Below are 54,328 nucleotides of genomic sequence, written 5' to 3' on the forward strand. Positions count from 1 at the left end.
TAGGGAGTAGGGAGTAGGGAGTAGGGAGTAGGGAGTAGGGAGTAGGGAGTAGGGAGTAGGGAGTAGGGAGTAGGGAGTAGGGAGTAGGGAGTAGGGAGTAGGGGATGTCGTTCCCCGCTACCGCCCAATCCCTACTGCCTAAGCCCTGGCCGCTACGCGGCCAGATCGCGCAGCACGTATTGCAAAATGCCGCCATTCTTGAAGTAGTCGAGTTCGTCCAGCGTATCGATGCGGCAGATGATCGGCACGTTCTTCACGGTGCCGTCGCCATAGGTCACCTTGGCGATCATCGTCTGGCGTGGCTTGATGGTGCTTATGCCGTCGATCTCGACCAGCTCGTCACCCTTGAGGTTGAGCGAGGCCCATGAGGTGCCTTCCTCGAAGACGAAGGGGATGACGCCCATGCCGACTAGGTTGGAGCGATGGATGCGCTCGAAGGACTGGGCGATGACGGCACGGACACCGAGGAGATTCGTTCCTTTAGCTGCCCAGTCGCGGGAGGAGCCGTTGCCGTATTCGACGCCGGCGAAGATGACCAGCGGCACGCCTTCCTTTTTGTACCTCATCGCCGCGTCGTAGATCGATTCCTCTTCCTTCGACGGGTAGTGGATGGTGTAGCCGCCCTCGCGGCCGTTCTCGCCCAGCATATGGTTGCGGATGCGGATGTTGGCGAAGGTGCCGCGCATCATCACCTCATGGTTGCCGCGCCTTGTGCCGTACTGGTTGAAGTCGGCAACGCCGACGCCATGGTCGGTGAGGTATTTGCCGGCCGGGGAAGCGGCCTTGATCGAACCCGCCGGTGAGATGTGATCGGTGGTGATCTTGTCGCCGAACAGGCCGAGCACGCGCGCGCCCTTGATGTCGCCGATCTTGCCGAAACCGGAGGTCATGCCGGCGAAATAGGGCGGGTTCTGCACATAGGTCGAGTTGTCGTCCCAAGCATAGGTCTGGCCTTCCGGCGCCTTGACGTTCTGCCAGTATTCGTCGCCCTTGAAGACGTCGGCATATTTGCGGGCGAACAGCTCACGTGTGACGTTCTTCTCGATGAACTCCTGGATCTCGGCCGAACTCGGCCAGATATCCCTGAGATAGACCGGCTTGCCGTCGCGGCCTTCGCCGAGTGGCTCGGTGGTCAGGTCCTTGGTGACGGTGCCGGCCAAAGCATGGGCTACCACCAGCGGCGGCGACGCCAGATAGTTCGCCTGCACGTCAGGTGAAACACGGCCTTCGAAGTTGCGGTTGCCGGAGAGCACTGCGGCGGCGATCAGGCCCTTATCGTTGATGGTCTTGGAGATCGGCGCCGGCAGCGGGCCGGAATTGCCGATGCAGGTGGTGCAGCCGAAACCAACCAGGTTGAAGCCGATCTGGTCGAGCTCCTTCTGCAGGCCGGACTTTTCCAGATATTCGGCGACCACCTGGCTGCCCGGCGCCAGCGAGGTCTTCACCCACGGCTTCTGCTTGAGGCCGAGCCGGTTGGCGTTGCGCGCCAAAAGGCCGGCGCCGATCAGCACGCTCGGGTTGGAGGTGTTGGTGCAGGACGTGATGGCGGCAATCACGACATCGCCATGGCCGAGATCATGGTCGGTGCCTTCGACGGCATAGCGCTTGTGGATTTCGGCAGCCTTCTTGTACTCGGTCTCCATCGCCTTGGCGAAGCCGGCCGGAATGCCTTCGAGCGGAACGCGGCCTTCGGGACGCTTGGGACCTGCCATCGACGGCACGACGCTGTCGAGCTCGAGTTCGAGCAGGTCGGTGAAGACAGGGTCGGCCGAGCCGGCGTCACGCCACATGCCTTGCGCCTTGGAATAGGCTTCGACCAGGGCGATGCGGCTTTCCTCGCGGCCCGACATTGTGAGGTAGCGGATGGTCTCGCCATCGACCGGGAAGAAGCCGCAGGTGGCGCCATATTCGGGCGCCATGTTGCCGATGGTGGCGCGGTCGGCCAGCGTCATGTTGGACAGGCCCGGGCCGAAGAACTCGACGAACTTGCCGACGACGCCCTTCTTGCGCAGCATCTGGGTGACGGTCAGCACCAGGTCAGTGGCGGTGATGCCTTCCCTGAGTTTGCCGGTGAGGCGGAAGCCGATGACTTCGGGCAACAGCATGGAAACCGGCTGGCCGAGCATCGCCGCCTCGGCCTCGATGCCGCCGACGCCCCAGCCGAGCACGCCAAGGCCGTTGATCATGGTGGTGTGCGAATCGGTGCCGACGCAGGTGTCGGGATAAGCGGTGGTTTCGCCGTCTTCCGTGTTGGTCCAGACGACCTGACCGAGATATTCGAGGTTGACCTGATGGCAGATGCCGGTGCCGGGCGGCACGACGCGAAAATTGCGGAACGCCTGCTGGCCCCATTTCAGGAATTTATAGCGCTCTTCGTTGCGCTCATATTCGAGCTCGACATTCCTGGCAAAGGCCAGTGGCGTGCCGAATTCGTCGACTATGACGGAGTGGTCGATGACGAGGTCGACCGGCACCAGCGGATTGATCTTCTGCGGATCCCCGCCGAGCGCCTTGAGGCCGTCGCGCATGGCGGCAAGGTCGACCACCGCCGGGACGCCGGTGAAATCCTGCATCAGGACACGCGCCGGGCGATAGGCGATCTCGACGCCAGCGGTGCCCTTGTCGGTCAGCCAGCCGGCCACAGCCTGGATAGAGTCCTTGGTGACGGAGCGGCCGTCTTCATTGCGCAAAAGGTTTTCCAGCAGCACCTTCATCGAATAAGGCAGCTGGGCAATGCCGGTGAGGCCGTTCTTCTCGGCCTCGACCAGATTGTAATAGACATAGTCCGCGCCACCCACGGTGAGGGTGCGGCGGCAATTGAAACTGTCGAGGGATTTTGACACGTGCGGTCCGTCCTTGTCTGTTCAGCCTGAAAGGGAACGGACGCCGATGGGCATGCAATCACGCGCAAAGGTGCGGGTACGGCCATTTCCGCTGTCCGTTCCCAGCCAACCCGAGCCGTTCAAGGCGGCGCGTGCGCTGGTTCGGCGCAAATTCTGTTCCCGTGCCGACCGCTGGCACGGATGTCCCGCATATAGAGAATTTTCTGGAATAGTTCTAGACAGTTGCGGAGCAAATTTGTGCGATGCGGCAGCTATCGCGCGGTAAAGTTTTCGGGACGGGCAGGCATGCGGCTGATTGCCGAAAATCTGGGCGGCGAACGCGGCGGCGAGACGGTCTTTTCCGGCATCGGTTTTGCGCTCGACAAGGGCCAGGTGCTGGTCGTCACCGGGCCGAACGGCTCGGGCAAATCGACGCTGCTCAGGGTCATCGCCGGGCTGCTACCGAAGGCGCAAGGCGATGTGCGCATCGAGGGCGGCGAAAGGTTTCCGACGATCGCTTCGGCGGTCCACTATCTCGGCCACCTCAATGCACTGAAGACGGCGCTCAGCGTGGCGGAGAATCTGCGCTTCTGGCGCGATTTCAACGGCGATGGGCAGTTGGGTGTCGGAGAGGCGCTGGAGACGGTTGGTCTCGGCGGCATCGGCCATCTGCCTTTCGGATATTTGTCGACCGGGCAAAGGCGGCGGGCGGCGATTGCGAAATTGCTGGTCAGTCATAAGCCGCTGTGGCTGCTGGATGAGCCGACGGCTGGGCTGGATAAGGCCTCGGAGGCGCGGTTTGCGGGGCTGATGACGAGGCATTGCGCAGAAGGCGGAATCATTGTCGCGGCGACGCATTTGCCACTGGGATTGGATGGAGCACAGGCATTGAGGATGGGAGCAACAGGGTGATGTCGGCATTCCCGCCCACCCCCCTCTGCCCTGCCGGGCATCTCCCCCGCAGGGGGGGAGATCAGATGTCATGCCGGCTTTCGCCAATCACCGGCATTGAAAAAGAGGCGTCAGCAACGGAACTGCCAATCTCCCCCCTTGCGGGGGAGATGTCCGGGAGGACAGAGGGGGGTGTGAAGGAACGCCACCTTCGGCAAGATGGCGATCAAACCGCAGGCGCGGCTTGGCAATGCTAGCCCTCTTCCTGCGCGACGTCCGTCTCTCAATCCGTGCCGGGGGCGGGGCGCTCACCGGCGTCATCTTCTTCCTCGCCGTCATCGCCACCATCCCCTTCGGTGTCGGACCGGACCTGAAGCTGCTCGCCCGCATCGGTCCGGCGATCCTTTGGATCGGCGCTCTGCTCGCCTGCCTGCTCGGCCTCGACCGGCTGTTTCAGGCCGATCGCGAAGACGGTTCGCTCGATCTTCTGGTGCTGGGCAATGACCGCCACATGCTGGCGCTGACGGTGCTGGTGAAGTGCCTGGCGCATTGGGCGGGCAGCGTTCTGCCGCTGGTGGTTGCGGCACCTCTGCTGAGCCTGTTCATGAACATGGAGCCGCTCAGCATCGGCGCCACCGCGCTGACGCTGCTGGTCGGCACGCCGGCGATCACTTTCATCGGCGCGGTCGGGGCGGCGGTGGCGGTGGCGCTGCCACGTGGCGGGCTGCTGATCTCGGTGCTGGTGCTGCCGCTGACCATCCCGGTGCTGATCTTCGGGGTGTCGGCGAGCTACGGCGCGGTGGCCGATCCTGATCCGTTCCTGCAGCCCTTCCTCATTCTTGCCGCGCTGACGCTGTTTCTTGCCGTGCTGGGTCCGGTGGCGGCAGCACTGGCGCTGCGGCATGGAACGGATTGATATGACCGCTGCGGCGCGACGATCAATTGCGAAGCCCCAGCCGCAAAGCTAAGAAAGCCGCAAAGCTATGGGAAGGCCATGATCGAGCACGACGAAGTGACGGTGGAAGGGGAGCGAAGCGCATGAGTGCACACGCACTCTATGTCGCGGCCGCCTATGGCATCACGGTGATCGTGCTGGCCGGGCTGATCGGCTGGATCCTGCTCGACCAGCGGACCCGCAAGCGCGAACTGGCAGACCTCGAAGCGGCCGGCGTGCGGCGTCGCTCGGACAAAGCCGGTACTGGGGCCAGCACTGGGGCCAGCAAGCCATGAGCACGGAAAGCGAAACGCCGGCGTCGCCGCGCCGCCGCCTGGTCGTGCTGTTGCCGCTGCTGGTTTTTCTCGGCCTCGCCGGATTGTTCCTGTCGCAGCTTTTGTCGGGACGCGATGAGGCGGCAGTGCCGTCGGCGCTGATCGGCCTGCCGGCGCCGCAGACCAACCTGCCGGCGCTGGAAGGGTCAAACCTGCCCGGGCTGGATTCGAAAGCCTTCGCCGGCAAGGTAACGCTGGTCAACGTCTTTGCATCGTGGTGCGCGCCGTGCCGGGAAGAGCATCCGGTGCTCTTGCAGCTGTCGCAGGACAAGCGCTTCGTCATGGCCGCGCTAAACTACAAGGACCAAGCGCAAAACGCGCGCCGGTTCCTTGGTGATCTCGGCAATCCGTTCCAGGCGATAGGTGTCGACGAGGCCGGCCGCACGGCCATCGACTGGGGCGTCTACGGCGTGCCGGAAACCTTCGTCATCGGCAAGGACGGCAAGATTGCCTACAAGCATGTCGGGCCGCTGACAGGGGAGTCGGCGAGGGATGTTCTGTTGCCGCAGATTGAAAAGGCGCTCGCGGCACCGGGCTGACGTTGGCGCCATGCCCCCTCATCGAGCCGCTACGCGGCCACCTTCTCCCCGTGGGGAGAAGAGGGAAGCATCGGCACAGGCTAGCTCCTCTCCCGGGGGGAGAGGTCGAATTGCCCGAATTGCTCATGCAATTCGGTTTGGCAATCCGGGTGAGGGGGCGGTGCCCCGCTGACGTCTGAAAGCTCAGCCGTAGATCTGCTTGTGGACCTGGTAGAGCATTTCCGAGCGGTCGGCGCGCAGGTCGGCCAGATCGCGGCTCGTCAGGTTTTCGATTTCCGCGACGAGGCGGTTGTAGTGGCGGCGCTTGGCCATCGAGGTGCGCGCGCGGGAGAAGAGGTTGTCAAAAGCCATAGCAAGGGTCCTTTCGTACCGCATATCAGCGGTGAATTGTTCCTCCCTTGGTCGTTCGCACCATGACATAGGAATGGTGCGATGCAAAAAGAAGATGTTGCAATGCACCATTGCACAGGGCGCATAGCGGGTTAATACAGCGCTAACAGCACCATAAACGGCCGGACAGGCTGGCGGGCCATGCCGGCCGGGCACCTTTTGTCTTACAATTGCGCCTGCGCCACCTTGCCATCGCGCCCGCAGGCTGGCTTGATCCGCGCGTCACGTGATGCCCGGAGGAAATGCATGGCGACCGCAGACTATTACGAAATTCTCGATCCGCGTTTCGCGCGGCTGTTCAACGGCAACGCCCAGGTGGAAAAGCTGTTTACCGGATGTCAGTGGGCGGAAGGGCCGGCCTGGTTCGCCGCCGGCCGCTATGTCGTCTGGTCCGACATCCCCAACAACCGGATGCTGCGCTATGACGAGACCGACGGCAATGTGAGCGTCTTCCGTCAGCCCTCCGGCAATTCCAACGGCAACACCGTCGACCGCCAGGGCCGACTGGTGACGTGCGAGCATTCCGGCCGCCGCGTCAGCCGCACCGAGCATGACGGTTCCGTCACCACCATCGCGGCCGAATGGAAAGGCAAGCGGCTGAATTCGCCCAATGACGCGGTCGTGAAATCCGACGGCTCGATCTGGTTCACCGATCCGAGCTACGGCATCGACACCGACTATGAGGGCGACAAGGCCGAAAGCGAGATCGGCGCTTGCAATGTCTACCGGTTCGATCCGGATACGGGCGAGGTCGAGGCCGTGATCACCGACATGGTCCGGCCGAACGGGCTTGCCTTTTCGCTGGATGAAAGCCAGCTCTATGTCGTCGACACCGGCCGCACGCATGGCGCGCAGAACCCCGCGCATATGCGGGTCTTCAACGTCGGCAAGCACGGCAAGAAGGTGTCGGGCGGCAAGGTGTTCGCCGACTGCACGGCCGGCCTGTTCGACGGCTTCCGGCTCGACGAGGCCGGCCGCATCTGGACCAGTGCCGCCGACGGCATCCATTGCTACGATCCCGACGGCACGCTGATCGGCAAGGTCAAGGTGCCGGAAGTGACCGCCAATTGCGTGTTCGGCGGCAACAAGCTGAACTGCCTCTACATCGCCGGCACCACGTCGCTCTACATGGTGCGGCTGATGGTGAACGGGGCGAAGACGTATTGAGGCTGCTGGAAACGCTTCTCTGGCGGCCCTTGATGGCGTTTCTGCGCATGTCCGCGGCGCCTGTTGCGCGGCGGCCGCCGGAACCGCCGCCAAGCGGTTCGCCGGAGCGGATTTCGAAGCCGCCCAGCGGCGGCGGTATCAGACACAATTCAAGGGGAGGACGTCATGCCATTCGTCAACATCCGCATCGTCAAGGAAGTGATCGCCGCTGATCCCGCTGGCAAGAAGGCCGACATCGCCAAAAAGGTCACGGCGGCCATCATGGACGCCACCGGGCTTAGCAATGACGACGTCTGGGTGGTGTTCGAAGAGGTCAACGCGCGCGACTGGTATGTCGGTGTGACCGATGTCGAGACGTTGCGGAAGGGGTAGCACAGCGGCACGTTGGGGTGCGGCCGCACCCTTTCGTTCGTCATCCTAGGGTCTGCGCCGCGTCGCTTCGCTCCTTGCTCCGCCCTAGGATGACGAGGCAACGTTTGCGCGTATAAAACTCGCGAAAACCTGCACCGCTTCGCGCATGGCCCGCAGGTTCTCGTCCTCTCCCAGGATCGCTTCTAGCTCCGGCGGTTTCTTGCCGAGCAAGGCAATCTCCAGAACCGCATTCTCACAAAGCGCGAACGACATGGTGCGCATGATCTCGGCCAGCGCGGCGCGGGCATAGAGCGAGCGCGCGGAGGCGTGGGCCAGCATGGCGGGCTTGCCGACGGCGGCGTCGCGCGAGACCAGCCAGTCGAGCGCGTTTTTCATGCCGCCGGGCACGCCATGGGCATATTCGGGGCAGGAGACGATGATGCCGTCGGCGCTGGTGACGGCCTCGATCAGCCGCATGGCCTCGGCCGGTGTGCGCTCGCCTTCGTCATCCGGGTTGAAGATCGGCAGCAGGCCGAGCCCGTCATAGACAGTTACGCGGCAATCCGAAGGCGCGTTCGCGGACAGCGCCGCCAGCAGCGCCGAATTGGTCGAGGCGGCGCGCAGGCTGCCGGAGATGGCGAGGAGTTCGATCACGGGGAAACAGGGCTAGGGAAAACCGGCAAAGGACCGCAATGGCGAATCGTACCCGAAATCTACCACAGGGTCTTGCTGTAGGCTTCGTCCAGCGAGCGGTCGAAATCGTCGGCAGTTTCGGCATGCGCCATCTGATCGGACAGGATCTGACCGAGCGTCGGCAACGTCGCGCGGTCGTGCCAGCTGTCCGGCTTCCACAATTCGGAGCGCATGAAGGCCTTGGCGCAGTGCATGTAAGCGGCCTTGACGCTCACCACGACGACGCTTTGCGGTTGCTTGCCGTCGACGGTGAGGCGCTCGCGCAAACCGGCATCGACGGTTATGCGGGCGTCGCCATTGATGCGCAGCGTCTCGTTCATGCCGGGGATGAGAAAAAGCAGCCCGACCGAAGGGTTGAGCAGGATGTTTTCCAGCGTGTCCAGCCGGTTGTTGCCGGGCCGGTCGGGAATGGCGATGGTCCTGTCGTCGAGGACAAGGGCAAAGCCCGGTCTGTCGCCTTTCGGCGTCACGTCGGCATTGCCGGCGCCGTCGGAAGAACCGATCAGCACGAAAGGGCTCTTGCCGATGAAAGAGCGGCAGTGGCCGTCGAGCGCCCTGAGTTCCTTGCGCATCGAGGTGTCGGTCGGCCGCGGGGTCTTGTAGATCGTCCTCAGTTCATCGCGCGTGGTGACGAATTCCATGGCCGTCTCCGTTTATTCTGACGCAATTCCGGACGGCTTCACACTTTTCCTGGAATTGCTCTACTTGCCGGCTTCTTCCACCTTCTCGGCCTTATCCTCGATCGAATGGTGCAGGATCAGCGGCATCTGGCTGAAGGTGAACAACAGGGTGATCGGCATGATGCCCCAGACCTTGAAGGTAACCCAGAAGTCGGTGGAAAAATTCCGCCACACCACTTCATTGGCAAGAGCCAGGAACAGGAAGAACAGGCCCCAGCGGAAAGTCAGCTTGCGCCAGCCTTCGGCATCGAGGCGAAAGGCCGAATCGAAGACATAGCCGAGCAGCGATCGGCCGAAATACAGACCGCCGAGCAGCACGCCGCCGAACAGGGTGTTGACGATGGTCGGCTTCATCTTGATGAACACGTCGTCCTGCAGATAAAGCGTCAGCGCGCCGAAGATGAAGACGACGACGCCCGAGACCATCGGCATGATCGGCAAGGTGCGCAGCAGCAGCCAGGAGGCGATCAGCGCGATCGCCGTCGCCGCCATGAAAAGGCCGGTGGCGACGAAGATCGGCCCGCCGAATTCGGCCAGGACAGGAAATTTCTGCACCAGCCAGGCGCCGCGTGCATTGGCGAAGAAGAACACCATCAGCGGCCCGAGTTCCAGCACCAGCTTGAGCAGCGGATTGACGCTTTCTTTCTTCTTTCGCGGGTCGGACGGGTCGCGTTCGAGGATGGGTGGGTTCATGACTTCCTTCTGACGCATGATCTTGTCCAAAAAGCCGTCAGCTCTTCGGGATCATTGCCTGTTACGCTACGCCGGCGATCGCCCTGGCGAATTCGCCGGCCGAGAATGGTTCGAGGTCGTCGACCTGTTCGCCGACGCCGATGAAGTAGACCGGCAGTTTGTGCTTTGCCGCGATCGCGACCAGAATACCGCCGCGCGCCGTGCCGTCCAGCTTGGTCATCACCAGGCCGTTGACGCCGGCGACATTGCGGAAGATCTCGACCTGATTGAGCGCATTCTGGCCGGTGGTGGCGTCGACCGTCTGCAGCACGGTATGCGGCGCTTCCGGATCGAGCTTGCCCAGCACGCGCACGATCTTTTCCAGCTCCGCCATCAGTTCGGTCTTGTTTTGCAGCCGGCCGGCGGTGTCGATGATCAGTACGTCGGAGCCGGCCTCCTTGGCGCGTTCGAAAGCGTCGTAGGCAAGGCCGGCGGCATCCGCGCCGATCTTCGAGGCGATGACCGGAGACTTCGTCCTCTCGCCCCAGATCTTCAGCTGCTCGATGGCTGCAGCGCGAAAGGTATCGCCGGCGGCCAGCATCACCGACAGGCCACCATCGGTCAGTTTGGCGGCGAGCTTGCCGATGGTCGTGGTCTTGCCGGTGCCGTTGACGCCGACCACCAGAATGACATGCGGCTTGTGCGACAGGTCGAGCTCCAGCGGCATGGCGACATGGGCCAGCACCTTCTCCACCTCGGCCGCCATGATGGTGCGGACATCCGCGTCGGAGACATCCTTGCCGTAGCGGCTGGCAGCGAGGGCATCGGTGACGCGCAAGGCTGTTTCCATGCCCAGATCGGCACGGATCAGCACGTCTTCGAGGTCCTGTAGCGTCTCTTCGTCGAGCTTTCGCTTGGTGAAGACGCCGGCAATGTTGCCGGTGAGTTCTTTCGAGGAGCGGGCAAGCCCGTCGCGCATGCGCTGGAACCAGGAGCGTCGCGGCGCCGGTTCGGGCGCCTTTTGCGGCTCGGCTTTCTGCTCGACCTTTTTGGTGACGGTGACTTTGCCGTGAGCTGGTTTTGACTGTGGCGAAGGTTGCGGGGCCGGCGCGGGCGCTAGCTCGGCAACGATGGTCTTGGCTTCGACCGGCGCGGGTACAGCTTCAACCGACGTGCGCTTTACCTCCCCCTTGATGGGGGAGGTCCCAAGCGAAGCTTGGGGGTGGGGGTGATTTGCGCTGGCGTCGGCGCCATCACCCCACCCCGCCGCTTCGCGTCGACCCTCCCCATCGAGGGGAGGGTGGGGCGCCTCGTCCTTCTGCCCGTGGCTATACGGGGAGAAGGTGCCGGCAGGCGGATGAGGGGCGGCGCTGACCTCTGAGGTAGGCTGTGCGGGAGGCGCGGACGGTTGCGGCACTTCGATCGGGGCGGCCGGTTCTGCTGGAGTCTCGGCAGGCGTCGGCACTTCGACGGGAGCGGGCTCCAGCTGCGGTTCCGGACGCGATGGTTCGATCTCCGGCTCGGCCGGCGCCGGCGGCACTTCTTGGGGCTGCGGCTCGGGAGCCGGCTCCGGAACGGCTGGCGCAGGAACTTCTTCCGGTGCAGGCGGCTCGGGTATCTCCGGCTCAGGCTGCGGTTCTTCTACCGGCGCGGGCTCCGGCAACGGTTCCGGCTCGGATGGGACGACCGGTTCCGGCGCGGGCGGGATGGTCGGCGCGGGTTTGGGCTTCGGTTCTTCTGGCGCCGACTGCGGCGCAGGCTTTACCTCCCCCGGGCGGGGGGTGGTCCCAAGCGAAGCTGGGGGGGGGGGGGGAGTGGCGCCGGCGTCGGCGCTCTCACCCCTCCCCGCCACTTCGTGGCGACCCTCCCCATCGAGGGGAGGGTGGGGCGTCGGCGGCTCGGGCTCCTCGCGCTTCAAGAACTCCGGAACGACCTGCTCGGCCGCAGGCTTCAGCGCCTCAAGCGCATCCCATTTGATCGGCGGCAGGGGAGCGGTTTCGTCGATGCGCTCCTCGACGACTTCCTTCTTGCCGAACGAAAATATGTTCTTGAGAAAACCGGCCATGCTTCAATCGTCTCAGGCGGCGCGGGCAGTGAGCGGGGCTGCTATCAGGCGCGCGCCGTCATGGCCGGTGATGTCTGCCTCGACGATCTCGCCCGGCGCGCCCGTGTCGAGCGCCGCAAGCGTGAACCCTTCGGTGCGGCCGAGGCCGTCGCGCTCGACCAGGATCGACTGGCGCGTTCCCGGGAGTGACGACAAATGGCGGCGATAGGCGGCCTCGCCGACGGCGCGCAGCCGGGCCGCGCGCTGCTTGACCAGTTCGCGGCGGACTTGCGGCATGCGCGCGGCGGGCGTGCCTTCGCGCGGTGAAAACGGGAAGACATGCAGGTGCGTCAGCCCACATTCCTCGACGATCTTTATCGAATTCTGAAACATTTGCTCGGTCTCGGTCGGGAAGCCGGCGATGATGTCGGCGCCGAAGACGATTGCCGGGCGCAATTTGCGCACATCTTCGCAGAAGCGGATCGACTGGTCACGCAAATGCCTGCGCTTCATGCGCTTCAAGATCATGTCGTCGCCCGACTGCAGCGACAGATGCAGATGCGGCATCAGCCTGGGCTCGGTCGCGATGGCGTCCAGCAGATCGTCGTCGGCTTCGATCGAATCGATGGAGGACAGCCGCAGCCGCTTCACATCAGGCACCTGCTTCAGGATGGTCTTCACCAGCTTTCCCAGCTTCGGCGCGCCCGGCAGGTCGGCGCCGAAGCTGGTCATGTCGACGCCGGTCAGCACGATCTCGGCATAGCCGTTGCCGGCCAGACGCTTGACCTGCTCGACCACGGCGCCCATCGGCACCGAGCGTGAGTTGCCGCGGCCATAGGGGATGATGCAGAAGGTGCAGCGATGGTCGCAGCCATTCTGCACCTGGACGAAAGCACGCGCCCGGCCCTCAATGGCGTCGACCATGTGGCCGGCGGTCTCGCGCACCGAGAAAATGTCGTTGACGCGCGCCTTTTCGGTGTTGTTGACGCCGAAATCCGGCAGCGCGCGGTAGGAGTTGGCCTTCAGCTTCTCTTCGTTGCCAAGCACGAGGTCGACCTCGTCCATGGCGGCAAAATTCTGCGGTTCGGTTTGCGCGGCGCAGCCGGTGACGATGATGCGCGCCGCCGGATTTTCGCGGCGGGCCTTTCTGATCGACTGCCTGGCCTGGCGCACCGCTTCGGCGGTGACGGCGCAGGTGTTGAAGATAATGGCGCCGCCTTTGAGCGCGCCGAGACCTGCGCTTTCGGCCTCGCGGCGCATCACTTCGGATTCATAGGTGTTGAGACGGCAGCCAAAGGTGACGACGTCTATGCCTTGGGAGTTGAGGCCCTTGGTATCGGCAAGTGCAGACATCAGGCCGCGCTTTCGGTGTCGCGGGCCCAGGTGCCGGTCGACGGATCGAAACTGCCGGAAAATTCCCATTCAGCGGCACCGGTCAGGATGACGTGGTCGTCGTCGCGCCATTCCACATGCAGCGAGCCGCCGCCGGGCGTCATCAGCGTAACGCTGCGGCCGGTGCGCCGGGTGCGGGCAGCGGCGACGACGGAAGCGCAAGCGGCCGAGCCGCAGGCCTTGGTCAGGCCGGCGCCGCGTTCCCAGGTGCGGATGATCATCGTCTCCGCCGACGTTACCTGGGCGATAGTGATGTTGGCGCGCTCGGGGAAGATCGGATGGTTTTCGAGCAGCGGGCCGAAACGCTCGAGTTCGTAGGACCAGACATCGTTTTCGACCCAGAAGATGGCGTGCGGGTTGCCCATCGAGAGAGCCGAAGGCGAATGCAGCACCGGCGCGTCGATGGGGCCGATCTGCAACTCGATCATGCGGGTGTCGCGGAATTCCTCAGCCAGCGGGATATCCTGCCAGCCGAAGCGCGGCGTGCCCATGTCGACCGAGATGGTGCCGTCGGCATGTTCGACGGCGTTGAGGATGCCGGCGCGGGTCTCGAAGGTGAAAGTCTTCTGGCCGGTTTCGGCGGCCAGCGCCTGGACGACACAGCGCATGCCGTTGCCGCAGGCCTGCGCGCCCGAGCCGTCGGAATTCAAGATGTCGATGTAAAAGGCGGTGCCCGGCGTGCGCGAATCGTGGATCGCCATGATCTGGTCGAACCTGGTCGCCGCATCGGCGTTCAGCGCGACAGCCGACGCCGCCGTGACCCTATCGGCACGGCCACGCATGTCGGCGACGATGATTTCGTTGCCGATGCCGTTCATCTTGGCGAAGGGGGCAGTGCCTGCCATGATCTGAGGTAATTCCTGTACGTTTCGCCGCTATATGGCGGAAACGGGCGGGAATTACCAGTGTGGGCTGCGTCTAGGTTACCGCGAAAACGCCGAGCACGATCAGCAGGAAGATGACGAGAACGATGCCGATCAGCACGCGCGCGCCGGTGGCGGCGGCACCGGCCAGCGCCGGCATGCCGAGCAGGCTGGCGGCGGCAGCAACGATGAGAAGAATGATGATCCATTTGATCATGGACAATGCCTCGCAAATTGACTGGCCTGCAGCCGGCTTAAGAACGCATCTGCGGCGCTCTGGTTCCGTTGCCGCGAAGGCTCTTTCCGACTGGGCGCGCTATTCGGCAATCTCGAAGTCGGTCGTGAAAGGCGCCGTTTTTTGCGAGTTCTCGTCATGCATGAGGAAATCCGCTCGGTATTCGCCGGGGGGAACGCCATCCAGGGAGACGTTTAATTTGAAGAACATCTCTCGGTTATGCGAGCGCGAGGCGAGCTGGACCCGGCCAAGCTTTTCGACGGTTCCCAGCTTCTCGCCCGACTGGGAAAGCACGGTAAGGTCAACGTAAAGCGCGATCTGGTTGTTGCCGAGCCCATCCGAGCCGTAGCCGTAACCGACCGGCTCCATATAAAGCACAATCTCTTCGCCCGGCTTGTAGACATGGTTCGGGCGCTCGGCGTAGGCGCCGAACCCGCTGGCCGACATGATATGCTTCACATTTTGCACGCCAAGCGGCATCGCTTGCCACAGAGCGTCCTCGGCGCTGCGGAATTTGTCCAGCGCGCCGGCGCCATCACCCGCCTTCAGTGCCTTTTCGGCTTCAGCGGCGCGATCGGTGATTTCACCCGCGAAAGCGGCCGGCGTCGAAATTACCAGCGCGATCAAAACTGCCAAGATTGATTTCATCTGTTCCCCCTGTTGCGATAGACCATCGGCTAAAATGGCAGTGCCGTAAACGGCCAAATGCAGACTCCAGCCGCGCTCGATCTCGGGAACGTCCCAAACCTCGCCCGGACGCAAGGCGCGAAACCGCTCACGCGCCAGGCCTTGCGCCTCAAGCGCTTCAGTCAGTTTTGCGCCGGCAGTTGCGCTCGACCGCCGATGCGCCGACCTGCTGCGGGCTCCGGTGCCGCTTTCGCAACCAATGTACCGGTTGGAACCGCGCTAGAGCGAAGACATGCCTTTTGTCCGCCAGCCATTTTGCGACAAATTTACAACAATTCGTGGTGCAAACCCTATTTTAACCATATCGGGTTGAAATTTCGCCACCTTCTCCATCTTGGTGAGGGGTGAGATTGTGCGGACGGCTTCCCCCCCAGCCGGATCCGACGGAGGTTGGAATGATTTTTTCGAGAAGCGGGCTGATGGCCGTATCGCTGGCAGCGCTCGTTGCGAGCGGCTGTTCGACCTCGCGTTTTTCATCGATGGATGACCAGCAGCCCGCCCCGCTGCAGCCCGCGCCCGCCGGCACGGTGAGCGGAAGCCAACTGCCGCCCCCGGCAGCGCCGGGCACCACCGACCCATCGCAATTCCCGACCGCGCCGGCAGGCGCGCAGGTCGCCTCGCTGCCGCCGGACGGATCGGCGCCGGCCGGAGCCTCCGACCTTACCGCTGCGAGCGTTGCCGGCGTCTGGAACGCCAGCGTGTCCGGACAGAGCTGCAAGGTGGCGACGCCGCAGACCAAATTCGGCGCCGGCTTCCGCGCCGGGCCGCTGCATTGCCCGCCGCCCATCGACGGCATCAAATCGTGGAACGTCGCCGGCAAGCAGCTGACGCTCTATGACGAGAATGGCGGCACGCTGGCGCGGCTCTATTCCTCGGGCGGTTCGAAATTCGACGGCCAGACTACCAACGGCTTGCCGATATCGCTTACAAGATAGGCTGCCTATCCCTAGACAGCGACGTGACCGATGCATCTGCGTGACGGCCTCCAGACCCATGCGACCGTCAGGCAGCGCTACGACCATCTGGTCGCAACCGGCGCCATCGAGCGCGATGCGGCGCAGGAGCGCATCGCCGCCGCGCTCGACCGGCTGACCGACGAGATCTCGGTCAAGCGGCTGGCGCACAAGTCGAGCGCGCTCGGCTGGCTGTTTGCCCGCAAGCGCGAGACGCGCGAGGTCGTCAAGGGCCTCTACATTCATGGCGGCGTCGGTCGCGGCAAGACCATGCTGATGGATATGTTCTTCGAGCTGTTGCCGGTCAGGCGCAAGCGCCGCGTTCATTTCAACGACTTCATGGCCGATGTGCAGGACCGCATCCAGAAGCACCGGCAGGCGCGCAAGAACGGCGACGTCAAGGAGGACGACCCGATCCCGCCGGTCGCGCTTCAGCTTGCCGAACAGGCCTGGGTGCTGTGCTTCGATGAGTTTTCGGTCACCGACATTGCCGATGCGATGGTCCTGTCGCGGCTGTTTTCGGCGCTGTTCGCCAATGGCGTGGTTCTGGTCGCCACCTCGAATGTCGCGCCGCAGGATCTTTATCGCGACGGGCTGAACCGCCAACTCTTCCTGCCCTTCATCAGCATTCTCGAGCGCCACGCCCATGTGCTGACGCTCGATGCCGACAAGGACTACCGGCTGGAAAAGCTCGCCCGCACGCCTGTCTATGTCACGCCGGCGGATGCCGAAGCCGATCGTATGCTCGACGAAGCCTGGCAGGCGATGACGCACGGGGCGGCAACGGCCGAGACCGCGCTGACGCTCAAGGGGCGGCAGGTGAGAATACCGGCTGCTTCCGGCAATGCGGCGCGGTTTTCCTTCGCCGATCTCTGCGAAAAGCCGCTCGGCGCGCGCGATTTTCTGGCGATTGCCGGCCGCTTCTCGACCGTCTTCATCGATCACGTGCCGGTGCTGGGCGAAGGCAAGCGCAACGAGGCCAAGCGCTTCATCCTCCTGATAGACACGCTCTACGATCATCACACGCGGCTGGTGGTAAGCGCCGACGCCTCGCCGCCTGAGCTCTATACGGCCAGGCGCGGCGTCGAGGTGTTCGAATTCGAACGCACCGCCTCGCGGCTGATCGAGATGCAAAGCCGCGACTGGCTGGAGGACTGGGCGGAACGGCAGAAGGACAACGCGGAAGCGCAGGTCTGAGGCTTCCAAGAGGTCATTATGTAGTGATCCTTCGCGCCCCCCCCTCCGTCCTGCCGGACATCTCCCCCACACGGGGGGAGATTGGCGGTTTCGGCGCTCCGCTCATTCCTGCGGCCATTGGAGATTGGCGAAAGGTCGCGTGACGTCCGATCTCCCCCCTCGTGGGGGAGATGCCTGGCAAGGCAGAGGGGGGGGCTGTCCCGCCGACGCCTAAAGCTCATACACATACATCACAAACGACTCCGCCGGCCCATGCACCTCCCTGCGCGTTTCATAAAGCGCCCGCGCTGGAACATTGTCCGGCTCGGTGCCGACCCAGACTTCGCCGCACCCCTGCCCGCGGCCGAGCGCGAACATGGCGTCGAGCATCTTTCGCGCGATGCCATGGCGCTGGAAGGCCGGCGAGACGCCGACTTCGTCGATGTAGAGTTCGGTCACCTTGTCGGGATGGCGGTGGATGATGGCAGCGCATTGGCCGACGACGACGCCGTCTGCCAGCGCGACAATCATTAAATGACCCGGCGAGGCGAGGTAAGCGGCAAGCCTGTCGGCCCGCACCGGCTCGTCGAACACGTCTTCGGCGATGCGCTTCACAAGGGCGTCATGGCCTGAATAGAGTCTTCTGATTTCCACGTTCATTGTGTAAAACCTCTCAAGGCGGCTTACAAACTTTGACGTTTACGTAAACCCCAATGTTTCTAACCGATTGAAATTATTCACTCGAAAATAATCGATTGAATATATTTTCCACCAGGGCTACTGGATGCGGCGAAATCTCGCTGAGACCACAGCATTCCGGCCTCTTCCTCGACGCCGTCAACCAGATCACCAGAGATTTGGGCGTCGTCACAGACAAAGGGAAAATTTCCTCACATGGCACGCAACAAGATAGCGCTTATCGGCTCCGGCATGATCGGCGGCACGCTCGCTCACATGATCGGCCTCAAGGACCTCGGCGACGTGGTGCTGTTCGATATTGCCGAGGGCATTCCGCAAGGCAAGGGGCTCGATATCGCGCAGTCTTCGCCGGTCGACGGTTTTGACTCCCGGCTGACCGGCGTCAATGATTATGCCGGGATCGAGGGCGCCGATGTCTGCATCGTCACTGCCGGCGTGCCGCGCAAGCCGGGTATGAGCCGCGACGATCTGCTGGGCATCAACCTCAAGGTCATGGAACAGGTCGGCGCAGGGCTGAAGAAATACGCGCCCAAGGCTTTCGTCATCTGCATCACCAACCCGCTCGACGCCATGGTCTGGGCGCTGCAGAAGTTTTCCGGCCTGCCCAAGACCCATGTCGTCGGCATGGCCGGCGTGCTCGACAGCGCGCGCTTCCGCTATTTCCTAGCCGAGGAATTCAAGGTCTCGGTCGAGGACGTTACCGCCTTCGTGCTCGGCGGCCACGGCGATTCCATGGTGCCGATGATCCGCTACTCCACTGTGTCAGGCATTCCGTTGCCCGATCTCATCAAGATGGGCTGGACCTCGAAGGAAAAGCTCGACCAGATCGTCCAGCGCACCCGCGACGGCGGCGCCGAGATCGTCGGTCTGCTCAAGACCGGCTCGGCCTTCTACGCGCCAGCCGCCTCGGCGATCTCGATGGCCGAATCCTACCTCAAGGACAAGAAGCGCGTGCTGCCTTGCGCGGCGCATCTCTCGGGCCAGTATGGCGTCAAGGGCACCTATGTCGGCGTTCCCGTTGTGATCGGCGCCGGCGGCGTCGAGCGCATCATCGAGATCGACCTCAACAAGGCCGAGCAGAAGATGTTCGACGCCTCGGTGGCGACGGTGCAGGGCCTGACCGAGGCCTGCGTCAAGATCGCCCCGCACCTCGCCTCGAAGTAATCCCCCAAAGCAGCCGATCCGGAGACCGTCCAGATGAACATCCATGAATATCAAGGCAAGGCGCTGCTGAAGTCGTTTGGCGCGCCGGTGGCCGAAGGCGTGCCGGTGTTCAAGGCAAGCGAAGCGGAAGCCGCGGCACAAGCGCTGCCCGGCCCGCTCTATGTGGTGAAGAGCCAAATCCACGCCGGTGGCCGCGGGAAGGGCAAGTTCAAGGAGCTTGGACCGGACGCCAAGGGCGGCGTGCGGCTGGCGAAGTCGGTGGCTGACGTCGTCGCCAACGCCAATGAGATGCTCGGCCACACGCTGGTCACCAAGCAGACCGGCCCGGCCGGCAAGCAGGTCAACCGCCTTTATATCGAGGACGGCGCCGACATCGATCGCGAGCTTTATCTGTCGATCCTGGTCGACCGCTCGGTCGGCCGCATCGCTTTCGTCGTCTCGACCGAGGGCGGCATGGACATTGAAGGCGTCGCCCACGACACGCCGGAAAAGATCATCACCCGCGCCATCGACCCGCTGGCCGGCGTGACGACCATCGACGTCGACATATTGGTGGAAGCGCTGGGCCTCACCGGCGATGCCGCCAAGGATGCCGGCACGCTGTTCCCGATCCTCTACAAGGCCTTTGTCGAGAAGGACATGAGCCTGCTCGAGGTCAACCCGCTGATCGTGATGAAAAACGGCCGCCTGCGCGTGCTGGACGCCAAGGTGTCGTTCGACAACAACGCGCTGTTTCGCCACCCCGAACTGATGGAATTGCGCGACACCACCGAAGAGGACGAGAAGGAGATCGAGGCGTCGAAATACGACCTCGCCTATGTCGCGCTCGACGGCAATATCGGCTGCATGGTCAACGGCGCCGGCCTTGCCATGGCGACGATGGACATCATCAAGCTCTACGGCGCCGAACCCGCCAACTTCCTCGATGTCGGCGGTGGCGCGTCGAAGGAGAAGGTGACGGCGGCGTTCAAGATCATCACCCGGGATCCGGCGGTCAAAGGCATTTTGATCAACATCTTCGGCGGCATCATGAAGTGCGACATCATCGCCGAGGGCGTGATTGCCGCGGTCAAGGAAGTCGGCCTGGAAGTGCCGTTGGTGGTGCGCCTCGAAGGCACAAACGCCGAACTCGGCAAGAAGATCATCAACGACAGCGGCCTCAACGTCGTGTCGGCCGACGATCTCGACGACGCAGCCAAGAAGATCGTGGCGGCGGTGAAGGGCTGAAGGCGAATGCCTCCGCGCAAGATAAACCTGGTCGAGGCGGCGGATCGAACGATCACCAAGGTCTTCGATCCGCATATCGCCGGCGACGTCAATGACAGCCAGGCGAAGGTCGCCAAGTTCGGCGAGACCTTCGACTGGCATGCACATGAGCATGAGGACGAGGCCTTTCTCGTGCTGCGCGGACGCATCGCCATCGATTTTCGCGACGGTCCGGTCGAGCTCGGCGAGGGCGACTTCATCGTCGTGCCAAGGGGTGTCGAGCACCGGCCGCGGTCGCTGACCGCCGAGCCCGTGGTGCTGATGTTCGAGCCGGCAACGACGCTCAACACCGGCAATGCCAAGAGCGACCTCACCGTCACCGACCTGAAGCGGCTCTGACCATGAACGCGGCTTCCTTTTCCTCGCTCTCGGCCGATCACCAGCGCCTGCAGGCGCTGGTCGGCGCGTGGCGCGGCGAGGAAGAGGTGGCGGAAACGCAATGGGCCGATGGCGGCACGGCGACGTCGGAGGTGCTGGCGGAGGCGCAGTTCGGCGGCCTCTTCGTGGTGCAGCGCTATCGCCAGCGCCGCGACGGCACGGTCTCGTTCGGGTCGCACTCAGTGTTCGGCTTCGACCAGCCAAACAGCCTCGTCACCATGCATCAGTTCGATTCCATGGGTTTTATGCCGGCCTCGCCGGCCACAGGTGCATGGAACGGCGCAGAACTGATTCTGGAGCGGTCATCGCCGCGCGGCTCAGCGCGCGTGACGTATATTTTCGACACTCCCGATGCCTACCGGATGCGACTGCATTTCAAACCTGCCGGCAGCGACAGCTGGCAAGACATGGTGAGCGGCGTCTACCGGCGCGTTTCGCCTTCCTCGATCAACGGTTTTTAGAAAAGGGCTCCGATGTCCATTCTCATCGACAAGAACACCAAGGTGCTGGTTCAGGGCCTGACCGGCAAGACCGGCACGTTCCACACCGAGCAGGCCTTGGCCTATCACGGCACCAGGATGGTCGGCGGCATCCATCCCAAGAAGGGTGGCGAGACCTGGACCGGCGCCAAGGGCGAAAACCTGCCGATCTTCGGTTCCGTTGCCGAGGGCAAGGAAAAGACCGGCGCCAATGCCTCGGTGGTCTATGTGCCGCCGGCGGGCGCCGCCGAAGCCATCCTCGAAGCCATCGAAGCCGAGATCCCGCTGATCGTCTGCATCACCGAAGGCATTCCGGTGATGGACATGGTCAGGGTCAAGGCGCGGCTCGACCGCTCGACCTCGCGGCTGATCGGCCCGAACTGCCCTGGTGTGCTCACCCCCGACGAATGCAAGATCGGCATCATGCCCGGCAACATCTTCCGCAAAGGCTCGGTCGGCGTTGTTTCGCGCTCGGGAACGCTTACCTATGAGGCAGTGTTCCAGACCACAAATGTCGGCCTCGGCCAGACGACCGCCGTCGGTATCGGCGGCGACCCCGTCAAAGGCACCGAGTTCATCGACGTGCTCGAGATGTTCCTCGCCGACGACGAGACCAAGTCGATCATCATGATCGGCGAGATCGGCGGTTCGGCCGAGGAAGACGCCGCGCAGTTCCTCAAGGACGAGGCCAAACGCGGCCGCAAAAAGCCGATGGCGGGCTTCATCGCCGGGCGCACCGCGCCGGCCGGTCGCACCATGGGCCATGCGGGCGCGGTCATCTCCGGCGGCAAGGGCGGCGCGGAAGACAAGATCGCGGCGATGGAATCGGCCGGCATCAAGGTATCGCCATCGCCGGCGCGTCTGGGCACGACGCTGGTCGAGGCGATCAAGGCCAAGTGAGTAGCGAGTAGTGAATAGCGAATAGGGAAAAGAGAGTAACGGCGCGACCCGGGAAAAATCCCTACTCGCTATTCGCTACTCACTATTCGCTTTTGAAAAGGAGACGGAGCCAGGCTCCGCGGACAAAAATGGCAAGACAAGATCAGGCCAACGACCAATTTTCGCTCACCTCTTTCCTCTATGGCGGCAATGCCGACTATATCGACGCGCTGTACGCGTCCTATGAGGATGATCCAGAGTCGGTAAACCCCGAATGGCAGGATTTTTTCGCCGGGCTGAAGGACGACGCCGGCGATGTGCGCAAGAACGCCAAGGGCGCTTCCTGGGCAAAGCCCTCCTGGCCGCTGCAGGCCAATGGCGAACTGGTGTCGGCGCTCGACGGCAATTGGGGCATCGTCGAGAAGCATCTGGAAAAGAAGGTCAAGGACAAGGCGGTCACCAATGGCGTCGTGCTGTCGGATGCCGACGTGCATCAGGCGACGCGCGATTCGGTGCGCGCCATCATGATGATCCGCGCCTTCCGCATGCGCGGCCATCTGCATGCCAATCTCGACCCGCTCGGCATCGCCAAGCCGCTTGAGGACTATAACGAGCTGTCCCCGGAGAATTACGGTTTCACCGCAGCCGACTACGACCGGCCGATCTTCCTCGACAATGTGCTCGGCCTCGAATTCGGCACCATCCGGCAGATGCTGGAGATCCTGACCCGCACCTATTGCTCGACGCTCGGTGTCGAGTTCATGCACATTTCCGACCCCGAGGAGAAGGCCTGGATCCAGGCGCGCATCGAAGGTGCCGACAAGGAGATTTCCTTCACCGCTACGGGAAAAAAAGCGATCCTGCAGAAGCTGGTCGAGGCCGAAGGCTTCGAGCAGTTCATCGATGTCAAGTACAAGGGTACCAAGCGCTTCGGCCTCGATGGCAGCGAAGGCCTGATCCCGGCGCTGGAGCAGATCATCAAGCGCGGCGGCCAGCTCGGCATGAAGGAGATCGTGCTCGGCATGGCGCATCGCGGCCGGCTGAACGTGCTGTCCCAGGTGATGGCCAAACCGCATCGCGCCATCTTCCACGAATTCAAGGGCGGCTCGGCCGCTCCTGACGAGGTCGAGGGCTCGGGCGACGTCAAGTACCATCTCGGCGCCTCGTCGGACCGCGAATTCGACGGCAACAAGGTGCATCTGTCGCTGACCGCCAATCCTTCGCATCTGGAAATCGTCGATCCGGTTGTGATGGGCAAGGCGCGCGCCAAGCAGGACTATCTGTTCGGCCGCAGCCGCGAGGAGATCGTGCCGCTGGAAGAGCGCGCCAAGGTGCTGCCGCTGCTTCTGCATGGCGACGCCGCCTTTGCTGGCCAGGGCGTAATCGCCGAAATCCTCGGCCTGTCGGGCCTGCGCGGCCACCGCGTCGCCGGCACGCTGCATTTCATCATCAACAACCAGATCGGCTTCACCACCAATCCGCGCTTCTCGCGCTCGTCGCCCTATCCGTCCGACGTCGCCAAGATGATCGAGGCGCCGATCTTCCACGTCAATGGCGACGACCCGGAAGCGGTGGTGCATGCCACGAAGGTGGCGATCGAATTTCGCATGAAGTTCCACAAGCCGGTGGTGGTGGACATGTTCTGCTATCGCCGCTTCGGCCACAATGAGGGTGACGAGCCGGCTTTCACCCAGCCGATCATGTACGCCAACATCCGCAACCACAAGACGACGGTGCAGATCTATGGCGAGCGGCTGATCGCCGAGGGCCATATCAGCCAGGCCGAACTCGACAAGATGAAGGCCGACTGGCGCGCCCATCTGGAGTCCGAATGGGAAGTCGGCCAGCACTACAAGCCCAACAAGGCCGACTGGCTGGACGGCGCCTGGTCTGGTCTGCGCACCGCCGACAACCAGGACGAACAGCGCCGCGGCAAGACCGCCGTGCCGGTCAAGGTGCTGAAGGACATCGGCAAGAAACTGACCGAGGTGCCGAAAGGTTTCGAGGCGCACAAGACCATCATCCGCTTCCTCGAAAACCGCCGCCAGGCGATCGACTCCGGCGAAGGCATCGACTGGTCGACGGCCGAGGCGCTGGCCTTCGGCGCCATCCTGCTCGACGGCAATCCGATCCGGCTCTCCGGCCAGGATTCAGAACGCGGCACCTTCTCGCAGCGCCATTCCGTGCTCTACGACCAGAAGGACGAGACCCGCTACATCCCGCTCAACAATCTGTCGGCGGCACAGGCCGGCTACGAAGTCATCAACTCGATGCTGTCGGAAGAGGCGGTGCTTGGCTTCGAATATGGCTACAGCCTGGCCGAGCCGAAGGCGCTGACGCTCTGGGAAGCGCAGTTCGGCGATTTCGCCAACGGCGCCCAGGTGGTGTTCGACCAGTTCATCTCGTCGGGCGAGCGCAAGTGGCTCAGAATGTCAGGCCTGGTCTGCCTGCTGCCGCATGGCTATGAAGGCCAGGGTCCAGAGCATTCTTCGGCCCGGCTCGAGCGCTTTCTGCAGCTTTGCGCCGAAGACAATATGCAAGTCGCCAACTGCACCACGCCGGCCAACTACTTCCACATATTGCGCCGGCAGCTGAAGCGCGACTTCCGCAAGCCGCTGATCCTGATGACGCCGAAGTCGCTGCTGCGCCACAAGCGGGCAGTGTCGACGCTGCCGGAGATTTCGGGCGAAAGCTCGTTCCACCGGCTGTTGTGGGACGATGCCCAGCTGTTGCAGAACCAGGCGATCAAGCTCACCAAGGATTCCAAGATCCGCCGCGTCGTGCTTTGCTCGGGCAAGGTCTATTATGACCTCTACGAGGAGCGCGAGAAGCGCGGCATCAACGACATCTACCTGCTGCGCGTCGAACAGCTCTATCCGTTCCCGGCCAAGGCGCTGATCACCGAACTGTCGCGTTTCCGCAATGCGGAGATGGTGTGGTGCCAGGAAGAACCCAAGAACATGGGCGCATGGTCGTTCATCGACCCTTATCTGGAATGGGTGCTGGCGCATATCGACGCCAAGCATCAGCGGGTGCGCTACACCGGCAGGCCGGCGGCGGCGTCGCCGGCGACCGGGCTGATGTCGAAGCATCTGGCACAGCTCGCCGCCCTGCTCGAAGACGCGCTCGGCGAATAGAACAAACCCGGCGAATAGAACAGACAGAGAAGAAACGGAACAGGCACAATGGCTACCGAAATCCGCGTTCCCACTCTCGGCGAATCCGTCACCGAGGCGACCATCGGCAAGTGGTTCAAGAAGGTCGGCGATGCCATTGCCGTCGACGAGCCGCTGGTCGAGCTCGAAACCGACAAGGTGACGGTGGAGGTGCCTGCCGCCGCCGCCGGCACGCTGGGCGAGATCACCGCCAAGGAAGGCGAGACCGTCGGCGTCGGTGCGCTGCTCGGTTCGATCTCGGCTGGAGGCGCTGCCGCCGCCCCGGCGTCCAAGCAGGAGACCAAGCCGCAAGCTGTGTCGCAGGCGTCGAGCCCCGACGCGGCACATACGACCAAGCAGGCCGCGGCCGAGACCGCCAAGATCGCCGGCGATGCCGGGCCGGTCGAGCCGCGCACAATGCCGCCGGCGCCAGCTGCCGCAAAGCTGATCGCCGAGAACAATCTGTCGGTCGACCAGGTTTCTGGCTCGGGCAAGCGCGGCCAGGTGCTGAAGGGCGACGTGCTCGACGCGATTTCCAAGGGCGCGCCGTCGCAGCCGGCCGAAATTCCGAAGGCCGCACCGGCTCCGGTCGCCGTGCGTGCGCCGTCCTCGGGCGACGATGCGTCGCGCGAGGAGCGCGTGCGCATGACCAAGCTGCGCCAGACCATTGCGCGCCGGCTCAAGGAAGCGCAGTCGACCGCCGCCATGCTGACCACCTTCAACGAGGTCGACATGTCGGCGGTGATGGCGCTCAGGACCAAGTACAAGGACATCTTCGAGAAGAAGCATGGCGTGAAGCTCGGCTTCATGGGCTTCTTCACCAAGGCGGTTACGCACGCATTGAAGGAAATCCCCTCGGTCAATGCCGAGATCGACGGCACCGACATCATCTTCAAGAACTATGCCCATATCGGCGTTGCCGTCGGCACCGAAAAGGGTCTCGTCGTGCCGGTGGTGCGCAATGCCGACCAAATGTCGATTGCCGAGATCGAGAAGGATATCGGCCGGCTGGGCATCGCCGCGCGGGACGGCAAGCTGTCGGTCGCCGACATGCAGGGTGGTACGTTCACGATTTCCAACGGTGGCGTCTACGGTTCGCTGATGTCGACGCCGATCCTCAATGCGCCGCAGTCGGGCATTCTTGGCATGCACAAGATCCAGGACCGGCCCGTCGTGGTCGGCGGCCAGATCGTGATTCGGCCGATGATGTACCTGGCGCTCAGCTACGATCACCGTATCGTCGACGGCAAGGAAGCCGTGACCTTCCTGGTCCGCGTCAAGGATAGCCTGGAGGATCCCGAACGGCTGGTGCTTGATTTGTGATCGGAGCTGATCCGTCATGAGCGGCTGGCTGGCGCGGTTTGGGTTCAAGCTGGGTCGAGTAGCGGGTAGCGTATTGAGGCGTTCCCGGCCGGCGGCTTCCGCCGCCATCTCTCCGCCGGCGACATCGACTGAATGGGATTCGGCGCCGGCGAGCAGCAATCTCGGTGTCTTCGCTCTCAGCGAAGCCGAAATGGCGGAGCGGAAGATCATCGTCACGGCGATCGGTGAGCTTGAGCTACCGACCGGCGAAATCATCGCTTGCGATCCACTGATTACCGGGCTGGAACGGCCTGTGTTTAGCCGTAAGGTCAGGCCGGGATGCTATCCAGTCACGTTGCTTGAGGCGCAAGGCCGTGTTGCTGCAGCGGTATTGCGGTTTGGCACTGGCTTGCCGGTGCGGTGGGAGTTGGCTGCCTTCGTCCGCGACGTCGGCACATCGTCCTGGAAGTCTGGATTTATTGTCGATGATAATGTTGCTTCGTTCATGGACAAGTCGGTTCTGACGCTGATGTCCGACCAGGAGGAACTCGACAGCTATCTTGCTGACGTTGCATGCTCGTTCGACAAGTTCCGCATGGATAATCCGGTTGATGGAAATCCGCTTAATATAGCCATGTTCGACACTGGCTTCGGTGATGGGAACTATTATTCCTTCTGGGGACTGGATGCGGCCGGCGAGCCGCTGGTCTTGATGACCGATTTCGAGGTGCTCGAAAACGCCGACGGCCGCGAGAGCAGCCAGAGCAATTCATGACAAACATCGCTTCGCCAATGATCGGATTTATGGCCGGGCTGGCTGTTCTCGCAGCGGGTTACGAGGCGCATGCCGCCTGCCCGCTGGCGCTTGCTGTCTATGGCGATGCCGAAAGCGAGGCCGGCATTGATTTCCGGCCGACGACGGATGCGGTCACCGTCACCAATACCTTCAAGATTGTGCTCGACAAGGGCATCGTGCTCGACGGCATTGTGATGTGGACCTCCGGTGTTTCGCGACCGCATGGCTCGCTGATGTACAAATGCCCGACCGGCGACGTCACCGGTGACGAGCTTGCCGCCTGCACGGTCTGGCATGGCGTCATCTACAGCGCCGACGATAAGGGCAACATCGCGCTCCTGGCGGCGGAAGGCACGGACGCGCCGCAGAGCCTGATCTTCCCCGATCTGGGTCCATCGTTGCAGATGTCGTCCGCCTTTGGCTCCATCGGTTTTTCGAAACTGCCGTGGGATGTGTTTTTGCTGAAAGGTTGCCAGGAATGAGCGCGGCGAAGAAAGTTCTTCTGGTCACCGGCGGCGGCCGCGGCATTGGTGCGGCCACTTGCCGGCTTGCGGCGAAGGCCGGCTACCGCGTCGCGGTCAACTATGCCGCAAACGAGGCCGCGGCCCAGGCGCTGGTTGCCGAAATCGAGGCAGCGGGCGGTGAAGCCTTTGCGGTCAAGGGTGACGTCGGCAACGAAGCCGACATCGTGGCAATGTTCGAAGCGGTCGACCGCCGCTTCGGTCGGCTCGACGCCCTGGTCAACAATGCCGGAATCGTCGACGTCAAGGCGCGCGTCGATGAGATGAGCCTGGCGCGGCTGGAGCGCATGATGCGCATCAACGTCATCGGCTCGTTCCTGTGCGCGCGCGAAGCGGTTAAACGCATGTCGAGCAAGCATGGCGGCCAGGGCGGCGCCATCGTCAACATCTCGTCGGCGGCGTCGCTACACGGCTCGCCCGGCGAATATGTCGACTATGCAGCGTCCAAGGCGGCGATCGACACTTTTACGCTCGGCCTGGCGCGCGAAGTCGCGACCGAAGGCGTGCGCGTCAACGCGATACGGCCGGGCATCATCGACACCGAGATCCACGCTTCGGGCGGCCAGCCGGACCGGGTCGAGCGGTTCCGCGACATGCTGCCGATGAAACGAGCCGGCACGGCGGATGAAGTCGCGCGTGCCGTTCTCTATTTTTTGTCGGATGAAGCGTCCTACACGACGGGCGCAATCCTGAATGTAAGCGGCGGCCGCTGAGCCCCAAGCTAAGGGAAACGAACATGGCTTATGATGTCGTTATCATCGGGTCGGGACCGGGCGGCTATGTCTGTGCCATCAAGGCGGCACAGCTCGGGCTCAAGGTCGCGGTGGTCGAGAAGAACGCCACTTTCGGCGGCACCTGCCTGAACATCGGCTGCATCCCATCCAAGGCGCTGCTTTATGCCTCGGAGATGTTCGCCGAGGCCGGCCATTCCTTCGATGCGCTGGGCGTCGAGATACCGGCGCCGAAACTCAATCTGAAGAAGATGATGGCGCACAAGGACGCGACCGTTTCGGCAAACGTCAATGGCGTCGCCTTCCTGTTCAAGAAAAACAAGATCGATAGTTTCCGTGGCACCGGGAAGGTGGTTGCGGCCGGCAAGGTGTTGGTGACGGCTGAGGACGGCAAGGTCGAGGAGATCGAGACGAAAAACATCGTTATTGCCACGGGCTCCGATGTCGCCGGCATTCCCGGCGTCAAGGTCGACATCGACGAGAAGGTGATCGTATCGTCGACCGGCGCGCTGTCGCTGGAGAAAGTGCCGGGACATCTGGTGGTGGTCGGCGGTGGGGTCATCGGTCTGGAGCTCGGCTCGGTCTGGGCACGGCTCGGCGCCAAGGTCACCGTGGTCGAATTCCTCGACACCATCCTGGGCGGCATGGACGGCGAGGTCTCCAAGCAGTTCCAGCGCCTGCTTTCCAAGCAGGGTTTCGAGTTCAAGCTCGGCGCCAAGGTGACAGGGGTGACCAAGGCCAAAAAGGGCGCCGCCGTTGCGTTCGAACCGGTCAAGGGTGGTGCGGCCGAGACCATCGAGGCCGACGCGGTGCTGATCTCGACCGGACGCCGGGCCTATTCCGACAGCCTCGGGTTGAAAGAAGCCGGCGTCGAGGTCGACGAGCGCGGCCGGGTCAAGACCGACGGGCATCTCAGGACCAACGTGGCCGGCATCTACGCCATTGGCGACGTCATCGCCGGGCCGATGCTGGCGCACAAGGCCGAGGATGAAGGCGTGGCGGTGGCCGAGACCATTGCCGGCCAGGCCGGCCATGTGAATTACGACGTCATTCCGAGCGTCGTCTACACCAGCCCGGAAATCGCTTCGGTCGGCAAGACAGAGGAAGAGCTGAGGAAGGCCGGCATCGACTACAAAAGCGGCAAATTCCCGTTCACCGCCAACGGCCGCGCGCGCGCCATGCTGCACACGGACGGCTTCGTGAAGATCCTCGCCGACAAAGCCAGCGACCGCGTGCTCGGCGTCCACATTGTCGGCTTCGGCGCCGGCGAGATGATTCATGAGGCGGCGGTGCTGATGGAATTCGGCGGCTCATCCGAAGACCTCGCCCGCACCTGCCACGCGCATCCGACAATGTCGGAAGCGGTGAAGGAAGCAGCGCTGGCGACGTTCTTCAAGCCGATCCATATTTAAGGAAACGCTGGAGGGACAGCACCCCCCTGTGGCCTGCCGGCCATCTCCCCCTCAAGGGGGGAGATTGGACTTCACCGCCGCGTCGCGAGCTTTCAAGTTTCTCACGTTTCTAACCTGGCGCTGTTCGTGAACTGCCGATCTCCCCTCTCGAGGGGGAGATGTCCGGCAGGACAGAGGGGGCGGTGAAGAATCGCGACGCTCGCCGATAGGTGCCCCAAACAAAACGGCCCGCTTTTCAGCGGGCCGTTCTTGGCTGGAATCAAGATGCCAGATCAGTTGGCCAGATTACGGGCTCGGCGCCGGAGCGGGCGCGGGTGCCGGGGCTGGCGCAGGAGCCGGTGCGGGAGCAGGGGCTGGTGCGGGAGCCGGTTCGGCGGGCTTCATCGGCTCAGCCGGTGCAGGTGCGGGCGCCGGTGTGCTGGCTGCCGGCGGCTCTGCGGGTGCAGGATGTTCGCCGCTTCTGCCGAAAACATAGTACGCGACAATCGCAAGGATGACGACGACCAGCGCAATCAGCCAGCCGCTGCCACCACCCGACCTGGGCGCTGGATCGTTAGGGTTCGCCATAAAAGTGTCCTCCGTGGATGAAAAGCATCAATCAACACCCCTCAACGCGCAACCGTTGAACGGGTTCATACTAGGCCTTCAAATTGACGAACGCAGGAAAATTCTGATTCGCAACCGCTCGTTGGCCTGTATTTCCCCCGCAAAATCAATCACGAACGAGGTAGAACGAGCTTAGCTGGCCTTTTCCGCCAAAAATAGGGCCAACCGCCTCCGCTTTGCGAATCAGTTGCGCACCGCACAGAGCCGGGCTTACGTGATTCGGTATTCAAGACGGGCGCTGCTCAGTCGACGGCGGTGACGGTATAGCCGGCCTTGCGAAAATCCTCGACCAGGCCTTCGGGGCCGGGAAGATGCATGGCGCCGACGGCCATGAAGGCATTGCCCTTGGCCAGGATCGGTGCGGCATGGTCGGCCATGACCTTGTTGCGGCCGGTGATCATCGTCCGGTCGAATTCGGCGTAACCTGCGTCGTCGTCTTCGTCGGGCGAGATCGAACGCAACAGCGGCCAGAAGGTGCCGGTGTCGCCGCGCTGGTAAAGCACGATCATGGTTTCGTTGATGTCGTTTATCTTGTCGCCGAGCTTCAGGGTCTCGACCAGCCCTTTGATGTGGAACGCAATCGGCAGCGAGGCCATGGCGCGCAGCTGGCTGGCAGCGGTCTCCAACCCTTCCACCGGCTTCCCCAAGGCCTTGGCGTCCTGCGCCAGCTTGACGTCCAGAACCGGTGCGCCGCCTGCCTGACGGGCGACCTCACAGACCGGCAGCGCGACCATGGCCGACAGCAGCCACGGCTTCATCTTGGAGACGCTCGCCGGCGGAATGCCGCGCGCATCGAGCCCTTTGTTCACCACCGCCGCATCCTCCGGCGACAACAGCGACGACAACGTCGTGTTGTCGGTGAACATCATCAGCTCGGGTTCCTTGAGCATGGCCTCCATCATCTTCTGCTTGTCGAGCACGTCGGTGGTCTCGATGATGATGGTGCCGGCGGCGTCATAGGCTTTCCTGGCTGCCGGCGGCAGAGTGGTCACGCGCGGGTCGGTCATGTGCATGGTGCCGAACAGGAAGGATGCCTTTTCGCCTGATTTCTCCAGCTTCCACAACAGGCCCTTGCCGTTCAGCGTCGCTGCTGCTTCCGTCTCGATCCTGGAATAGGTGGCGGGGTCTTCCTTCTGCAGGGCCGACAGCAGATCGGCGCCGGCGCAGGCCGGGGCTTCGGCATGCGCCCTGCCCATGGCAAGCAGCAGCACGACGAGAAAAGACAGGCAAAACACGGCGTTGAGCGCGACGAGCAGCTTCAGCGACACAAGGGCCGCGCGATCGGCAATGGCAAGGGCGCGTTTCATGGTGCGGTTCTAGGACTGAAAAGCGGCGAAACGGTTAACCGGCGTGGGGAAATTGTCCTGGACTTATACAGTGGTCACGCGCGGGGATGCGCGGATTCGTAAATCTCGAGCAGTCTTGCGGTGTCGACGCCGGTATAGACCTGCGTCGTTGACAGGCTGGCGTGGCCGAGCAGTTCCTGGATGGTGCGCAGGTCGCCGCCGCGCCCGAGCAGATGGGTGGCGAAGGAATGGCGCAACGCGTGCGGCGTCGCGGTGTCAGGCAGGTTCAGCGCCGAGCGCAGCCTGGCCATGTCGCGCTGGACGATGGCCGGGTTGAGCGGCCCGCCGCGGGCGCCGCGAAACAGCAGGCCCTTGGGATCGAGATGGTAGGGACACAGTTTTCGGTATTCGGCGATTGCCCTGAGCGCCACCGGCAGCACCGGCACCAGCCGTGTCTTGCCACCCTTGCCGGTGACGCGCAGCACGGTGTCGGCTTCCGATGCCAGGTCGGCGGCGCTGAGGCCCAGCGCTTCGGAAATGCGCAGGCCCGATCCATAAAGCAGCGTCAGCACGGCGGCGTTGCGGGCGGCGATCCAGGGCTCTTCAGCCAGCTGGCCTTCCACCGACACGACATGTTTGGCATCGCTGGCGGTCAGCGGCTTGGGCAGCGATTTCGGCTGGCGCGGCGCGCGCAACGCAGCGGCACCGGCGGCATTGGCGAGACCGCGCAGTTCGAGGAAGCGCAGCAGCGAGCGGATGCCGGCGAGGCCGCGTCCGAGCGTGCGGGCGCCGGCGCCGGCGTTGCGCCGCGCGGCAAGAAAGCCGCGCAGATCGGCCGGGCGGAGAGTGGCGATGTCGGAAAGACCAGGCGAGCCGCCGCAATGCCCTGTGAGGAAATGCAGGAACTGGCGCGTGTCGCGCTCATAGGCTTCGACGGTCGCCGGCGACAGCCGGCGCTCGCGCGCCAGCATCTTCAGCCAGCTTTCGCGCGCTGCCTGGAGGTCGGGTTTTGCCGGGATGAGAAATTCCTGCATGCCGCCATTGTCAGGCAGCCGGGTTAGGAAGCGGTGAAGAACCTGTCATTGAAATGACGCCGGTAGGGCGTTAGAGCAGGGCAAAGGATATCAGCCATGTCGAAGCCCCAGAACCCCGTGCAAATGGCCGTGATCGGCGCCGCCCACGGCATCAAGGGCGAATTGCGGGTGAAGACTTTCACTGGCGAGCCGATGGCGCTGGCCGATTATGGGCCGCTCTATGCCAAGGACGGCCGCGTTTTCCAGATCACCGACATAAGGCCCGCCAACACCGTCGTGGTGGTGCGCTTCAAGGGCATTGCCGACCGCAACGCCGCCGAGGCGCTGGCCGGAACCGAGCTGTTCGTCGACCGCTCGATGCTGCCCGACGATGGCGAGGAGGACGAATTCTACCACGCCGATCTCGTCGGACTTGAAGTCCGCGACGATAAGGGCGCGGTCATCGGCAAGGTGGTGGCGGTGCATAATTTCGGCGGCGGCGACATTCTCGACGTTACCCTCGGCGGGCGCAAAGGCGTGCTGATCCCGTTCACCCAGGCCGCCGTGCCTCAGGTTTCGATCGCCGAAGGTTTTCTCCGCGTCGACCCGGCAGCCGCCGGCCTTGTCGAGGATGAGGATGGCGACGCGCCGCGCGAAGAAGATTTCGACGCGAAGGGCCGACCGCGCGGGCCGCGCGAAGCCGGAGGCAACCGGTGACGTTCAAGGCGTCGGTGCTGACGCTCTATCCCGAGATGTTTCCGGGCGGGCTAGGCCTGTCGCTGGCCGGACGGGCGCTCGCAGTCGGGACATGGTCGCTGGAAGCTATCCAGATCCGCGACTTCGCCAGCGATCGCCATCACACCGTCGACGACACGCCGGCCGGCGGTGGCGCCGGCATGGTGATGCGCGCCGATGTGCTGGCCAAGGCGATCGACCACACGTCGCCGGCGGGCGATCCGCGGCCGCGTTTGCTGATGAGCCCGCGTGGAAAGCCGCTGACGCAGGCGCACGTGCGCGAACTGGCTGGCGGGCCAGGCGCCGTCATCGTTTGCGGCCGGTTCGAGGGCGTCGACCAGCGGCTGATCGAGGCGCGTGGACTGGAAGAGGTCTCCATCGGCGATTTCATCCTGTCGGGCGGCGAGCCGGCGGCGCTCGTGCTGCTCGACGCCGTTGTGCGGCTGTTGCCCGGCGTCATGGGCAATGCGGTGTCGGGCGAGGAAGAAAGTTTCGAGAACGGCCTGCTCGAACACCCGCATTACACGCGGCCACAGGAGTTCGAAGGCCGCCCCATCCCCGACGTGCTGGTCTCCGGTAATCACAAGAAGATCGCCGCGTGGCGGCGCGCCGAGTCCGAGAAGCTGACCAGGGAGCGCCGGCCGGATTTGCTCGCCGCTCAGCCCTTGGCAAAATAGTAGACGGCGAGAAACAGGCCGACGGCGATGACGAAGCCGCGTACTGCGTTTTGCGGCACGCGCTTGGCGATCCAGACGCCGGCATAGCCGCCGAGCGCGCCGCCGGGGATCATGACGATTGCCTGAGGCCAGGCAACAACGCCGCCGGAAACGAAGACCAGTATGGCAACGGCGGCGATGACCACGGCCAGCATGTTCTTCAGCGCGTTCAGCCGGTGATAGTCGCCGGATTGCGTCAGGCCGAGCGTCGCCAGCATCATGACGCCCATGCCGGCGCCGAAGAAGCCGCCATAGATGGCGGTAGCGAACTGCGCCAGCGAACCGGCCAGAGAGCCGACCGTGGCTTCATGCCCAGGCTTCGGCGTTGGTTTCAGCCACGGCCCGGCGGCGAACAAGGCGGTTGCGGCCAGCAGCAGCCACGGCACGAGGGCGCGGAACGACGGATTTGAGAGCGCCAGCAGGATGAGCGCACCAGCCAGCGCGCCCAAAGCCGAGATCAGGCAAAGCAGCAGCGCGCCGCGCCAGAAATGCTTGATGTCGGTCCAGTAAGCCAGCGTCGAGGTGATGTAACCGGGAAACTGCGTTACCGAGGACGTGGCGTTGGCGACGATCGGCGGCAGGCCGGCCAGCGTCATGGCGCCGAAGGTTATGAAGGTGCCGCCGCCGGCAACGGCGTTGACGGCGCCTGACAGAAAACCCGCGAGGAAGAGCAGGACTGCGTCGAAAACAGACATTGTGAGGCCGCCGGACAAGTGTGCTGCTCCCGGATTAGGAAGCTTGAAGGGCCGGCGCAACCCTGCACTGGACGATTGCGTGGTGGCATGCGACCAAAAAAGACAGGGCCAAGGCGTGACAAGTCAGTGAAATAGCTGTATGTGCCCGCCCGTACTGGCGAGAAAAATCTCCCGGACCCGTCAACAATGACGGTGTAGTCGCCCCTGCCCAATGTTTCGAAGACAAGATGTCTCGGGGACAAAGGGCATAGCCGAGCGGTCAATGGAACTGCAAGGCGAGTGTCGGACGCTCTGACTGTCGGAAGAACAAGAAGTGGACTATTGAGATGGATATCATCCGTCAGCTCGAGGCCGAACAGGCCGCCAAGATCGAAGCCAAGCGCAAGCTTCCCGAGTTTCAGCCCGGCGACACCGTGCGCGTCCAGGTCCGCGTGACCGAAGGCACCCGCACCCGCGTCCAGGCCTATGAGGGCGTCGTCATCGCCCGCGCCGGCGCCGGCTTCCAGGAAAATTTCACCGTCCGCAAGATCTCCTACGGCGAAGGCGTCGAGCGCGTTTTCCCGGTCTACTCGCCGATGGTCGAAGGCGTCGAGATCGTGCGCCGCGGCAAGGTGCGCCGCGCCAAGCTCTATTATTTGCGCGACCGTCGCGGCAAGTCGGCCCGTATTTCGGAAAACACCGGCGTGCGCGCCCGCAAGCTGAACGATGAGGAGCGCGACGCGCTGAACGCTGAGAAGGCCCGCATCGAGGCCGAGAAGATCGCCGCCGTGCAGGCGCTGGCAGCCGAGAAGGCCGCGCAGGAAGCCGCCGAGAAGAAGGCCGCCGACGAAGCCGCCAAGGCCGCCGACGAGGCTGCAAAGGCCGCGGAAGCGACCCCGGCCGAATAAGATCTCGACCAAGGATTTTGAAAAGGCGGCTTCGGCCGCCTTTTTTCGTTTCACCAGACTGTGAACGATTGCCGGCCGAGAGTTGCGCCACGGCTGTTGACTCGAATTATCTTGTACACTAAATGATCGTATACAAAGCAAATGGAGAACTGACATGGCACTCTACACCACACAGGCTCGCGTCACCGGCGGCCGCGCCGGCCACGGCGAGACCAGCGACGGCCTGCTGAAGGTCGACCTCGCTTTGCCGAAGGAGCTCGGCGGACAGGGTGGCGCCACCAATCCCGAGCAGCTGTTCGCGGTCGGCTATGCCGCCTGCTTCGAAAGCGCCATCCGCTTCGTCGCGCGCAAGCAGAAGCTGCCGCTGGACGATGCGGCGGTGAGCGCCACCGTCAGCCTGCTTCCCAATGGTGAAGGCTTCAAACTTGGTGTCGCACTGGCCGCGGAGACCAAAGGCCTTGATCAGGCGGCGGCGGAAGCGCTTGTATCGGCAGCGCATCAGATTTGCCCCTATTCCAATGCGATCAAAGGCAATATCGAGGTGGCGCTTTCGACCGTGGCGCTTCCGGCAAAGGCAGCATGACGACGAAGACCGAAACCAGGGCCAGCGAAGTCCCGGCGGACACCGCCGGGAGGATCGCCGTTCCGCGCCTCGACCAGCAGCTCTGCTTCGCGCTCTATTCGGCGAGCGGGCTGATGACCAAGCTCTATCGGCCGCTGCTTGACCCGCTCGGCCTGACCTATCCGCAATATTTGGCGATGCTGGCGCTGTGGCAGCATGCGCCGAGCACGGTCGGCGAACTCGGCGAGGCGCTGGGGCTGGATTCGGCGACATTGACGCCTCTGCTCAAGCGGATGGAAGCGGCTGGTCTCGTCACCCGCCGTCGCGATCCGGCCGACGAGCGCCGCGTGCTGGTCGAACCGACTGCCAAGGGCCAGGCGCTGCGCGCCCGCATCAAGGACGTATCCGCAGGCCTTGCCTGCGCCATGCCGCTGGAAGTCGAGGAGCTGAAGTCGCTGCACCGGACCTTGACCGGATTTGTCGCCAAGCTGCGTGAGGCTACGTCACCATCCTGATCCGTCATCTGACGGGTTCCCGTGTCCAGGAGGGGCCTGGTTTGCCGGCGGCGCAATCACGGAATAAATTCCGACCACGGGGCGTTCTAAAACCGCGTTGGTTGAAGGCATTGGAATCCGCTTTCACCGGACGCTGAGCACCGGACCGGCTTGCAAGCCGTCTGCGGACGGCTAAAGTCGCGCCTGGATTTTCATGCGAGCCCGGCTGCAAGCGGGCTTCTCATCCTGGAGCGTGTCATGACCAAATCGAAGCTGCTGCTGGCCGCCCTCGCGGCCTGTTTCCTCGCGCCCGTCGTTGCATGGGCGGCCGATGCACTGCCCGATCTCGGCGGCAAGAAGGTCGTGGTGGTGACGGAAAACGCCTATCCGCCGCTGCAGTTCATCGACGCCAAGACCGGCAAGCAGATCGGCTGGGAGTATGACGCGATGGACGAAATCGCCAAGCGGCTGAACTTCAAGGTGGAGTACCAGAACACCTCCTGGGACGCGATGATCCAGGCGGTTTCCGACAACCAGTACAACATTGGCATGACCGGCATCACCATCAAGGACGACCGAAAGGAGAAGGTCGATTTCTCCGACCCCTATATGCGTTCGGAGCAGTTCATGCTGGTGCGCGCCGATGAAAGCCGCTTCACCGACGCCAAGACCTTCGCCGCCTTCAAGGACGGGTTGATCGGCGCGCAGGCCGGAACGACGCCGTTCTACACCGCCGTCTACAGCGTGCTCGACGGCAATGAGCAGAACCCGCGCATCAAGCAGTTCGAGACCTTCGGCGCTTCGGTGCAGGCACTGAAATCCGGCGACGTCGATGTCGTCCTGACCGACGGCACCGCCGGCAAAGGCTATGTCGATGCCTCCGGCGGCAAGCTCAAGCTGATCGGCGGCCCGCTCGGCACCGAGGATTTTGGCTTCATCTTCCCGAAGGGCTCGGACCTGGTGAAGCCGGTCAACGCGGCGATCGCGGCGCTGAAGGCCGACGGCACGATCGAGGCGCTGAACAAGAAGTGGTTTCTCGACTACAAGATGGGGCAGTGATGTCCGACTCCTTACCCTCCCCCTTGTGGGGAGGGTCGATCCGCGAAGCGGAGCGGGGTGGGGGTGCCAGCGCCGGCGCTTTGTCACGACCCCCACCCCGGCTCACCAGCTTTGCGATGCAAAGCTTGTTCGCCGACCCTCCCCACAAGGGGGAGGGTGAAGCGCCCTGATGGCCACGCCCCCCGCTTCGACTCTCAAATCCGATTTCCCCTGGTGGCTTGCCGCCGCGATCGCGCTCGCCGTCGTCGCTGCGCTCTCCATTGCCGCCAGCGATCTCTACGCCCAGGTTTTTGCCACCGTCGCCAAAGGCATCGGCATCACCATTCTTGTCACCGTGGTCGCCTTCGCGCTGGCTTCCGCCGTCGGGCTCGGCATTGCGCTGATGGGGCTGTCGGGGTCGCGTTGGCTCAAGCAGATCGCTCGTTTCTATGTCGAGATCATCCGCGGCGTGCCGATCCTGGTGCTGTTGTTCTGGATCGCCTTCGCCGGCGCGCCGGCCTTCGTGGCTGCGTGGAATGCGCTGACCGCGCCGCTGCAAAACGCCGGCTATCTCGGCGAGCTTTTGGTGCGCGACGTGTCGCTGTTGTGGCGTGCGATCATGGCGCTGACCATCGGTTATTCCGCCTTCATCTCCGAGGTCTTCCGCGCCGGCATCCAGTCAGTCGAGAAAGGCCAGATCGAGGCTGCCAAGGCGCTCGGGCTGACGCGCACGCAGCGCTTCCGGCTGATCGTGTTCCCACAGGCGATCCGCACCATCCTGCCGCCGCTCGGCAATGACTTCGTCGCCATGGTCAAGGATTCCTCGCTGGTCTCGGTGCTCGGCGTCGCCGACATCACGCAGATGGGCAAGATCTACGCCGCCGGCTCGTTCCGCTTCTTCGAGACCTATTCGATCGTCGCCTATATCTATCTCATCCTCACTGTCAGCCTGTCGCTGGCACTGCGGGGGCTGGAGCAACGACTGCGGCGGGCGCAGCAGGAATAGAAGTCCGACGCGGGCACGGCTACGATGGCGGAGGACAGGATTCCGGAGGATGCAGGCGATGACGATCGACAAGGCCAATGCGGCGCTGGGCACCGTCTATTCGGCCGACACGCCGGAAGGGCTGGCCAAGGCCTATGCGGACTGGGCCGCGACCTATGACGGCGAAACCGCTTCGCTAGGCTATCTGCTGCCGTTCCTGATCACCGCCTGGGTGGCGCGCCATGTGAAGGTGGGTGAAGGACCGCTGCTCGACGCCGGCTGCGGCACCGGCCTGTCGGGCCCGTCATTGAAGGCGCTGGGTTATCACGACATTGCCGGGCTCGACCTCTCCGACGACATGCTGAAGATCGCCGGCAGCCGCAATGCCTATGGCGATCTGAAGCAGGCAATGCTCGGCGGGCCGCTGCCCTGGCCAGACGGGCATTTCCGCGCCTTCTTCTCGACTGGCGTGTTCACCATCAGCCATGCGCCGGCGTCCGGCCTGCACGAGCTTGTCCGCATCACCAGAAAAGGCGGCCACGCCATCTTCACCGTGCGCGACCAGGTGTTTGACAGCGGCGGCTTCCAGGCCGTGTTCGACGGGCTGGAGCGGGCCGGGAAATGGCGGCCGGCCGAGCAAAGCCCATGGTTCCGCTGCTATGCGATCGCCGAGCCGGACGCGCTGGTGAAGACTTTTGTGTTCGAGGTGCTTTGAGCGCCGCCCTCTTCGCCTTCTCACAAGGGGAGAAGCGAAAACACGCCGCAATTGCCGAAAACCGAAAACATTGGTATGAGCCACGCCATGGAAGAGCTTTTTGGCGATCCGGCCTATAAGGGTTTCGTGCTGCAGGACCGAAAACGCCTGCCGTCGCGTTTCTCTTCGCGCATTTCCGGCGCGCTCACCAGCCGACTTAGCTAAGCCGCTTTCGCCGGGCCGAAGGCTTCGGCGCGTCTGCCCTTCCCCTTTTTGCAAATCGACGGATTTACGCACATGAGCGCACCGCGCACCCTCTACGACAAGATTTTTGACGACCATGTCGTCGACCGCCAGGATGATGGCACCTGTCTGCTCTACATCGACCGCCATCTCGTCCATGAAGTGACCAGTCCGCAGGCCTTCGAAGGTCTGCGCATGACCGGCAGAAAAGTCCGGCATCCGGAAAAGACGCTGGCCGTGGTCGATCATAATGTCTCGACCTCGCCGGAGCGCAAATTCGGCATCAAGAACGAGGAAAGCCGCATCCAGGTCGAGGCGCTGGCCAGGAACGCTAGGGATTTCGGCGTCGAATATTATTCCGAGAACGATATCCGCCAGGGCATCGTCCACATCATCGGGCCGGAGCAGGGCTTCACGCTGCCTGGCATGACGATCGTCTGCGGCGACAGCCACACCTCGACGCATGGCGCCTTCGGCGCATTGGCGCATGGCATCGGCACCTCCGAGGTCGAGCATGTGCTGGCGACGCAGACGCTGATCCAACGCAAGGCCAAGAACATGCTGGTGCGCGTCGATGGCCAGTTGCCGGAAGGCGTCACCGCCAAGGACATTATCCTCGCCATCGTCGGCGAGATCGGCACCGCCGGCGGCACCGGCTATGTCATCGAATATGCCGGCGAGGCGATCCGCGCGCTGTCGATGGAAGGCCGCATGACGATCTGCAACATGTCGATCGAGGGCGGCGCGCGCGCCGGCCTGATCGCGGCCGACGAAACCACCTTCGCCTATGTCAAGGGCAAGCCGCGCGCGCCGAAGGGCGCGTCGTGGGACGCCGCGCTCGAATACTGGAAGACGCTGCAGTCCGACGAGGGCGCGCATTTCGACAAGGTGATCGTGCTCGACGCGGCCAAGCTGCCGCCGATCGTCTCCTGGGGTTCCTCGCCCGAGGACGTCGTTTCGGTGCAGGGCGTCGTTCCCAATCCGGAAGAGATCACGGACGAGAACAAGCGGACGTCAAAGATCCGCGCGCTCGACTATATGGGGCTGACGCCGGGCACGAAGATCACCGACATCACGCTCGACCGCGTCTTCATCGGCTCCTGCACCAATGGCCGCATCGAGGATCTGCGTGCGGTGGCCAAGGTGGTCGAAGGCAAGACGGTGAGTGCGCATGTCGATGCGATGATCGTGCCGGGCTCCGGTCTGGTCAAGGAACAGGCGGAGGCCGAGGGTCTCGACAAGATCTTCATTGCCGCCGGTTTCGACTGGCGCGAGCCGGGCTGCTCGATGTGCCTGGCCATGAACGACGACCGGCTGAAGCCGCATGAGCGCTGCGCCTCGACCTCGAACCGCAATTTCGAAGGCCGGCAGGGCTTCAAGGGCCGCACCCATCTGGTATCGCCGGCCATGGCGGCGGCGGCGGCGATCGCCGGCCATTTCGTCGACATCCGCGACTGGAAATAGCGCAGACTGGTTCAAGCCTGATCTGAGCGTATGCAAAACCCCGAACGGCAACACCGTTCGGGGTTTTGTTTAAAGCGCGCCGCTCTAAGACCCTTGGGGTATTATGCCCTAGCCGGCACGCCGGATGATTTCATGAAATTCCTCCCGGCTGCCGGGTTCGTCGGCCGCGACCACCAGCGCCAGTTCGCGCTCGTCGAAGATCTTGAACCACTCGTCCCATTCGACCAGCTCGTAGCCGCCTGCGTTGACCGGGCGTTCAGGCTGATCCTGGTCCTGATAGGCGTGCTGGCCGAAGACGAGCCTCAGCAACGGCTGCGTTCCGGTTTCGGGCGATACATCGACGATCGCCGGAAATCCGGCGCGCCCTGCGGCCCATGAGCGAATTGCTTCGTGATCGGTCAGCGTGATCGTGTCGGCCATGAACAACTTCTCCTTGATTGCTGTCAGGAAACGCCGGCCTCAGGTCCCGGTTCCGTGCACCAGCTTCATGAGTGGCGACTTGCATATTCGTCCCGGCTTAACCGCTTGTTGGGGCTTGCGCTCTAAGGTCTTCCCGGACGTCAAGCGGGAAGTCACCGTCCTTTGGACACCGGCCTGTTCATAGCGCTGCTCAATCCGACGATCGCGCTGGCGCTCGGCGCGGCGTTCCTCGTGCTATGGTTCTATCAGCGCCACCGGCCCTATCTGGCTGTGCTCGGCACGAGCTATTGCGTGTCCGCGCCCGGCTTCCTGCTGCAGTATTTCACGCTGCCCGGCGGCATGGTGCTGACCAAGCTGGTCTCCAACCTCTGCTTCACGCTCGCCGCCTGCTGCCTCGTCGGTGCGATCATCTCGCGCTACGGCAGGCGCGTGCCCTATATCGCGATCGGCATTCTGGCGGGTGGCGGGATGGTCGCATTCTGCTGGTTCCTGTTCGTCCAGCCGGACTTGACTTGGCGCATCCTGTCGATCAATTTCGGCTTTGGCGGCCTCAGCCTGCTGGTCGCCGCCGAGCTGCGCGCCGTGCGCAAGAACGGCCCGACGGAAAAAATCCTGTTCGTACTGTCGCTGCTGTCCGGGCTGAACTTCATCGGCCGCACGCTGCTCGTCGTCATCTCGCACGGGCCGTTCACCAGCTATGACGGGTTTTATGGCTCGTCCTACTGGACGACGGCGCTTTTGACGCACGCGCTGCTGTCGTTGCTGATCGCGCTCTGCCTGTTCTCGGCAGCTGCGCTCGACGTGATGAAGGCGCTGAAGACCGAGACGCACACCGATCCGCTGTCTGCCCTGCTCAACCGCAGGGGTTTCGAGGAGCGCGCCTTGCTGGTGCTGCAGCATTGCGCTGTTACCAAGGTGCCGGTCGCGCTGGTGCTGGCCGATCTCGATCACTTCAAGGCGCTCAACGACAAATACGGACATGCCGCGGGCGACCAGGTGATCGCCGACTTCGCCGCCAAGCTTCGCGCGGCCGCCGGCACGCGTGCGGTTGCCGGCCGCATCGGCGGCGAGGAGTTCGCTGTGCTTCTGTCGCTGAGCGATCTTGCCACGGCGCGGCTGTTTGCCGAAGCCGTGCGCACGCACTATTCGGCCGGCAGTGTCGACGGGTTGCCGCCGGGCACCAGGGTGACCGCGAGCTTCGGCGTCGCGGCGCGCACCGGCGACGAAGGGCTGGAGCCGCTGATGCGGCGCGCCGACGAAGCGCTCTACAAGGCCAAGAAGAACGGCCGCGACAGCGTGCGATTGTCCTATGAGCGGGCGGAAACGGTGTTCATCCCGGATACAGGCAGCGTCGGTTAGCGTCTCGCTTAAACGGCCTCTCGGCCGTGCCGGATCATCAGCGGCAAGGGCTGAGGTTGGGCATTTCGCCGTCGGAGAGGCCGTACATATAGGAGCGGCCCTTCACGAACACCGGCGGCTGGTAGCAGCCACGCCTAGAGATGTGATCCGCCTCGTCTTCATAAAGGACTTCCGGTTCCGCTTCCGGCTGCCCGGCGCTGGTGTAGTCGGACAATTTCTTGGCCAGCCTGCCTTGGCCGACAATGATGCGCTTGTAGCCGGCGGCGCTGTCGATGACGAGATTGCCTAGGGAATCGGCATAGACGCGGTCATGATGGCGCGACAAGGCCATTGCCGGGGCGGCGAAGCCGAGACTGGCTGTCGCCAGCACAAGCGCCGCAAGGCGCGCTCTTCCTGAGTTCGATAGCATGGTGTCCTCTCTGCTGTGGACCCGATCGAATCGGAAATTAACCTTTTCTTAACCTTTGTTAAGAGGGCAGGCGCATCCGGCGGCGATCTCTCGCCAAACATGGTTAATATCCGACGGGATGGAAAACCCGGGCGTCATCATTCGGCCATGCTTGCCCGCACCATCGGCCGCGACGCACACAACTACGCTGACGTCGGGTGAGCTTGATCTTGGTGGAACATCGCGGCTAGTTAGCCGCGCAGGAGGACAGCATATGGCGTTACGCCGGACGTTTCGGGTGACGCTGTTGTCGATCCCCTTGCTGACTGCCGCAGCCTGCGTGCCGCAGAACGGCGCGCCGACGGCGGTGAATACCGTACCACCCACTGTCGCGCCCGCGCCGGCTCAGCAGTCCGCCCCACCTGTGGCGCCCCCGGCTTCCGCAACGGCTCCGACAGCGCCTGCCGCACCGCCAGCCAAGATTGTCACCGACCTTACGGCCCCGCGGTCTGCTGTCGGCACGGCGACTTACAGATGCGGCAATGGCGGTGTGATCACCATCCAGAACCTCGGCACGGCGCTGCGCGTTGTCAGGCCAGACGGCACGACCGAGGAGTTTGCCGCATCACCCGCCAACCAGTCCAGCCGCTACCAGGAAGCCGCGTCGCATAACGCAATCGTGATCGACGCGCGCGAGGCGCTGGTGATGAAGAGGGGCTCGACACCACAGACCTGCAAACGATAGCCCGGAGTCGATTGCAAACGGAAATGCCGCACTGCAGCGAACGGTGCGCCGGCTTTCGACGGTGGCCAAATCGATTGAAGAGAAACAGCAGCCTTTTGTCAGACTAAATGACGTTTTCAAAACGATTTTCCGGCTTTGACGCGGTGCAAAAAGAGCATTAGAAACCGGCTGTCTGAAGTCATATATCGAGGCGGTAAGTGCCGCTTTCCACCGCGGCTCCGGACATCGAACTGGGGCAGCCATGAGCAAATCACCAGCCACCCGAACCGCCAGACGTGAACGGCCGCTCTCGCCGCACCTGACGATTTACCGCCCACCGATCACCATGACGATGTCGATCATTCATCGCATCACTGGCGGGGCGCTGTATTTCGGCACGCTGCTGGTCGCCGCGTGGCTGATGGCGGCGGCGAGTTCGCAAGGCGCTTTCGATTGGATCAACTGGGCCTTCGGCACATGGCTCGGCCGGCTCATCCTGTTCGGCTACACCTGGGCGCTGATGCACCACATGCTGGGCGGCGTGCGCCATCTCGTCTGGGACACCGGCGCCGGGCTGGAGAAAAACACGGCATCGAAGATCGCCTGGGCGACGCTCGCCGGTTCCATCCTGCTCACGCTGCTGATCTGGGTCGCCGGCTACATGGCGCGGGGAACCTTGTGATGAGCGGCACGAACAACAACGATATGCGCACGCCGCTGGCCAAGGTCCGCGGTCTGGGCTCGGCCCGCGAAGGCACCGGGCATTTCTGGCGACAGCGGCTGACGGCCATTGCCAACATCCCCCTGATACTGTTCTTCGTCGGGTTCCTGATCGCGCTCAATGGCGCCGGCTTCGCCGAGGTGCGGGCGGCGCTCGCCAGTCCGTTCGTGGCGCTGGTGTTGGCGCTGGTGCTCGTTTCCGGTCTCACCCATATGCGTGTCGGCATGCAGGTCATTATCGAGGATTACGTGCATGCCGAAGGCATGAAGCTGGCGCTGATCGCACTCAGCACGTTTTTCACCATAGCGGTCGGCGTCGCCTCGATCTTCGCCCTGCTCAAACTGGCATTCGGAGGCTGATTTGGCCAAGGACGCGAAATCGGCCACCGGCTATACCTTTGTCGACCACAAGTTCGACGTGGTGGTCGTCGGCGCCGGCGGCGCCGGCCTGCGCGCCACGCTCGGCATGGCCGAGCAGGGCCTGCGCACGGCCTGCATCACCAAAGTGTTCCCGACCCGCTCGCACACGGTGGCGGCACAAGGCGGCATTGCCGCGTCGCTGTCCAACATGGGTCCGGACTCCTGGCAGTGGCACATGTACGACACCGTCAAGGGTTCGGACTGGCTGGGCGACGTCGACGCCATGGAATATCTGGTGCGCGAGGCACCGGCGGCGGTCTACGAGCTCGAGCATTACGGCGTGCCGTTCTCGCGCACCGAAGAGGGCAAGATCTACCAGCGGCCGTTCGGCGGACACATGATGAATTATGGCGACGGCCCGCCGGTGCAGCGCACCTGTGCTGCCGCCGACCGCACCGGTCACGCCATCCTGCACACGCTCTACGGCCAGTCGCTGAGGAACAATGCACAGTTCTTCATCGAGTATTTTGCGCTCGACCTGATCATGGAACCGGACGGCACCTGCACCGGCGTCGTCGCCTGGAACCTCGACGACGGCACCATCCATCGCTTCTCCGCCAAGATGGTGGTGCTGGCGACCGGCGGATATGGCCGCGCCTATTTCTCGGCGACGTCGGCGCACACCTGTACAGGCGACGGCGGCGGCATGGCGGCACGGGCCGGCTTCCCGTTGCAGGATATGGAGTTCGTGCAGTTTCATCCGACCGGCATCTACGGCGCCGGCTGCCTGATCACCGAAGGCGCGCGCGGCGAGGGCGGCTATCTCGTCAATTCCGAGGGCGAGCGCTTCATGGAACGCTACGCGCCGTCGGCCAAGGACCTGGCCTCGCGCGACGTCGTCTCGCGTTGCATGACGCTGGAGATCCGCGAAGGCCGCGGGGTCGGCAAGAACAAGGACCATATTTTCCTGCATCTCGACCATCTCGATCCGGCCGTGCTGCATGAGCGGCTGCCGGGCATTTCGGAATCGGCCAGGATTTTCGCCGGCGTCGACCTGACCAAGGAGCCGATCCCCGTGCTGCCGACGGTGCACTACAATATGGGCGGCGTGCCGACCAATTACTGGGGCGAGGTGCTGAACCCGACTGTCGAGAATCCTGACCGGGTGTCACCCGGGCTGATGGCGGTCGGCGAGGCCGGCTGTGCCTCCGTGCACGGCGCCAACCGGCTGGGCTCGAACTCGCTGATCGATCTGGTGGTGTTCGGCCGCGCCGCCGCAATCCGCGCCGGCCAGGTCATCGACCGTAATTCGGCGATCCCTTCGCCCAACGAAGCCTCGGTCGAAAACATCATGGACCGCTTCGACCGGCTGCGCCACGCCAATGGCTCGACGCCAACCGCTGTTCTGCGTGAGAAAATGCAGAAGGCGATGCAGGAAGACGCCGCCGTGTTCCGCACACAGGAGTCGCTCGAAAACGGCTGCAAGCGCATTTCGCAGATATGGACCGAGCTCAAGGACCTGAAAGTCTCCGACCGCTCGATGATCTGGAATTCCGACCTGGTCGAGACGCTGGAGCTGGAAAATCTGATGGCCAACGCCATCACCACGGTCTACGGCGCCGAGGCGCGCAAGGAGAGCCGCGGCGCGCATGCGCGCGAAGATTTCTCGGCCCGCGACGACACTATCTGGCGCAAGCATACGCTGGCCCGGCTAAGCGAGGACGGCCAGGTGAGCCTCAGCTATCGTCCCGTGCACACCGAGCCGCTGGTGGCGGAAAAGGACGGCGGCATCAGTCTTGCCAAGATCGCGCCGAAGGCCAGGGTATACTAACCATGGTGCCGAAGCCCGTCATCCGAAAGGATCTGAGGTAATGGTCGAACTCACGCTTCCCAAGAACTCCAAGGTGCAGCCGGGCAAGACCTGGCCGAAGCCGGAGGGCGCCACCAACCTGCGGGAATACCGCATCTACCGCTGGTCGCCCGACGATGACGAGAACCCGCGCATCGACACCTATTTCGTCGACATGGACGATTGCGGGCCGATGGTGCTCGACGCGCTGCTCTGGATCAAGAACAAGATCGATCCGACGCTTGCCTTGCGCCGCTCATGCCGCGAAGGCATTTGCGGCTCCTGCGCCATGAACATCGATGGCTCCAACACGCTGGCCTGCACCAAGGGCTGCGACGACATTTCCGGCGCCGTCAAGGTCTACCCGCTGCCGCATATGCAGGTGGTCAAGGATCTGGTGCCCGACCTCACCAATTTCTACGCCCAGCACGCCTCGATCCAGCCATGGCTGAAGACAGTGTCGCCAGAGCCGGCCAAGGAATGGCTGCAGAGCCATGAGGATCGCGAAAAGCTCGACGGGCTCTACGAGTGCATCCTGTGCGCCTGCTGCTCGACCTCGTGCCCGAGCTATTGGTGGAACGGCGACCGCTATCTCGGCCCGGCGACGTTGCTGCAGGCCTATCGCTGGCTGATCGACAGCCGCGACGAAGCCACGGGCGAACGGCTCGACGATCTCGAAGACCCGTTCCGGCTCTACCGCTGCCACACCATCATGAACTGCGCCCAGACCTGCCCGAAGGGGCTCAACCCGGCCAAGGCGATTGCCGAGATCAAGAAGATGATGGTGGAGCGGCGGGTTTAGTTGAGGCGAGTTCGCTCGCGGCAATCTCGAACGCGGCGATCCTTCGCGCGCCCCTCTGTCCTGCCGGACATCTCCCCCACGGGTGGGGAGATATCCGGTAGGACAGAGAGGTGGGCGCTGTCTCGCCGGCGCTAGAAAGGATACTCAACCCAATGAGCGAAGAGCTTCCAATCCTTAATCCGATCGAAGTCCGTGTGCTCGGCTGCCTGATCGAGAAGAAGGAGCTGACGCCGGATGTCTATCCGCTGACGCTGAATGCAGCACTTGCAGCCGCCAACCAGAAGACGGCGCGCGAGCCTGTGATGGCGCTCGAGCCGACAGAGGTGCATCGGACGCTGAAGCTGCTCGAGCAGAAGGGGCTGGTGCGTCAGATGTTCGGCTCGCGCGTCGAGCGCTATGAGCATCAGATGGCGCAGCGCTTCTCGCTGACGAGGCCGCAGACTGCGGTGATCGGCCTGCTTTTGCTGCGCGGGCCGCAGACGGCGCATGAGTTGCTGGCGCGAGCTGAGCGCATGGCGCGGTTTTCGTCGATCGAAGACCTGCGCGCTGAACTCGACATGCTGATCGGCCGCCGACCGCCGCTGATCCAGGAAATACCGCGCGGGCCAGGCCAGCGCGAGGACCGCTACGTGCATCTGCTCGCAGGACCGGTGGACGTCGCGGCGTTATCGGTGCAGCGGAGCGCGCCGGCCTTGCCTGCTTCCGACCTGGAAGCGAGATTGGAGGCTCTGGAGCAGGAAGTCGCAGCCCTTCGCGCCCGGCTTGATGCGCTGGGCGCCTAATAGTTATCCGAGACGTTGGTGGGACAGCACCCCCCTCTGGCCTGCCGGCCATCTCCCCCTCAAGTGGGGAGATCAGATGTCACGCCGGCCTTCGCCAATCACGAACGTCGAAAGAAAGTGCCAGCTACCGAGCTTCCAATCTCCCCGGGAGATGCCCGGCAGGGCAGAGGGGGGCGCGAAGAATCGCTACCCCGGGCAAAATCGGCGGATCACCCCAGCTTCGCGTCGAGCGACACTGCGATGGCCCCCAGTGCCTTCGAAACCGGGCACTCCGCCTTGGCCTTCTCGGCCAGTTCCTTGAACTTCGCCGCATCAATGCCCGGCACCTTGCCGATCAGGGTGATGGCGCTGCCGGTGATGCCGGTGCCGGGCACCAGCGTCACCACCGCCTTGGCGTCGAGCTCGGTGGCGGGCGTGCCGTTCTCGGCCAGGAAATGCGACAGCTGCATGGCGTAGCAGCCGGCGTGTGCCGCCGCGATCAACTCTTCGGGATTGGTGCCGGATTTGCCGCTCTCGTCCTCGAAGCGAGCCTTGAACGAATAGGGCGTGCCCTTCAAGGTGCCGCTCTGGCTGTCGAGCGTGCCCGTGCCCTCCTTCAGATTGCCTTTCCAGACGGCGTTTGCGGTGCGGTCCATAAGATTATCCTTGATTACAGCGACAGCGCCGGCCACGCGGCGTTCCCTCCAACTATAGCGCGGCGGCAGGGGAAGACCACCGCGCTGTTTCGGCCGGATGCGACGCCGGCGAGCCCTGCAAATCTTTTCTGAAAAATGTGCGTGCAAAAATGTCGACTTGCATCGGCGCCGGCCGTCCTGCGAGCGTCCACGGATTCTCGTGGCGGATGGAGATCCAAGATGAACAATCTGTTTTCTGCCCATTGGAACGACGCCGACAAAAGCGCGCGTCTACACGAGATCGAGTGCTCGCGACCTTCCGGCTTCGGCCGGCTGCTTGCTGCGGTCGCTGTGATCGGCATTGCGGTCTGCGTGCTCGACCACGCTGCTGCCGGCAGGGATGCCGCCGGCGCCGTGATCGCATATGCTTCGTCACAGCAAGGGAGCTGGAAATGAAATATGTCTGTCTGGTCTACGGCGAGGAAAAGGACCTCCATGCCATGACGCCGGAGCGTTTGGCCAAGCTCGACGCCGATTCGATGGCCTATGATCGGTCATTGGACCAGCAAGGCAAGCTGATCATCGCGCAGGCGCTGCAATCGGTGAAGACGTCGAAGACGGTGCGGCGGCGCCAAGGCAAGCGGCTGATCACTGACGGTCCGTTTGCCGAAACCAAGGAGCAGTTGCTTGGTTTCGTCATGATCGAAGCCGACACTCTCGAACAGGCGCTGGAGATCGCCGGCAAAATTCCGCTGGCCGAAATCGGCACCGTCGAAGTCAGGGCGATCTACGACGTGCCGGGGTCTTAAACTAGCCCCCGCTCCCTCACACATCTATGCAGGCCGGCGGATCATATCCGCCGCCTTCTCGGCGATCATCACCACTGGCGAGGCGGTGTTGCCGGAGACGATGCGCGGCATGATCGAGGCGTCGACGACGCGCAGGCCCTCGACACCGGTCACGCGCAGGTCCGGGCTGACGACGGCGCGGCCGTCGACACCCATCCTACAGGTGCCGACCGGATGAAAGATGGTCGTCGCGATCGAGCCGATCTGGTGCAGCAGGTCCTCGTCCGACTGGTGGGCGAGACCAGGCAGGATTTCTTCCGGATGGAAGCCGGCAAGAGCCTTGGCGGTCATGATGCCGCGCGCCTGGCGCACCGAACGCAGCGCGATCTCGCGGTCGCGCACCGTCGAGAGATAGTTCAGCCGGATTTCCGGCTGCACCGCCAGGTCGCGGGTCGTGGCGTGCACCGAGCCGACGCTCTCGGGCCGCAGATTGCAGACCGACATGGTGATTGCCGGGAACGGGTGCAGCGGGTCGCCCAGCCGGTCGGTAGACAAGGGCTGGACGTGGTACTCCAGGTCCGGCGTCGCCATCGACGGACCGGATTTCGAGAACATGCCGAACTGGCTCGGCGCCATCGACATCGGTCCCGAGCGGCCAAAGGCATATTGCAGCGCGATCTTCGCCTTGCCGCTCAGGCTGTTGGCTAGCGTGTTGAGCGTCAGCGCCGACGACACTTTGTAGGCAGTGCGGATCTGCAGATGGTCCTGAAGGTTCTCGCCGACATCGGGGCTGGCGTGAACCACATCGATGCCGAGCGCGGCGAGGCGATCCGGCTCGCCGACCCCGGAAAGCTCCAGCAGTTTCGGCGTGTTGATCGAACCGGCGGTCAGCAGCACCTCGCTCCTGGCCTTTGCCTCTATGGCTTGGCCGCCGGCGCGGTAGCGGACGCCGATAGCACGCTTGCCCTCGAGCAGCACTGTCTCGACATGCGCGTTGACGACCAGCCGAAGGTTGGGCCGTCGCAGCGCCGGGCGCAAGAATGCCTTGGCTGTGTTCCAGCGTACGCCCTTGCTCTGGTTGACTTCGAAGAAGCCGGACCCCTCATTGTCGCCGTCATTGAAATCCTCGCGCGGCATGATGCCGAATTCCTTGGCCGCCTCCTGCACCGTGTTCAGGATCGGCCAGGACAGGCGTTGCCGCGCCACTTTCCATTCGCCGCCGGAGCCATGCAGCTTGGTCTTGCCGCCATGATGGTCCTCGGATTTGAGGAAGTAGGGCAGCACATCGTCCCAGCCCCAGCCGACATTGCCCATCTGCCGCCAGCCATCGTAGTCCGCCGCCTGGCCGCGCATGTAGATCATGCCGTTGACCGAGGTGCAGCCGCCCAGCACCTTGCCGCGGGGATAGACCAGCGAGCGGCCGTTCAGGCCGGCTTCGGGGGCAGTCTTCATCATCCAGTCGGTGCGCGGATTGCCGATGCAATAGAGATAGCCGACCGGGATATGCACCCAGTGATAATTGTCGCTGCCGCCGGCCTCAAGCAGCAGCACGCGCGTCGCCGGGTTTTCGCTCAGCCGATTGGCCAGCACGCAGCCCGCCGTGCCTGCGCCGACGATGATGTAGTCGTAGTCGCCATCGAGCCGTTGGGTCATTGCGGTGGTTTACTCGGCGGTGTTCTACTCGGTTCTGCCGCCTGTTCGGCCCAGAACGATCGCAGCGTATCGGCAAGGCCGCAATAGGCGCGATAACGCCTGTTGTAATGGTCCTGCATGGCCGGGTTCGGACGATAGGCGGCGCTTGACCGGGTCATGGCGTCGACGCCGGCCTCATAGTCGGCGAACAGGCCGGCCGCGACCCCGGCGCCGATTGCCGCGCCAAGCGCGCCGGTCTCGCGCGCCTCAGGCACGGTGATCGGCACCCCAAGCCCGTCGGCGAAGATTTGCGGCCAGTGCTCGCTGCGCGAGCCGCCGCCGGATAGCACGGCTCTTTCGAAGCCGACGCCGGCTTTTTTCAAGACTTCGATGTGGCGCCGGTGCTCGAACATCACGCCCTCGAACAATGCGCGCAACAAATGGCCTTCCCCGTGCCAGCCGGCGAGGCCGTAGAAGCCGGCGCGAAACTCCGCCCCTTGCCCGGAGCCGTAGAGAAACGGGTGGAAAATCGGATCGTCCCAGGCCGGCGTCACCGCGCCGACAGCCGCGTTGCAGTGGCCGAACGGATCGTCATGATGGGCACCGCGCTCGACGAATTCGCGCACATACCATTCGAGATTGGCGGCCGATGTAGCGCTGGATTCGATATTGACGAAACGGCTGGGGCCGAAGCGCGCCGCCATGAAAACATCTGGGTCGCCAACCGGCGTAATGGAGAAGACCTGATTGACCGACCAGGTGCCGGCGATAACAGAGGCTTCGCCGGGGCGCACGACGCCCGCCCCCATGGCGCTGGCGACGACGTCGAAATAGCCTGCGATGACCGGCATGCCTTCCGCCAGTCCGGTCTCTTCAGCCGCTTGCGGGGTGACCGCGCCGGCGATGTCGGCGCTGTCGAGCAATCGAGGCAGTTTGGCCTGCGCATCCTCAATGCCGTAGAGCGCGAGAAGCTCGGAATCATAGACGCCTTCGGGCATGCGGACGAGGCCGCAGCCGGACATGTCGGAGACATCGCTGACACGCTCGCCCGTCAAGCGGAAAGTGATGAAATCCTTGCACAGCATCGCCGTGCCGGTTGCGGCATAAAGGTCGGGCGCATGCTGCTTGACCCAGGCCAGCAAGGTCGGCGTCTGCGCCGGCCACGGCTTTTGCAGGCAGATCGCGTGCAGCGCTTCGGCATTGCGCGCCGCCAGCGTCGACGCCATGCCGGCGGCGCGCGTGTCGAGCGACTGGATGCCGATCAGCGGTTCGCCGGCACGGTCGACCAGATAAAGGCCGTTGCCATGGCCGGCGCAGCCGACGGCGGCGATCTCGCGGGCATCGATGCCGGCCTGCGCAATGCAGGCGCGTATGGCGTCGCGCGCAGCGGCCCACATGCCGCCGAGGTCGCGCTCGACATAGCCCGGCTGCGGCGTGTGCGAACGGCCGGCGACCGCATGCATGGCGAGCTGCCGCCCGGTATGATCGAACAGCACCGCCTTGATGATGGTGTTGCCGGCGTCGAGGCCGAGCAGATAGGCGGCTTGATCAGCCATTGTTGTAGATGTCCCAAGCCTCTTCGCCGCCGGCGTCGTTGTGGATCATCGCCATCAACGCACTCACTACCGCCTTCGGATTGGCATGCTGATAGATGTTGCGGCCATAGACCAGCCCCTTGGCGCCTTGTCTGAGCAGGGCTGACGATTTTGCCAGCACCGTCTTGAGATCGTCCTTGCCGCCGCCACGCACCAGCACCGGCACGCGTGCCGCCTCGACGACGCGGTGGAAATCTTCCGCGTGCTCGGTGGGGTCGGCCTTGATGATGTCGGCGCCCATTTCGGCGGCGAGCCGCACCAGCGTCACGATCTTTTCCGCATCGCCGTCGACCTGATAGCCGCCTCTGATATCGTTGGGCAGCATAACCAGCGGCTCGATCATCAAGGGCATGCCGTATCGCTGGCAGGCGGCGCGGACCTTGGCGATGTTTTCGACGCATTGGCGAAACAGTTCCGGCTCGTCGGGCAGCATGAACAGATTGACGACGACGCAGGCCGCATCCATTTCCAGCGCGCCGATGATCGGCTCGTCATGGTTCTGCAGCATCGACCACATCACCCGGTGGCGCTGTGCATTGTAAGGGTTGCCCATGTCGATGCGCATGACCAGCGCCGGCTTGTCCTTGTCCGGCCGCGATTGCAGCAGATCGGCCTGGCCATAGGCGAGCTGCAGCGCATCGGGCCCTGCCGCGATCAGCGTGTCGATGACACGTGACATGTCCTCCAGGCCGATGAGAAACCCCGGTTCATTGCAGACGCCGTGATCGAGCGCCACGTCGAGGCAATTGCCGTTGGTGAACATCCGGTTCATCCGGGCCTTGGTGCTGACTTTCATGTTCTGCTCCTGGGATCGTGCGTTGGTCGAGCATCTCTTGCGAGACGCCGTGATAGGTGCCGAGTTCGGCGATGAGACTTTTTATCTCCTCGTCGCGGTACGGATCGCTCCAGCCGCGTTCGGCGGCCAGTACATCGGCGATGCGCTTGATTGATACCGTCGAGATGTCGCCGGCAATGGCAAGCGACGTGCGGCGCAAGACAACATCCGAGAGGCAGGTCACGAACTCATGCCGGGCGAGATAGACGATCTCGGCCGTCGTGGTTTCGGTCCTGTCGTCGAGCCTGATGTCGTCGGAACGACCGAGGCAGAACTGGATGATGTCGCGCGCGCCGCTGCCGTAGCGATCGATGAGATAGGCGGCGCGGTTGGCACTGATCGCGAACTCACCCGCCAGCTCGGTTGCCAGCGATGCCGGATTCTCGGGGAACCCGAGGCCGCCGCCAATCGCCAGCGCCAGCGTACTGCAAACGCG

General features: G+C 63.6%; 58 protein-coding genes (1 of these 58 cut by a window edge). 37 read left to right on the forward strand and 21 right to left on the reverse strand.

Annotation, left to right across the window (positions count from 1 at the left end; all coding sequences use genetic code 11):
- Positions 1-152: 152 nt before the first annotated feature.
- Positions 153-2,843 carry an aconitate hydratase AcnA gene (gene acnA / locus NKK50_RS28155; RefSeq protein WP_023726027.1) on the reverse strand — a complete coding sequence of 897 codons (2,691 nt, stop codon included), beginning with the start codon at positions 2,841-2,843 and terminating at the stop codon, positions 153-155.
- Between the two features lie 285 nt (positions 2,844-3,128).
- On the opposite strand from acnA, the gene ccmA reads away from it, so the two are divergent.
- The 4 genes from ccmA to NKK50_RS28175 all read left to right on the forward strand — a co-directional run bounded on the left by ccmA (position 3,129) and on the right by NKK50_RS28175 (position 5,521).
- Positions 3,129-3,734 (forward strand): heme ABC exporter ATP-binding protein CcmA, encoded by a 606-nt coding sequence (ccmA, locus tag NKK50_RS28160; RefSeq protein WP_023834703.1) that lies wholly within the window; start codon positions 3,129-3,131, stop codon positions 3,732-3,734.
- 229 nt (positions 3,735-3,963) lie between these two features.
- A complete protein-coding gene (ccmB, locus tag NKK50_RS28165; protein ID WP_023828742.1) occupies positions 3,964-4,629 on the forward strand; it encodes a heme exporter protein CcmB in 666 nt (221 codons plus the stop codon).
- 122 nt (positions 4,630-4,751) lie between these two features.
- Positions 4,752-4,943 (forward strand): heme exporter protein CcmD, encoded by a 192-nt coding sequence (gene ccmD / locus NKK50_RS28170; protein ID WP_023671735.1) that lies wholly within the window; start codon positions 4,752-4,754, stop codon positions 4,941-4,943.
- Positions 4,940-5,521: a DsbE family thiol:disulfide interchange protein gene (locus NKK50_RS28175; protein ID WP_023683850.1), complete on the forward strand. Its 582-nt coding sequence runs from the start codon at positions 4,940-4,942 to the stop codon at positions 5,519-5,521. The genes ccmD and NKK50_RS28175 overlap by 4 nt, the downstream gene beginning before the upstream one ends.
- A gap of 183 nt (positions 5,522-5,704) precedes the next feature.
- Here the strand turns inward: NKK50_RS28175 and NKK50_RS28180 are convergent, their stop codons facing one another.
- Entirely contained in the window at positions 5,705-5,872 is a 168-nt protein-coding gene (locus NKK50_RS28180; RefSeq protein WP_023742107.1) for a hypothetical protein, read from the reverse strand.
- Positions 5,873-6,157: 285 nt separating this feature from the next.
- Here NKK50_RS28180 and NKK50_RS28185 point away from each other — a divergent pair, with 285 nt between their 5' ends.
- Both NKK50_RS28185 and NKK50_RS28190 read left to right on the forward strand, forming a co-directional pair.
- Entirely contained in the window at positions 6,158-7,078 is a 921-nt protein-coding gene (locus NKK50_RS28185) for an SMP-30/gluconolactonase/LRE family protein (RefSeq protein ID WP_352544225.1), read from the forward strand.
- 165 nt (positions 7,079-7,243) lie between these two features.
- A complete protein-coding gene (locus NKK50_RS28190) occupies positions 7,244-7,450 on the forward strand; it encodes a tautomerase family protein (protein ID WP_023683852.1) in 207 nt (68 codons plus the stop codon).
- 84 nt (positions 7,451-7,534) lie between these two features.
- Here NKK50_RS28190 and NKK50_RS28195 read toward each other — a convergent pair whose 3' ends face one another.
- From NKK50_RS28195 to NKK50_RS28230, 8 genes are all read right to left on the reverse strand, one after another.
- Positions 7,535-8,083, reverse strand: a complete 549-nt coding sequence (locus tag NKK50_RS28195; RefSeq protein ID WP_023702607.1) for an NADPH-dependent FMN reductase — start codon at positions 8,081-8,083, stop codon at positions 7,535-7,537.
- A 59-nt stretch (positions 8,084-8,142) separates the two neighbouring features.
- Positions 8,143-8,763 (reverse strand): pyridoxamine 5'-phosphate oxidase family protein, encoded by a 621-nt coding sequence (locus tag NKK50_RS28200; RefSeq protein ID WP_023683854.1) that lies wholly within the window; start codon positions 8,761-8,763, stop codon positions 8,143-8,145.
- A gap of 60 nt (positions 8,764-8,823) precedes the next feature.
- Positions 8,824-9,495, reverse strand: a complete 672-nt coding sequence (locus tag NKK50_RS28205) for a septation protein A (RefSeq protein WP_023687683.1) — start codon at positions 9,493-9,495, stop codon at positions 8,824-8,826.
- A gap of 61 nt (positions 9,496-9,556) precedes the next feature.
- The gene (ftsY, locus tag NKK50_RS28210; protein ID WP_352544226.1) at positions 9,557-11,539 is read right to left on the reverse strand and encodes a signal recognition particle-docking protein FtsY; all 1,983 of its coding nucleotides are present in this window, start codon (positions 11,537-11,539) and stop codon (positions 9,557-9,559) included.
- A 12-nt stretch (positions 11,540-11,551) separates the two neighbouring features.
- Positions 11,552-12,871 (reverse strand): tRNA (N(6)-L-threonylcarbamoyladenosine(37)-C(2))-methylthiotransferase MtaB, encoded by a 1,320-nt coding sequence (gene mtaB / locus NKK50_RS28215; protein WP_352544227.1) that lies wholly within the window; start codon positions 12,869-12,871, stop codon positions 11,552-11,554.
- The gene (dapF, locus tag NKK50_RS28220; RefSeq protein WP_352544228.1) at positions 12,871-13,755 is read right to left on the reverse strand and encodes a diaminopimelate epimerase; all 885 of its coding nucleotides are present in this window, start codon (positions 13,753-13,755) and stop codon (positions 12,871-12,873) included. The genes mtaB and dapF overlap by 1 nt, the downstream gene beginning before the upstream one ends.
- Before the next feature lie 73 nt (positions 13,756-13,828).
- Positions 13,829-13,990 carry a DUF1328 family protein gene (locus NKK50_RS28225; protein ID WP_023683859.1) on the reverse strand — a complete coding sequence of 54 codons (162 nt, stop codon included), beginning with the start codon at positions 13,988-13,990 and terminating at the stop codon, positions 13,829-13,831.
- Between the two features lie 99 nt (positions 13,991-14,089).
- On the reverse strand, positions 14,090-14,713 hold the full coding sequence (locus NKK50_RS28230; RefSeq protein ID WP_352544229.1) for a hypothetical protein: 624 nt from the start codon (positions 14,711-14,713) through the stop codon (positions 14,090-14,092).
- A gap of 377 nt (positions 14,714-15,090) precedes the next feature.
- Between NKK50_RS28230 and NKK50_RS28235 the strand changes: the two genes are divergently transcribed.
- Positions 15,091-15,630, forward strand: coding sequence for a protease inhibitor Inh/omp19 family protein (locus NKK50_RS28235; protein WP_023687689.1), 540 nt, complete (start codon positions 15,091-15,093; stop codon positions 15,628-15,630).
- A 30-nt stretch (positions 15,631-15,660) separates the two neighbouring features.
- A complete protein-coding gene (zapE, locus tag NKK50_RS28240; protein WP_352544230.1) occupies positions 15,661-16,845 on the forward strand; it encodes a cell division protein ZapE in 1,185 nt (394 codons plus the stop codon).
- A 210-nt stretch (positions 16,846-17,055) separates the two neighbouring features.
- Here zapE and NKK50_RS28245 read toward each other — a convergent pair whose 3' ends face one another.
- Positions 17,056-17,484, reverse strand: coding sequence for a GNAT family N-acetyltransferase (locus NKK50_RS28245; RefSeq protein WP_352544231.1), 429 nt, complete (start codon positions 17,482-17,484; stop codon positions 17,056-17,058).
- 234 nt (positions 17,485-17,718) lie between these two features.
- Here NKK50_RS28245 and mdh point away from each other — a divergent pair, with 234 nt between their 5' ends.
- The 11 genes from mdh to lpdA all read left to right on the forward strand — a co-directional run bounded on the left by mdh (position 17,719) and on the right by lpdA (position 29,606).
- Positions 17,719-18,687 carry a malate dehydrogenase gene (gene mdh, locus NKK50_RS28250; protein ID WP_023670541.1) on the forward strand — a complete coding sequence of 323 codons (969 nt, stop codon included), beginning with the start codon at positions 17,719-17,721 and terminating at the stop codon, positions 18,685-18,687.
- Between the two features lie 33 nt (positions 18,688-18,720).
- Positions 18,721-19,914, forward strand: a complete 1,194-nt coding sequence (gene sucC / locus NKK50_RS28255) for an ADP-forming succinate--CoA ligase subunit beta (protein WP_352544232.1) — start codon at positions 18,721-18,723, stop codon at positions 19,912-19,914.
- A 6-nt stretch (positions 19,915-19,920) separates the two neighbouring features.
- Entirely contained in the window at positions 19,921-20,292 is a 372-nt protein-coding gene (locus NKK50_RS28260) for a cupin domain-containing protein (protein WP_023670539.1), read from the forward strand.
- Between the two features lie 2 nt (positions 20,293-20,294).
- Positions 20,295-20,792 (forward strand): DUF1579 family protein, encoded by a 498-nt coding sequence (locus NKK50_RS28265; protein ID WP_023752711.1) that lies wholly within the window; start codon positions 20,295-20,297, stop codon positions 20,790-20,792.
- A 12-nt stretch (positions 20,793-20,804) separates the two neighbouring features.
- Positions 20,805-21,710, forward strand: a complete 906-nt coding sequence (sucD, locus tag NKK50_RS28270; RefSeq protein WP_023752710.1) for a succinate--CoA ligase subunit alpha — start codon at positions 20,805-20,807, stop codon at positions 21,708-21,710.
- A gap of 128 nt (positions 21,711-21,838) precedes the next feature.
- On the forward strand, positions 21,839-24,826 hold the full coding sequence (locus NKK50_RS28275; protein ID WP_023706737.1) for a 2-oxoglutarate dehydrogenase E1 component: 2,988 nt from the start codon (positions 21,839-21,841) through the stop codon (positions 24,824-24,826).
- 48 nt (positions 24,827-24,874) lie between these two features.
- Complete coding sequence (gene odhB, locus NKK50_RS28280; RefSeq protein ID WP_023742114.1) at positions 24,875-26,167, forward strand: 2-oxoglutarate dehydrogenase complex dihydrolipoyllysine-residue succinyltransferase; 1,293 nt, start codon at positions 24,875-24,877, stop codon at positions 26,165-26,167.
- 16 nt (positions 26,168-26,183) lie between these two features.
- Positions 26,184-26,921: a DUF4241 domain-containing protein gene (locus tag NKK50_RS28285; RefSeq protein ID WP_031195599.1), complete on the forward strand. Its 738-nt coding sequence runs from the start codon at positions 26,184-26,186 to the stop codon at positions 26,919-26,921.
- On the forward strand, positions 26,918-27,424 hold the full coding sequence (locus NKK50_RS28290; protein WP_023834689.1) for a hypothetical protein: 507 nt from the start codon (positions 26,918-26,920) through the stop codon (positions 27,422-27,424). Before NKK50_RS28285 ends, NKK50_RS28290 begins: the two co-directional genes overlap by 4 nt.
- Positions 27,421-28,176 (forward strand): SDR family oxidoreductase, encoded by a 756-nt coding sequence (locus NKK50_RS28295; protein WP_023834688.1) that lies wholly within the window; start codon positions 27,421-27,423, stop codon positions 28,174-28,176. The genes NKK50_RS28290 and NKK50_RS28295 overlap by 4 nt, the downstream gene beginning before the upstream one ends.
- Before the next feature lie 23 nt (positions 28,177-28,199).
- Complete coding sequence (gene lpdA, locus NKK50_RS28300; protein ID WP_023702623.1) at positions 28,200-29,606, forward strand: dihydrolipoyl dehydrogenase; 1,407 nt, start codon at positions 28,200-28,202, stop codon at positions 29,604-29,606.
- Positions 29,607-30,454: 848 nt separating this feature from the next.
- On the opposite strand, the gene NKK50_RS28305 is transcribed toward lpdA, so the two are convergent.
- Both NKK50_RS28305 and NKK50_RS28310 read right to left on the reverse strand, forming a co-directional pair.
- Positions 30,455-31,519 (reverse strand): TraB/GumN family protein, encoded by a 1,065-nt coding sequence (locus tag NKK50_RS28305; protein ID WP_023683873.1) that lies wholly within the window; start codon positions 31,517-31,519, stop codon positions 30,455-30,457.
- 74 nt (positions 31,520-31,593) lie between these two features.
- Positions 31,594-32,532, reverse strand: a complete 939-nt coding sequence (locus NKK50_RS28310) for a tyrosine recombinase XerC (protein ID WP_023834687.1) — start codon at positions 32,530-32,532, stop codon at positions 31,594-31,596.
- A 96-nt stretch (positions 32,533-32,628) separates the two neighbouring features.
- Between NKK50_RS28310 and rimM the strand changes: the two genes are divergently transcribed.
- On the forward strand, positions 32,629-33,228 hold the full coding sequence (gene rimM / locus NKK50_RS28315; RefSeq protein WP_023730247.1) for a ribosome maturation factor RimM: 600 nt from the start codon (positions 32,629-32,631) through the stop codon (positions 33,226-33,228).
- Complete coding sequence (gene trmD, locus NKK50_RS28320) at positions 33,225-33,923, forward strand: tRNA (guanosine(37)-N1)-methyltransferase TrmD (protein WP_023698365.1); 699 nt, start codon at positions 33,225-33,227, stop codon at positions 33,921-33,923. Before rimM ends, trmD begins: the two co-directional genes overlap by 4 nt.
- Here the strand turns inward: trmD and NKK50_RS28325 are convergent.
- Positions 33,905-34,657 (reverse strand): sulfite exporter TauE/SafE family protein, encoded by a 753-nt coding sequence (locus NKK50_RS28325; protein WP_023683874.1) that lies wholly within the window; start codon positions 34,655-34,657, stop codon positions 33,905-33,907. The two genes, trmD and NKK50_RS28325, sit on opposite strands and share 19 nt — an antisense overlap.
- 326 nt (positions 34,658-34,983) lie before the next feature.
- Here NKK50_RS28325 and rplS point away from each other — a divergent pair, with 326 nt between their 5' ends.
- The 7 genes from rplS (at position 34,984) to leuC (ending at position 41,024) form a co-directional block, all read left to right on the forward strand.
- On the forward strand, positions 34,984-35,544 hold the full coding sequence (rplS, locus tag NKK50_RS28330) for a 50S ribosomal protein L19 (protein WP_023670525.1): 561 nt from the start codon (positions 34,984-34,986) through the stop codon (positions 35,542-35,544).
- Between the two features lie 154 nt (positions 35,545-35,698).
- Positions 35,699-36,127: an organic hydroperoxide resistance protein gene (locus NKK50_RS28335; protein ID WP_023694503.1), complete on the forward strand. Its 429-nt coding sequence runs from the start codon at positions 35,699-35,701 to the stop codon at positions 36,125-36,127.
- Positions 36,124-36,621, forward strand: coding sequence for a MarR family winged helix-turn-helix transcriptional regulator (locus NKK50_RS28340; protein WP_023683877.1), 498 nt, complete (start codon positions 36,124-36,126; stop codon positions 36,619-36,621). Before NKK50_RS28335 ends, NKK50_RS28340 begins: the two co-directional genes overlap by 4 nt.
- A 237-nt stretch (positions 36,622-36,858) precedes the next feature.
- The gene (locus NKK50_RS28345; protein ID WP_023834686.1) at positions 36,859-37,659 is read left to right on the forward strand and encodes a transporter substrate-binding domain-containing protein; all 801 of its coding nucleotides are present in this window, start codon (positions 36,859-36,861) and stop codon (positions 37,657-37,659) included.
- Between the two features lie 169 nt (positions 37,660-37,828).
- The gene (locus tag NKK50_RS28350; RefSeq protein ID WP_023698366.1) at positions 37,829-38,644 is read left to right on the forward strand and encodes an amino acid ABC transporter permease; all 816 of its coding nucleotides are present in this window, start codon (positions 37,829-37,831) and stop codon (positions 38,642-38,644) included.
- Positions 38,645-38,702: 58 nt separating this feature from the next.
- Positions 38,703-39,338, forward strand: a complete 636-nt coding sequence (locus NKK50_RS28355; RefSeq protein WP_023730242.1) for a class I SAM-dependent DNA methyltransferase — start codon at positions 38,703-38,705, stop codon at positions 39,336-39,338.
- Between the two features lie 276 nt (positions 39,339-39,614).
- Positions 39,615-41,024, forward strand: coding sequence for a 3-isopropylmalate dehydratase large subunit (gene leuC / locus NKK50_RS28360; protein WP_023710214.1), 1,410 nt, complete (start codon positions 39,615-39,617; stop codon positions 41,022-41,024).
- Positions 41,025-41,132: 108 nt separating this feature from the next.
- On the opposite strand, the gene NKK50_RS28365 is transcribed toward leuC, so the two are convergent.
- On the reverse strand, positions 41,133-41,444 hold the full coding sequence (locus NKK50_RS28365) for a hypothetical protein (RefSeq protein ID WP_023670517.1): 312 nt from the start codon (positions 41,442-41,444) through the stop codon (positions 41,133-41,135).
- Between the two features lie 162 nt (positions 41,445-41,606).
- On the opposite strand from NKK50_RS28365, the gene NKK50_RS28370 reads away from it, so the two are divergent.
- On the forward strand, positions 41,607-42,803 hold the full coding sequence (locus NKK50_RS28370; RefSeq protein ID WP_023834685.1) for a GGDEF domain-containing protein: 1,197 nt from the start codon (positions 41,607-41,609) through the stop codon (positions 42,801-42,803).
- Positions 42,804-42,840: 37 nt separating this feature from the next.
- Here the strand turns inward: NKK50_RS28370 and NKK50_RS28375 are convergent, their stop codons facing one another.
- On the reverse strand, positions 42,841-43,212 hold the full coding sequence (locus NKK50_RS28375; RefSeq protein ID WP_023834684.1) for a hypothetical protein: 372 nt from the start codon (positions 43,210-43,212) through the stop codon (positions 42,841-42,843).
- Positions 43,213-43,465: 253 nt separating this feature from the next.
- Between NKK50_RS28375 and NKK50_RS28380 the strand changes: the two genes are divergently transcribed.
- The 6 genes from NKK50_RS28380 (at position 43,466) to NKK50_RS28405 (ending at position 48,428) form a co-directional block, all read left to right on the forward strand.
- Positions 43,466-43,936 carry a hypothetical protein gene (locus tag NKK50_RS28380; protein ID WP_023834683.1) on the forward strand — a complete coding sequence of 157 codons (471 nt, stop codon included), beginning with the start codon at positions 43,466-43,468 and terminating at the stop codon, positions 43,934-43,936.
- 241 nt (positions 43,937-44,177) lie between these two features.
- Complete coding sequence (gene sdhC / locus NKK50_RS28385; RefSeq protein ID WP_023747372.1) at positions 44,178-44,597, forward strand: succinate dehydrogenase, cytochrome b556 subunit; 420 nt, start codon at positions 44,178-44,180, stop codon at positions 44,595-44,597.
- Complete coding sequence (gene sdhD / locus NKK50_RS28390; protein WP_023683885.1) at positions 44,597-44,995, forward strand: succinate dehydrogenase, hydrophobic membrane anchor protein; 399 nt, start codon at positions 44,597-44,599, stop codon at positions 44,993-44,995. Before sdhC ends, sdhD begins: the two co-directional genes overlap by 1 nt.
- A gap of 1 nt (position 44,996) precedes the next feature.
- Complete coding sequence (gene sdhA, locus NKK50_RS28395; protein ID WP_023834682.1) at positions 44,997-46,826, forward strand: succinate dehydrogenase flavoprotein subunit; 1,830 nt, start codon at positions 44,997-44,999, stop codon at positions 46,824-46,826.
- A 40-nt stretch (positions 46,827-46,866) separates the two neighbouring features.
- A complete protein-coding gene (locus tag NKK50_RS28400; RefSeq protein ID WP_023670510.1) occupies positions 46,867-47,646 on the forward strand; it encodes a succinate dehydrogenase iron-sulfur subunit in 780 nt (259 codons plus the stop codon).
- Positions 47,647-47,798: 152 nt separating this feature from the next.
- Entirely contained in the window at positions 47,799-48,428 is a 630-nt protein-coding gene (locus NKK50_RS28405; protein WP_023683887.1) for a YceH family protein, read from the forward strand.
- 209 nt (positions 48,429-48,637) lie between these two features.
- Here NKK50_RS28405 and NKK50_RS28410 read toward each other — a convergent pair whose 3' ends face one another.
- Positions 48,638-49,063 carry an OsmC family protein gene (locus NKK50_RS28410; protein ID WP_023807689.1) on the reverse strand — a complete coding sequence of 142 codons (426 nt, stop codon included), beginning with the start codon at positions 49,061-49,063 and terminating at the stop codon, positions 48,638-48,640.
- A gap of 219 nt (positions 49,064-49,282) precedes the next feature.
- On the opposite strand from NKK50_RS28410, the gene NKK50_RS28415 reads away from it, so the two are divergent.
- Together NKK50_RS28415 and NKK50_RS28420 are read left to right on the forward strand one after the other, a co-directional pair.
- Positions 49,283-49,498, forward strand: coding sequence for a hypothetical protein (locus NKK50_RS28415; RefSeq protein WP_023834681.1), 216 nt, complete (start codon positions 49,283-49,285; stop codon positions 49,496-49,498).
- A complete protein-coding gene (locus NKK50_RS28420) occupies positions 49,495-49,851 on the forward strand; it encodes a YciI family protein (RefSeq protein ID WP_023670506.1) in 357 nt (118 codons plus the stop codon). Before NKK50_RS28415 ends, NKK50_RS28420 begins: the two co-directional genes overlap by 4 nt.
- Positions 49,852-49,875: 24 nt before the next feature.
- Here NKK50_RS28420 and NKK50_RS28425 read toward each other — a convergent pair whose 3' ends face one another.
- The 4 genes in view from NKK50_RS28425 to NKK50_RS28440 are tightly spaced (each overlapping or abutting the next) and all read right to left on the reverse strand, a layout consistent with a single transcriptional unit that may run on beyond the window.
- Entirely contained in the window at positions 49,876-51,483 is a 1,608-nt protein-coding gene (locus NKK50_RS28425) for a GMC family oxidoreductase (RefSeq protein WP_023834680.1), read from the reverse strand.
- Complete coding sequence (locus NKK50_RS28430; protein ID WP_352544233.1) at positions 51,480-53,018, reverse strand: FGGY-family carbohydrate kinase; 1,539 nt, start codon at positions 53,016-53,018, stop codon at positions 51,480-51,482. Before NKK50_RS28430 ends, NKK50_RS28425 begins: the two co-directional genes overlap by 4 nt.
- Positions 53,011-53,853, reverse strand: coding sequence for a class I fructose-bisphosphate aldolase (locus tag NKK50_RS28435; RefSeq protein WP_352544234.1), 843 nt, complete (start codon positions 53,851-53,853; stop codon positions 53,011-53,013). Before NKK50_RS28435 ends, NKK50_RS28430 begins: the two co-directional genes overlap by 8 nt.
- On the reverse strand, positions 53,765-54,328 hold the end of the coding sequence (locus NKK50_RS28440) for a glycerol-3-phosphate dehydrogenase/oxidase (RefSeq protein WP_352544235.1). It continues 1,245 nt past the right edge of the window; the window shows 564 of its 1,809 coding nt (coding positions 1,246-1,809); its start codon lies off the right edge, out of view; its stop codon occupies positions 53,765-53,767. Before NKK50_RS28440 ends, NKK50_RS28435 begins: the two co-directional genes overlap by 89 nt.

The sequence above is a fragment of the Mesorhizobium sp. M0001 genome (assembly GCF_040324255.1).
In the GTDB taxonomy this organism is placed as follows: Bacteria; Pseudomonadota; Alphaproteobacteria; order Rhizobiales; family Rhizobiaceae; genus Mesorhizobium.

What these genes read in the sequence shown, in the direction of transcription:
- NKK50_RS28235 (WP_023687689.1), top strand. Translation starts at nt 15,091, where the DNA reads ATGATTTTTTCGAGAAGCGGGCTGATGGCCGTATCGCTGGCAGCGCTC.
- sucD (WP_023752710.1), top strand. Translation starts at nt 20,805, where the DNA reads ATGTCCATTCTCATCGACAAGAACACCAAGGTGCTGGTTCAGGGCCTG.
- NKK50_RS28420 (WP_023670506.1), top strand. Translation starts at nt 49,495, where the DNA reads ATGAAATATGTCTGTCTGGTCTACGGCGAGGAAAAGGACCTCCATGCC.
- NKK50_RS28180 (WP_023742107.1), bottom strand. Translation starts at nt 5,872, where the DNA reads ATGGCTTTTGACAACCTCTTCTCCCGCGCGCGCACCTCGATGGCCAAG.
- NKK50_RS28205 (WP_023687683.1), bottom strand. Translation starts at nt 9,495, where the DNA reads ATGAACCCACCCATCCTCGAACGCGACCCGTCCGACCCGCGAAAGAAG.
- NKK50_RS28340 (WP_023683877.1), top strand. Translation starts at nt 36,124, where the DNA reads ATGACGACGAAGACCGAAACCAGGGCCAGCGAAGTCCCGGCGGACACC.
- NKK50_RS28415 (WP_023834681.1), top strand. Translation starts at nt 49,283, where the DNA reads ATGAACAATCTGTTTTCTGCCCATTGGAACGACGCCGACAAAAGCGCG.
- mtaB (WP_352544227.1), bottom strand. Translation starts at nt 12,871, where the DNA reads ATGTCTGCACTTGCCGATACCAAGGGCCTCAACTCCCAAGGCATAGAC.
- ftsY (WP_352544226.1), bottom strand. Translation starts at nt 11,539, where the DNA reads ATGGCCGGTTTTCTCAAGAACATATTTTCGTTCGGCAAGAAGGAAGTC.
- NKK50_RS28265 (WP_023752711.1), top strand. Translation starts at nt 20,295, where the DNA reads ATGAACGCGGCTTCCTTTTCCTCGCTCTCGGCCGATCACCAGCGCCTG.
- lpdA (WP_023702623.1), top strand. Translation starts at nt 28,200, where the DNA reads ATGGCTTATGATGTCGTTATCATCGGGTCGGGACCGGGCGGCTATGTC.
- NKK50_RS28355 (WP_023730242.1), top strand. Translation starts at nt 38,703, where the DNA reads ATGACGATCGACAAGGCCAATGCGGCGCTGGGCACCGTCTATTCGGCC.
- ccmB (WP_023828742.1), top strand. Translation starts at nt 3,964, where the DNA reads ATGCTAGCCCTCTTCCTGCGCGACGTCCGTCTCTCAATCCGTGCCGGG.
- NKK50_RS28285 (WP_031195599.1), top strand. Translation starts at nt 26,184, where the DNA reads ATGAGCGGCTGGCTGGCGCGGTTTGGGTTCAAGCTGGGTCGAGTAGCG.
- sdhD (WP_023683885.1), top strand. Translation starts at nt 44,597, where the DNA reads ATGAGCGGCACGAACAACAACGATATGCGCACGCCGCTGGCCAAGGTC.
- NKK50_RS28295 (WP_023834688.1), top strand. Translation starts at nt 27,421, where the DNA reads ATGAGCGCGGCGAAGAAAGTTCTTCTGGTCACCGGCGGCGGCCGCGGC.
- NKK50_RS28375 (WP_023834684.1), bottom strand. Translation starts at nt 43,212, where the DNA reads ATGCTATCGAACTCAGGAAGAGCGCGCCTTGCGGCGCTTGTGCTGGCG.
- NKK50_RS28380 (WP_023834683.1), top strand. Translation starts at nt 43,466, where the DNA reads ATGGCGTTACGCCGGACGTTTCGGGTGACGCTGTTGTCGATCCCCTTG.
- dapF (WP_352544228.1), bottom strand. Translation starts at nt 13,755, where the DNA reads ATGGCAGGCACTGCCCCCTTCGCCAAGATGAACGGCATCGGCAACGAA.
- sucC (WP_352544232.1), top strand. Translation starts at nt 18,721, where the DNA reads ATGAACATCCATGAATATCAAGGCAAGGCGCTGCTGAAGTCGTTTGGC.
- NKK50_RS28260 (WP_023670539.1), top strand. Translation starts at nt 19,921, where the DNA reads ATGCCTCCGCGCAAGATAAACCTGGTCGAGGCGGCGGATCGAACGATC.
- ccmA (WP_023834703.1), top strand. Translation starts at nt 3,129, where the DNA reads ATGCGGCTGATTGCCGAAAATCTGGGCGGCGAACGCGGCGGCGAGACG.
- sdhC (WP_023747372.1), top strand. Translation starts at nt 44,178, where the DNA reads ATGAGCAAATCACCAGCCACCCGAACCGCCAGACGTGAACGGCCGCTC.
- NKK50_RS28305 (WP_023683873.1), bottom strand. Translation starts at nt 31,519, where the DNA reads ATGAAACGCGCCCTTGCCATTGCCGATCGCGCGGCCCTTGTGTCGCTG.
- NKK50_RS28310 (WP_023834687.1), bottom strand. Translation starts at nt 32,532, where the DNA reads ATGCAGGAATTTCTCATCCCGGCAAAACCCGACCTCCAGGCAGCGCGC.
- NKK50_RS28175 (WP_023683850.1), top strand. Translation starts at nt 4,940, where the DNA reads ATGAGCACGGAAAGCGAAACGCCGGCGTCGCCGCGCCGCCGCCTGGTC.
- NKK50_RS28200 (WP_023683854.1), bottom strand. Translation starts at nt 8,763, where the DNA reads ATGGAATTCGTCACCACGCGCGATGAACTGAGGACGATCTACAAGACC.
- ccmD (WP_023671735.1), top strand. Translation starts at nt 4,752, where the DNA reads ATGAGTGCACACGCACTCTATGTCGCGGCCGCCTATGGCATCACGGTG.
- NKK50_RS28290 (WP_023834689.1), top strand. Translation starts at nt 26,918, where the DNA reads ATGACAAACATCGCTTCGCCAATGATCGGATTTATGGCCGGGCTGGCT.
- odhB (WP_023742114.1), top strand. Translation starts at nt 24,875, where the DNA reads ATGGCTACCGAAATCCGCGTTCCCACTCTCGGCGAATCCGTCACCGAG.
- NKK50_RS28405 (WP_023683887.1), top strand. Translation starts at nt 47,799, where the DNA reads ATGAGCGAAGAGCTTCCAATCCTTAATCCGATCGAAGTCCGTGTGCTC.
- NKK50_RS28435 (WP_352544234.1), bottom strand. Translation starts at nt 53,853, where the DNA reads ATGAAAGTCAGCACCAAGGCCCGGATGAACCGGATGTTCACCAACGGC.
- NKK50_RS28245 (WP_352544231.1), bottom strand. Translation starts at nt 17,484, where the DNA reads ATGAACGTGGAAATCAGAAGACTCTATTCAGGCCATGACGCCCTTGTG.
- rimM (WP_023730247.1), top strand. Translation starts at nt 32,629, where the DNA reads ATGTCGAAGCCCCAGAACCCCGTGCAAATGGCCGTGATCGGCGCCGCC.
- rplS (WP_023670525.1), top strand. Translation starts at nt 34,984, where the DNA reads ATGGATATCATCCGTCAGCTCGAGGCCGAACAGGCCGCCAAGATCGAA.
- NKK50_RS28275 (WP_023706737.1), top strand. Translation starts at nt 21,839, where the DNA reads ATGGCAAGACAAGATCAGGCCAACGACCAATTTTCGCTCACCTCTTTC.
- NKK50_RS28410 (WP_023807689.1), bottom strand. Translation starts at nt 49,063, where the DNA reads ATGGACCGCACCGCAAACGCCGTCTGGAAAGGCAATCTGAAGGAGGGC.
- zapE (WP_352544230.1), top strand. Translation starts at nt 15,661, where the DNA reads ATGCATCTGCGTGACGGCCTCCAGACCCATGCGACCGTCAGGCAGCGC.
- NKK50_RS28185 (WP_352544225.1), top strand. Translation starts at nt 6,158, where the DNA reads ATGGCGACCGCAGACTATTACGAAATTCTCGATCCGCGTTTCGCGCGG.
- NKK50_RS28365 (WP_023670517.1), bottom strand. Translation starts at nt 41,444, where the DNA reads ATGGCCGACACGATCACGCTGACCGATCACGAAGCAATTCGCTCATGG.
- NKK50_RS28425 (WP_023834680.1), bottom strand. Translation starts at nt 51,483, where the DNA reads ATGACCCAACGGCTCGATGGCGACTACGACTACATCATCGTCGGCGCA.
- NKK50_RS28345 (WP_023834686.1), top strand. Translation starts at nt 36,859, where the DNA reads ATGACCAAATCGAAGCTGCTGCTGGCCGCCCTCGCGGCCTGTTTCCTC.
- NKK50_RS28190 (WP_023683852.1), top strand. Translation starts at nt 7,244, where the DNA reads ATGCCATTCGTCAACATCCGCATCGTCAAGGAAGTGATCGCCGCTGAT.
- leuC (WP_023710214.1), top strand. Translation starts at nt 39,615, where the DNA reads ATGAGCGCACCGCGCACCCTCTACGACAAGATTTTTGACGACCATGTC.
- NKK50_RS28400 (WP_023670510.1), top strand. Translation starts at nt 46,867, where the DNA reads ATGGTCGAACTCACGCTTCCCAAGAACTCCAAGGTGCAGCCGGGCAAG.
- NKK50_RS28335 (WP_023694503.1), top strand. Translation starts at nt 35,699, where the DNA reads ATGGCACTCTACACCACACAGGCTCGCGTCACCGGCGGCCGCGCCGGC.
- NKK50_RS28430 (WP_352544233.1), bottom strand. Translation starts at nt 53,018, where the DNA reads ATGGCTGATCAAGCCGCCTATCTGCTCGGCCTCGACGCCGGCAACACC.
- NKK50_RS28350 (WP_023698366.1), top strand. Translation starts at nt 37,829, where the DNA reads ATGGCCACGCCCCCCGCTTCGACTCTCAAATCCGATTTCCCCTGGTGG.
- NKK50_RS28325 (WP_023683874.1), bottom strand. Translation starts at nt 34,657, where the DNA reads ATGTCTGTTTTCGACGCAGTCCTGCTCTTCCTCGCGGGTTTTCTGTCA.
- mdh (WP_023670541.1), top strand. Translation starts at nt 17,719, where the DNA reads ATGGCACGCAACAAGATAGCGCTTATCGGCTCCGGCATGATCGGCGGC.
- NKK50_RS28225 (WP_023683859.1), bottom strand. Translation starts at nt 13,990, where the DNA reads ATGATCAAATGGATCATCATTCTTCTCATCGTTGCTGCCGCCGCCAGC.